The 57671-nt window shown below is 72.7% G+C and carries 50 protein-coding genes and 1 riboswitch (2 of these 51 running past the window's edge); of the genes, 38 read left to right on the plus strand and 12 right to left on the minus strand.

Annotated elements, in window-relative coordinates; genetic code table 11:
* Positions 1–949, minus strand: the 5' portion of a protein-coding gene (locus ACZDYF_RS10755) for an acetyl-CoA C-acetyltransferase (RefSeq protein WP_475056392.1). Its footprint begins 536 nt before the window's first position; the window shows 949 of its 1485 coding nt (coding positions 1–949); it begins with the start codon at positions 947–949; its stop codon lies beyond the left edge, outside the window.
* A gap of 280 nt (positions 950–1229) precedes the next feature.
* Here ACZDYF_RS10755 and ACZDYF_RS10760 point away from each other — a divergent pair, with 280 nt between their 5' ends.
* The 3 genes from ACZDYF_RS10760 (at position 1230) to ACZDYF_RS10770 (ending at position 5279) form a co-directional block, all read left to right on the plus strand.
* Positions 1230–1958, plus strand: a complete 729-nt coding sequence (locus ACZDYF_RS10760) for a TetR/AcrR family transcriptional regulator (RefSeq protein ID WP_307823942.1) — start codon at positions 1230–1232, stop codon at positions 1956–1958.
* A 38-nt stretch (positions 1959–1996) separates the two neighbouring features.
* Entirely contained in the window at positions 1997–4177 is a 2181-nt protein-coding gene (locus tag ACZDYF_RS10765) for an acyl-CoA dehydrogenase family protein (RefSeq protein WP_475056396.1), read from the plus strand.
* Positions 4178–4550: 373 nt separating this feature from the next.
* The gene (locus ACZDYF_RS10770) at positions 4551–5279 is read left to right on the plus strand and encodes a GNAT family N-acetyltransferase (RefSeq protein WP_475056399.1); all 729 of its coding nucleotides are present in this window, start codon (positions 4551–4553) and stop codon (positions 5277–5279) included.
* A gap of 108 nt (positions 5280–5387) precedes the next feature.
* Here ACZDYF_RS10770 and ACZDYF_RS10775 read toward each other — a convergent pair whose 3' ends face one another.
* Positions 5388–6200 carry a DUF2599 domain-containing protein gene (locus ACZDYF_RS10775; RefSeq protein ID WP_475056401.1) on the minus strand — a complete coding sequence of 271 codons (813 nt, stop codon included), beginning with the start codon at positions 6198–6200 and terminating at the stop codon, positions 5388–5390.
* 388 nt (positions 6201–6588) lie between these two features.
* Between ACZDYF_RS10775 and purL the strand changes: the two genes are divergently transcribed.
* From purL to ACZDYF_RS10800, 5 genes are all read left to right on the plus strand, one after another.
* Positions 6589–8961: a phosphoribosylformylglycinamidine synthase subunit PurL gene (purL, locus tag ACZDYF_RS10780; RefSeq protein ID WP_191791958.1), complete on the plus strand. Its 2373-nt coding sequence runs from the start codon at positions 6589–6591 to the stop codon at positions 8959–8961.
* Positions 8962–9196: 235 nt separating this feature from the next.
* The gene (locus ACZDYF_RS10785; protein ID WP_475056406.1) at positions 9197–10135 is read left to right on the plus strand and encodes an endonuclease/exonuclease/phosphatase family protein; all 939 of its coding nucleotides are present in this window, start codon (positions 9197–9199) and stop codon (positions 10133–10135) included.
* Between the two features lie 14 nt (positions 10136–10149).
* Positions 10150–10290 carry a hypothetical protein gene (locus ACZDYF_RS10790; RefSeq protein WP_475056410.1) on the plus strand — a complete coding sequence of 47 codons (141 nt, stop codon included), beginning with the start codon at positions 10150–10152 and terminating at the stop codon, positions 10288–10290.
* A gap of 74 nt (positions 10291–10364) precedes the next feature.
* A complete protein-coding gene (locus ACZDYF_RS10795) occupies positions 10365–10724 on the plus strand; it encodes a hypothetical protein (RefSeq protein WP_475056412.1) in 360 nt (119 codons plus the stop codon).
* A gap of 177 nt (positions 10725–10901) precedes the next feature.
* Complete coding sequence (locus ACZDYF_RS10800) at positions 10902–11663, plus strand: SAM-dependent methyltransferase (RefSeq protein ID WP_475056416.1); 762 nt, start codon at positions 10902–10904, stop codon at positions 11661–11663.
* Positions 11664–11669: 6 nt separating this feature from the next.
* Here the strand turns inward: ACZDYF_RS10800 and ACZDYF_RS10805 are convergent, their stop codons facing one another.
* From ACZDYF_RS10805 to ACZDYF_RS10835, 7 genes are all read right to left on the minus strand, one after another.
* Positions 11670–11888, minus strand: coding sequence for a helix-hairpin-helix domain-containing protein (locus ACZDYF_RS10805; RefSeq protein ID WP_204807301.1), 219 nt, complete (start codon positions 11886–11888; stop codon positions 11670–11672).
* A 47-nt stretch (positions 11889–11935) separates the two neighbouring features.
* Entirely contained in the window at positions 11936–13231 is a 1296-nt protein-coding gene (locus tag ACZDYF_RS10810; protein WP_475056419.1) for an MFS transporter, read from the minus strand.
* Complete coding sequence (locus tag ACZDYF_RS10815; RefSeq protein WP_475056421.1) at positions 13228–14658, minus strand: LLM class flavin-dependent oxidoreductase; 1431 nt, start codon at positions 14656–14658, stop codon at positions 13228–13230. Before ACZDYF_RS10815 ends, ACZDYF_RS10810 begins: the two co-directional genes overlap by 4 nt.
* Positions 14659–14743: 85 nt before the next feature.
* Positions 14744–15655 (minus strand): ABC transporter permease, encoded by a 912-nt coding sequence (locus ACZDYF_RS10820; RefSeq protein WP_475056423.1) that lies wholly within the window; start codon positions 15653–15655, stop codon positions 14744–14746.
* Positions 15648–16541, minus strand: coding sequence for an ABC transporter ATP-binding protein (locus tag ACZDYF_RS10825; protein WP_475056425.1), 894 nt, complete (start codon positions 16539–16541; stop codon positions 15648–15650). The genes ACZDYF_RS10820 and ACZDYF_RS10825 overlap by 8 nt, the downstream gene beginning before the upstream one ends.
* Complete coding sequence (locus tag ACZDYF_RS10830; RefSeq protein WP_475056428.1) at positions 16538–17650, minus strand: ABC transporter substrate-binding protein; 1113 nt, start codon at positions 17648–17650, stop codon at positions 16538–16540. The genes ACZDYF_RS10825 and ACZDYF_RS10830 overlap by 4 nt, the downstream gene beginning before the upstream one ends.
* A 397-nt stretch (positions 17651–18047) precedes the next feature.
* Complete coding sequence (locus ACZDYF_RS10835) at positions 18048–19685, minus strand: ATP-dependent DNA ligase (protein WP_475056432.1); 1638 nt, start codon at positions 19683–19685, stop codon at positions 18048–18050.
* Between the two features lie 119 nt (positions 19686–19804).
* On the opposite strand from ACZDYF_RS10835, the gene ACZDYF_RS10840 reads away from it, so the two are divergent.
* From ACZDYF_RS10840 to ACZDYF_RS10915, 16 genes are all read left to right on the plus strand, one after another.
* Positions 19805–20578 carry a 3-hydroxyacyl-CoA dehydrogenase gene (locus tag ACZDYF_RS10840; RefSeq protein WP_475056437.1) on the plus strand — a complete coding sequence of 258 codons (774 nt, stop codon included), beginning with the start codon at positions 19805–19807 and terminating at the stop codon, positions 20576–20578.
* Between the two features lie 579 nt (positions 20579–21157).
* Positions 21158–22426: an LLM class flavin-dependent oxidoreductase gene (locus ACZDYF_RS10845; RefSeq protein WP_204807315.1), complete on the plus strand. Its 1269-nt coding sequence runs from the start codon at positions 21158–21160 to the stop codon at positions 22424–22426.
* Positions 22427–22438: 12 nt separating this feature from the next.
* The gene (locus ACZDYF_RS10850; RefSeq protein ID WP_475056442.1) at positions 22439–23860 is read left to right on the plus strand and encodes an NtaA/DmoA family FMN-dependent monooxygenase; all 1422 of its coding nucleotides are present in this window, start codon (positions 22439–22441) and stop codon (positions 23858–23860) included.
* Positions 23861–23911: 51 nt separating this feature from the next.
* Entirely contained in the window at positions 23912–24883 is a 972-nt protein-coding gene (locus ACZDYF_RS10855; protein WP_475056447.1) for a DUF1684 domain-containing protein, read from the plus strand.
* Positions 24880–25491: a GNAT family N-acetyltransferase gene (locus tag ACZDYF_RS10860; RefSeq protein ID WP_475056451.1), complete on the plus strand. Its 612-nt coding sequence runs from the start codon at positions 24880–24882 to the stop codon at positions 25489–25491. Before ACZDYF_RS10855 ends, ACZDYF_RS10860 begins: the two co-directional genes overlap by 4 nt.
* Positions 25492–25565: 74 nt before the next feature.
* On the plus strand, positions 25566–26714 hold the full coding sequence (locus tag ACZDYF_RS10865) for an amino acid ABC transporter permease (RefSeq protein ID WP_475056454.1): 1149 nt from the start codon (positions 25566–25568) through the stop codon (positions 26712–26714).
* The gene (locus tag ACZDYF_RS10870) at positions 26711–27526 is read left to right on the plus strand and encodes an amino acid ABC transporter ATP-binding protein (protein ID WP_475056456.1); all 816 of its coding nucleotides are present in this window, start codon (positions 26711–26713) and stop codon (positions 27524–27526) included. Before ACZDYF_RS10865 ends, ACZDYF_RS10870 begins: the two co-directional genes overlap by 4 nt.
* Positions 27527–27609: 83 nt before the next feature.
* Positions 27610–28671 (plus strand): ABC transporter substrate-binding protein, encoded by a 1062-nt coding sequence (locus ACZDYF_RS10875; RefSeq protein WP_475056459.1) that lies wholly within the window; start codon positions 27610–27612, stop codon positions 28669–28671.
* A 97-nt stretch (positions 28672–28768) separates the two neighbouring features.
* Positions 28769–29962 (plus strand): FAD-dependent oxidoreductase, encoded by a 1194-nt coding sequence (locus ACZDYF_RS10880; protein WP_475056461.1) that lies wholly within the window; start codon positions 28769–28771, stop codon positions 29960–29962.
* A 61-nt stretch (positions 29963–30023) separates the two neighbouring features.
* Positions 30024–30893, plus strand: a complete 870-nt coding sequence (locus ACZDYF_RS10885; protein WP_204807330.1) for an NADPH-dependent oxidoreductase — start codon at positions 30024–30026, stop codon at positions 30891–30893.
* A 41-nt stretch (positions 30894–30934) separates the two neighbouring features.
* Positions 30935–32209: an LLM class flavin-dependent oxidoreductase gene (locus ACZDYF_RS10890; RefSeq protein WP_475056464.1), complete on the plus strand. Its 1275-nt coding sequence runs from the start codon at positions 30935–30937 to the stop codon at positions 32207–32209.
* A gap of 40 nt (positions 32210–32249) precedes the next feature.
* Positions 32250–32639 carry a rhodanese-like domain-containing protein gene (locus ACZDYF_RS10895; RefSeq protein WP_475056466.1) on the plus strand — a complete coding sequence of 130 codons (390 nt, stop codon included), beginning with the start codon at positions 32250–32252 and terminating at the stop codon, positions 32637–32639.
* The gene (locus tag ACZDYF_RS10900; protein WP_475056468.1) at positions 32636–33283 is read left to right on the plus strand and encodes a GNAT family N-acetyltransferase; all 648 of its coding nucleotides are present in this window, start codon (positions 32636–32638) and stop codon (positions 33281–33283) included. Before ACZDYF_RS10895 ends, ACZDYF_RS10900 begins: the two co-directional genes overlap by 4 nt.
* Before the next feature lie 13 nt (positions 33284–33296).
* On the plus strand, positions 33297–34412 hold the full coding sequence (locus ACZDYF_RS10905) for an LLM class flavin-dependent oxidoreductase (RefSeq protein WP_400274283.1): 1116 nt from the start codon (positions 33297–33299) through the stop codon (positions 34410–34412).
* A 43-nt stretch (positions 34413–34455) separates the two neighbouring features.
* Positions 34456–35553 (plus strand): LLM class flavin-dependent oxidoreductase, encoded by a 1098-nt coding sequence (locus tag ACZDYF_RS10910; RefSeq protein WP_475056474.1) that lies wholly within the window; start codon positions 34456–34458, stop codon positions 35551–35553.
* Between the two features lie 159 nt (positions 35554–35712).
* Positions 35713–36129, plus strand: a complete 417-nt coding sequence (locus tag ACZDYF_RS10915) for a hypothetical protein (RefSeq protein WP_475056476.1) — start codon at positions 35713–35715, stop codon at positions 36127–36129.
* 71 nt (positions 36130–36200) lie between these two features.
* Here the strand turns inward: ACZDYF_RS10915 and ACZDYF_RS10920 are convergent, their stop codons facing one another.
* Together ACZDYF_RS10920 and ACZDYF_RS10925 are read right to left on the minus strand one after the other, a co-directional pair.
* Positions 36201–36767 (minus strand): flavin reductase family protein, encoded by a 567-nt coding sequence (locus tag ACZDYF_RS10920; protein WP_191791932.1) that lies wholly within the window; start codon positions 36765–36767, stop codon positions 36201–36203.
* The gene (locus tag ACZDYF_RS10925) at positions 36764–37417 is read right to left on the minus strand and encodes an NADPH-dependent FMN reductase (RefSeq protein WP_475056480.1); all 654 of its coding nucleotides are present in this window, start codon (positions 37415–37417) and stop codon (positions 36764–36766) included. The genes ACZDYF_RS10920 and ACZDYF_RS10925 overlap by 4 nt, the downstream gene beginning before the upstream one ends.
* A gap of 20 nt (positions 37418–37437) precedes the next feature.
* Positions 37438–37547: riboswitch (SAM riboswitch) on the minus strand.
* 263 nt (positions 37548–37810) lie between these two features.
* Here ACZDYF_RS10925 and gdhA point away from each other — a divergent pair.
* From gdhA to purM, 13 genes are all read left to right on the plus strand, one after another.
* Positions 37811–39148 (plus strand): NADP-specific glutamate dehydrogenase, encoded by a 1338-nt coding sequence (gene gdhA, locus ACZDYF_RS10930; RefSeq protein ID WP_191791930.1) that lies wholly within the window; start codon positions 37811–37813, stop codon positions 39146–39148.
* Between the two features lie 224 nt (positions 39149–39372).
* On the plus strand, positions 39373–40131 hold the full coding sequence (locus tag ACZDYF_RS10935) for a copper homeostasis protein CutC (RefSeq protein ID WP_475056482.1): 759 nt from the start codon (positions 39373–39375) through the stop codon (positions 40129–40131).
* Positions 40132–40441: 310 nt separating this feature from the next.
* Positions 40442–42124: an ABC transporter substrate-binding protein gene (locus ACZDYF_RS10940; RefSeq protein WP_475056484.1), complete on the plus strand. Its 1683-nt coding sequence runs from the start codon at positions 40442–40444 to the stop codon at positions 42122–42124.
* 46 nt (positions 42125–42170) lie between these two features.
* Positions 42171–43166 carry an ABC transporter permease gene (locus ACZDYF_RS10945; RefSeq protein WP_191791927.1) on the plus strand — a complete coding sequence of 332 codons (996 nt, stop codon included), beginning with the start codon at positions 42171–42173 and terminating at the stop codon, positions 43164–43166.
* Positions 43159–44301, plus strand: a complete 1143-nt coding sequence (locus ACZDYF_RS10950; protein WP_191791926.1) for an ABC transporter permease — start codon at positions 43159–43161, stop codon at positions 44299–44301. The genes ACZDYF_RS10945 and ACZDYF_RS10950 overlap by 8 nt, the downstream gene beginning before the upstream one ends.
* On the plus strand, positions 44298–45215 hold the full coding sequence (locus ACZDYF_RS10955; protein ID WP_191791925.1) for an ABC transporter ATP-binding protein: 918 nt from the start codon (positions 44298–44300) through the stop codon (positions 45213–45215). The genes ACZDYF_RS10950 and ACZDYF_RS10955 overlap by 4 nt, the downstream gene beginning before the upstream one ends.
* The gene (locus tag ACZDYF_RS10960; protein WP_191791924.1) at positions 45215–46102 is read left to right on the plus strand and encodes an ABC transporter ATP-binding protein; all 888 of its coding nucleotides are present in this window, start codon (positions 45215–45217) and stop codon (positions 46100–46102) included. The genes ACZDYF_RS10955 and ACZDYF_RS10960 overlap by 1 nt, the downstream gene beginning before the upstream one ends.
* Positions 46103–46262: 160 nt before the next feature.
* Entirely contained in the window at positions 46263–47849 is a 1587-nt protein-coding gene (locus tag ACZDYF_RS10965) for an RNB domain-containing ribonuclease (RefSeq protein WP_475056488.1), read from the plus strand.
* A gap of 35 nt (positions 47850–47884) precedes the next feature.
* Complete coding sequence (locus tag ACZDYF_RS10970) at positions 47885–48262, plus strand: sterol carrier family protein (protein ID WP_475056490.1); 378 nt, start codon at positions 47885–47887, stop codon at positions 48260–48262.
* A gap of 387 nt (positions 48263–48649) precedes the next feature.
* Positions 48650–53356: an ExeM/NucH family extracellular endonuclease gene (locus ACZDYF_RS10975; protein ID WP_475056492.1), complete on the plus strand. Its 4707-nt coding sequence runs from the start codon at positions 48650–48652 to the stop codon at positions 53354–53356.
* A gap of 128 nt (positions 53357–53484) precedes the next feature.
* Positions 53485–53925 carry a hypothetical protein gene (locus ACZDYF_RS10980; RefSeq protein WP_475056494.1) on the plus strand — a complete coding sequence of 147 codons (441 nt, stop codon included), beginning with the start codon at positions 53485–53487 and terminating at the stop codon, positions 53923–53925.
* Positions 53926–54018: 93 nt separating this feature from the next.
* A complete protein-coding gene (gene purF, locus ACZDYF_RS10985) occupies positions 54019–55566 on the plus strand; it encodes an amidophosphoribosyltransferase (protein WP_191791919.1) in 1548 nt (515 codons plus the stop codon).
* 56 nt (positions 55567–55622) lie between these two features.
* Positions 55623–56741, plus strand: coding sequence for a phosphoribosylformylglycinamidine cyclo-ligase (gene purM / locus ACZDYF_RS10990; RefSeq protein WP_475056500.1), 1119 nt, complete (start codon positions 55623–55625; stop codon positions 56739–56741).
* A gap of 169 nt (positions 56742–56910) precedes the next feature.
* Here the strand turns inward: purM and ACZDYF_RS10995 are convergent, their stop codons facing one another.
* Positions 56911–57231, minus strand: a complete 321-nt coding sequence (locus ACZDYF_RS10995; RefSeq protein ID WP_372440791.1) for a DUF3073 domain-containing protein — start codon at positions 57229–57231, stop codon at positions 56911–56913.
* Between the two features lie 338 nt (positions 57232–57569).
* Here ACZDYF_RS10995 and ACZDYF_RS11000 point away from each other — a divergent pair, with 338 nt between their 5' ends.
* Positions 57570–57671 carry the start of a BldC family transcriptional regulator gene (locus ACZDYF_RS11000; RefSeq protein ID WP_030151000.1) on the plus strand. It continues 111 nt past the right edge of the window, so only the first 102 of its 213 coding nucleotides appear in the window; it begins with the start codon at positions 57570–57572; the stop codon falls past the right edge of the window.

Below are 57671 nucleotides of genomic sequence, written 5' to 3' on the forward strand. Positions count from 1 at the left end.
AGGCGCCGTCGGTCAGGGGGGTCGAGTTGCCGGCGGTCATGGTAGGCAGGGCGGGGCCCGCCGACGCGCCAGCGGACCCTCCGGCCGCCGCCCCGTGCGTGGGCGCGCTCGGCGTGAGGTGCTTGCCGAAGACCGGCTTGAGCGACGCGAGCTTCTCGGCGGACGAGTCGGCGCGCATGTTCTGGTCCTGCGTCAGGCCGCGGAACGGGGTCACGAGGTCGTCGAAGAACCCTGCCTTCCAGGCGGCGGCGAGGTTCAGGTGGCTGTTCAGGGCGACCTCGTCCTGCGCCTCGCGGCTGATGCCCCAGGCTGCGGTCGTGATCGCCTGGTGCTCGCCCATCGACAGGCCCGTCCGGGGCTCGCCCGTGCTGGGCGTCGACGGCGCCAGGTCGCCCGGGCGCACGGCGGCGAAGGCCTTGAGGCGAGCGCCCAGGGTCTTGGCGTGGCTGGCCTTGAGGAGCGCCTTGCGCAGTCCCTCGCTCACGGCGATGGGCGCGTCGGACACGGTGTCCGAGCCGCCCGCGACCCCCGACTCGATCTGGCCGAGGCGGATCTTGTTGGACACGGTCACGACGGCCTCGAGGCCCGTCGCGCACGCCTGCTGGAGGTCGAACGCGGGGGTCTGCGGCGAGAGCGAGGAGCCGAGGACGGACTCGCGGACAAGGTTGAAGTCGCGCGAGTGCTTGAGCACGGCACCGCCGACGACCTCGCCCAGCCGCTCGCCCTGGAGCCCGTAGCGCGCGACGAGGCCTTCGAGGGCGGCCGTGAACATGTCCTGGTTGCTGGCTCCCGTGTACTTGCCGCCCGCGCGGGCGAACGGGATGCGGTTGCCGCCCAGGACGTAGGCGTCGCGGAGGGCGGGAGTGCGCCCGGGCTGCTCGACGTGCTGCGCGTCCGGCCGCTCGTCGGTTCCGGGGGTGGTGGTCTGGGGTGTCTTCGGGGTGGCCACTTCGCCTGCTCTCTCTCGCGTCGTTGCTGAGGGTGGGGACCGCGGGCGCGATCCACGCGGTGTCCAAGACCCACAGTACCTGATACTCTCGGTACCGTGAGGTGGGTCACACCCCTCGCTCCCTGCGCCCCGGCGGCACCCGCCTCGAGGGGCGCCGCCCGGCCGGCCACTCGCGGACCGCCGGACGGACGACCAGGGACGACACCGACGTCGGGCACCACTGGAGGACTGCGTGATCAACGGCGACACGAACGGACGAGCCGGGAGACCCCGCACTGCCGTGCTCTCTCGCGACCCCGGACGCACCCCGCCCCCCGCCCCCGTGACCGACGGCCGCTCGACCCGCTGGGACGACCACCGAGCGATCCGTCGCGCCGAGCTCGTGCACGCGGCCCGCAAGGCCGTCCACAAGGGCGGTCCCGGGGTCTCCATGGACGAGATCGCGGCGGCCTCGGGCACGTCCAAGTCGATCATCTACCGCTACTTCGAGGACAAGACGGGGCTGCAGATCGCGATCGGCGCCTCGGTCGTCGGGCAGATGCACGATGCCCTGACCCAGGCCGCGGAGTCCGCCGAGACCCCGCGCCGCGCGCTGCGCGCCATGGTCGGCGTCTACCTCGAGATGATCGCGAGCTCGCCCAACGTCTACTACTTCGTGACCCGCACGGGCGCGATCGCAGGGACCGACGGCACGGCCCGCACCGCCTCCGCGCCCCTCGCGGCGTTCCTCGACTCCGTGACCCAGCTCGTCGCCCAGCCCTTCACGCGGGCGACCGACGTGAGCCCCGCCGACGCCGCTGCGTGGGCCGCGGGCGCCGTCGGGTTCGTGCGCGGGGCCGGCGAGTGGTGGCTCGGGAACCACGACGGGCCCGACGCCCCCGACCGCGACGAGCTCACCGAGCGCGTCGCCGCCTGGCTGTGGGGCGGGCCCGTCGGGGTCATGGCCCGCGGTCGGGGCGCGGCACCGGCTGCGGACGACACCGCCACCCCCTCGACCGACGACCTCTGAACCTCTCTCATGGCTACCACCGGCACACAGGAGTCCCGATGACCACCACCTCAGACCGCACCACCGCCCGCGACACCCGCGGCGACGGCGCAGCCGCCTCCACGTCGATCCCCGCCGCGGGCGTCACACCCTCGATGCCTGCGGGCGAGGTCCGCATCGACGTGGCCGACCTCTCCCACCAGCTCCTGGGACGTTGGGCGGACCTGCGGGCCAAGGCTCGCGCGACCGCCGGCGAGGAGCGCTTCCACCGCATCGAGGGGCTCTCGCTCACCGAGCACCGCGAGCGCGTCATGGACCAGGTCAAGCAGCTCGTCGAGATCGGGCAGGTGCACCGCGGGTTCCCCACGCGGCTCGGCGGGCAGGACGACGCGGGCGGCAACCTGGCCGGGTTCGAGGAGCTCGTCGCCGCCGACCCCTCGCTCCAGATCAAGGCGGGCGTCCAGTGGGGTCTGTTCGCGTCGGCGATCCTGCACCTCGGCACGCCCGAGCAGCAGGACCGCCTGCTGCCGGGGGCGATGGACGCCTCCGTCCCCGGCGCGTTCGCCATGACCGAGACGGGTCACGGCTCGGACGTCGCCTCGATCGCGACGACCGCGACGTACGACGTCGCGACGCAGGAGTTCGTCGTCCACACCCCGTTCCGTGGGGCGTGGAAGGACTACCTGGGCAACGCGGCCGTCAACGGGACCGCGGCGGTCATCTTCGCGCAGCTCGTGACGAACGGCGTCAACCACGGCGTCCACGCGTTCTACGCGCCCATCCGGGAGACCGCTGCTGACGGAGGGGCCGGTGCTTTTCTGCCCGGCGTCGGCGGGGAGGACGACGGGCTCAAGGGCGGGCTCAACGGGATCGACAACGGGCGCCTGCACTTCACGCACGTCCGCGTCCCGCGCGAGAACCTCCTGGCCCGCTACGGCCAGGTCGCCGAGGACGGCACGTACACCTCGCCGATCGACAGCCCCGGGCGCCGCTTCTTCACGATGCTCGGCTCGCTCGTCCAGGGGCGCGTCTCGCTCGACGGGGCCGCGATCACCGCGTCGAAGCTGGGCCTCGCGACCGCGGTGACCTACGGCAACCAGCGCCGCCAGTTCAACGGTGCGTCGGCCGTCGACGAGGTCGTCCTCCTCGACTACGGCACCCACCAGCGCCGTCTCCTCCCGCGCATCGCGCAGACCTACGCGATGCACTTCGCGCACGACCGCCTGCTCGACCTGTTCGACACCGTGTTCTCGGGGGAGAACGACACCCCCGAGTCGCGCGAGGACCTCGAGACCATGGCGGCCTCGCTCAAGCCGATGAGCACGTGGTTCGCTCTCGACACGCTCCAGGAGGCGCGCGAAGCCTGTGGCGGCGCCGGGTTCCTCACCGAGAACCGGCTCACGAGCCTGCGCGCCGACCTGGACGTCTACGTCACGTTCGAGGGGGACAACACGGTCCTGCTCCAGCTCGTCGCGAAGCGGCTCCTGGCCGACTACGGCAAGGAGTTCAAGGACATCTCCCCGGGGCAGATGGCAAGGTTCGTCGTCGAGCAGGCGGCCGACGCCGCACTGCACCGCACGCCGCTCAAGCGCGCCGCGCAGACCATCGCGGACGTGGGCGACCCGCGCCGCGCCGTCGGGCACCTCAAGGACGTCGGCAACCAGCGCGACCTGCTGACCGACCGGGTCGAGACCATGGTCGCCGACGTCGCCGCGGCCCTGCGCCCGGCCCAGAAGGCCACGCCCGAGAAGGCCGCCGAGCTCTTCAACGAGCACCAGCACGAGCTCATCGAGATGGCGAGGGCGCACGCCGACCTGCTGCACTGGGAGGCCTTCACGCAGGCCCTCGACACGATCGAGGACGCGGGCACGCGCCAGGTCCTCACGTGGGTGCGCGACCTGTTCGGGCTCACGACCATCGAGCGCAACCTCGCGTGGTACCTCATCAACGGGCGCCTGTCGGCGCAGCGTGCGCGCACCGTCAGCGGGTACGTCGACCGCCTCGTCGCCCGCCTGCGCCCGCACGCCCAGGACCTCGTCGACGCCTGGGGCTACGGCCCCGAGCACCTGCGCGCCAAGATCGCGTCGGGGGCCGAGCAGGTCCGTCAGGACGAGGCCCGCGAGTACTACCGGCAGCTGCGCGCGAGCGGCGACGAGCCGGTGAGCGAGAAGTCGATCAAGGCGCGCGAGAAGGCCGCGGCGAAGGTGGCACGCGGCGGGTCGAAGGTCGCCAGGCGCTGACGCCGTTTCGGCGCCGAGTATGCGGTGCCGTCTCGGTGCCGAGCATGCGGTTGGCGTCGGAATCGCGGTGATTCCGGACGACAACCGCATGGTCGAGCAACGACAACCGCATGTTCGGCCCGGCTACGGGCGCACGAACGACCTCGGACCGACGGCGGAGCGGTACCGCCACCGAGGGAACCCTGGACCCGCCCGCCCGACCTGACGACCACCAGCCGTCAGGTCGGGCCGGCGGGTCCCGTCGTGCGTCCGTGGGTCCGTGGGGCCGGTCGCTCGGACCGTCGCGGTCCCGGCGCGTCGTCCGTCGTCGGCCCGACGGCGAGTCCCCGGCATTGCTGTTGACGCACCTCGCGGACTTCGCCAGGCTGCACCGATGGCACCCGACCCCGTCCCCGACGCACCCGTCCCCGACGCCCCTGCGTCGGCAGGCTCGACCCCCGCACGCCCGACGCGCACCGAGCTCTGGCCGCCGTCCGGCCTGCGCGTCGTCTCGGGGGATCTCGAGCTGCGTCACCTCGACGAGGACCTCCTGTACCGGCTCGCCGTGGTCGGCGGTGAGGGCATCCACGACGAGGGGTTCATGCCCTTCATGTTCCCGTGGTCGCGCGGTTCGGCGGTCGAGGTCGGCCGCAGCATCCTGGCCTACCAGTGGGGCGCGGCGTCGCGGATCGCGCCCGCGTCCTGGGCGATCGAGCTGGCCGTGGTCCGCGACGGCGAGGTGCTGGGCGTGCAGGCCCTCACGGCGTCGGACTTCGTCGTGACACGTACCGCGGAGTCGGGCTCGTGGCTGGGGCGTCGGCACCAGGGGGCCGGCGTCGGCACGCTCGCGCGGCTCATGATCCTCGAGCTCCTCTTCGCGGGGTTCGACGCCCGGACGGCCACGACGTCCGCCTGGGAGGACAACGGCCCCTCGAACGGCGTCACGCGCAAGCTCGGCTACCGGCCCAACGGCACCGCGACGCTCGCCCGCGAGGGCAAGGCGGCGGCCGACGTCCGGTACCGCCTCGACCGCGAGGACTGGGACGCGCGCCCGGAGGCGCTGCGGCCCGAGGTGACGCTCCGCGGCGTCGGACCGGTCAGGGAGATGCTGGGCCTCGACTGAGCGACCATGCGGTTGCTGTCGGTCGAGCATGCGGTTGGCGTCCGGATCCGGCCGATTCTCGACGCCAACCGCATGTTCGGCACGGAGAGGGGGCGGGGTCCGCCGGGGCTAGGGCGTGGGGTTGCAGCGGGCGGCGGCCGTCGCCAGGAACCCGACGTCCGGGCGCCACGGCTCCAGGTTCCACGTCTTCTTGTCGGTCGCGCCCAGGGCGTGGCAGTCGAACTGGTCGCGCATGGTCGTCGAGGCGGCCTCGGGCTCGCTCGCGACGAGCTGCGCCCAGGCGGTCGCCTCGCCCACGATGCCCGACTGCCGCGCCCACGGCGTCGGGTCGACCGCGAGCGAGCGTCCGCCCTCGCGGTTCCCCCAGGTCGCGCTGCGCACGCCCTGCGCGCCGAGCCACGTGGTCACGGTCCAGCCGTTCCCCGGACCGGCAGCGTCGCCCGTCGCGCTCCCGGTGCCCGACGGCGTCGCCCCCCGGGCCTTCAGGTGCACCTCCGCGCGGGTCGGCGCCACGACCACGACTCCTGCACGGCCCGCAGGTCCGGACGCCTCCGTCACCTCCGGCGCCGACAGGCCGCCGACCGGGGTGCCCGCGGCGTCGTGGACCGTGATGCTGCCGTCGCTGTTGCGCACCAGGGAGCCGTCGGCGGGGGAGACGAGGTCGAGCGTCGCGGGCACCGCGGTGCGCACTGCGTCGGTGCCGTCGGTGCTGTCGGTGGGGCCGGTGGGGCCGGCCGGGGTGCTCCCCGACGAGGCGACAGTCGCCGCCTCGTCCGAGGGCAGCACGAACGCGACGCGGCCCGACCCGTCCTCGTCCGGGGTGACCGTGACGGCCTCGCCCCCGGCGCCGGCCTCGTCGGCCGCCCCGAGCGGCACCGTCAGCACGAGCTCGATCCCGTCGGTCGAGAGTGCCCGCGTCACGGTCGCCCGCTCGGGTGACGGTGCCGTCGAGGGTTCCCCCGACGCGGCCCCCTCGGAAGCCGCGGACGTGGGCGGGACGGGAGCGGCGCCGTCGGGCGGGGAACATCCAGCCAGCAAGGCGGCCACGACGACTCCCACCACGGCGAGGGTGGAGCGGGGGCGGCGAACGACGGGAGTCACCGTGCGAGGCTATCGCCGCTCGTCGAGGGGGCAGCACCCCACCGCCCACGTGCCCGGGAACCGTCCGCCGCACGCGTTCCTGGACGCCCGACCCCACCGCTCCCGACCGCCGGTAAACTGGCCGCACCTGTGCAGCCCCGTGCCGGTCGCCTCCTCGATGACTCGCTCGTCGAAACGCGCCGGCTGGCACGCCACCCCGAGGGATTCGATGACCGCCCCCAGCAACGCCCCGACGCCCGCCGCAGCGACCTCCGAGCACCGGCCGCACCTCGACACGGTCGAGCGCGCAGCCGCCACCCCCGACGAGGCGCAGCCCTTCGCGGAGCTCGGCCTCAAGCCGGACGAGTACCAGCGCATCCGCGACATCCTCGGGCGACGCCCCACGGCCGCCGAGCTCGCGATGTACTCCGTCATGTGGTCGGAGCACTGCTCGTACAAGTCGTCCAAGGTGCACCTGAGCACGTTCGGCAAGAAGACGACCGACGAGATGAAGAAGCACCTCCTGGTCGGCATCGGCGAGAACGCGGGCGTCGTCGACATCGGTGACGGCTGGGCCGTGACGTTCAAGGTCGAGTCCCACAACCACCCGAGCTTCGTCGAGCCCTACCAGGGCGCCGCGACGGGCGTCGGCGGGATCGTCCGCGACATCATCTCGATGGGTGCACGCCCCGTGGCCGTCATGGACCAGCTGCGCTTCGGCGCGGTCGACCACCCGGACACCGCGCGCGTGGTGCACGGCGTCGTGTCGGGCGTCGGCGGCTACGGCAACTCCCTCGGCCTGCCGAACATCGGCGGCGAGCTCGTGTTCGACTCCTCGTACCAGGGCAACCCGCTCGTCAACGCGCTGTGCATCGGCGTGCTGCGCCACGAGGACATCCACCTCGCCAACGCCTCGGGCGTCGGCAACAAGGTCGTCCTGTTCGGTGCCCGCACGGGCGGCGACGGCATCGGTGGCGCCTCGATCCTCGCGTCCGAGACGTTCGAGGACGGCGTCCCCGCCAAGCGCCCCTCGGTCCAGGTGGGCGACCCCTTCATGGAGAAGGTCCTCATCGAGTGCTGCCTCGAGCTCTACGCGGCGCGCGTCGTCGAGGGTATCCAGGACCTCGGTGCGGCCGGCATCTCGTGCGCCACCTCGGAGCTCGCGTCCAACGGTGACGGCGGCATGCACGTCGAGCTCGACTCGGTCCTGCTGCGCGACCCGTCGCTCAACGCGGGCGAGATCCTCATGTCGGAGTCGCAGGAGCGCATGATGGCGGTCGTCGCTCCCGACAAGCTCGACGAGTTCCTCGCCATCACGAGCAAGTGGGACGTCGAGACGTCCGTCATCGGCGAGGTCACCGGCACCGGTCGCCTCACGATCGACCACCAGGGCGAGCGCATCGTGGACGTGGACCCCAAGTCCGTGGCGCACGAGGGCCCCACCTACCACCGCCCCTACGCGCGCCCCACGTGGATGGACGGCCTCAACGCGGACACCGTGGTTGCTGCCGCGCTGGCACGTCCCGAGACCGCCGACGAGCTCCGCGCGACCGCGCTGCGCCTGCTCGGCTCGCCCAACCTCGCGTCGAAGGAGTGGGTCACCAACCAGTACGACCGCTTCGTCCAGGGCAACACGGCCCTCGCCCAGCCCGACGACGGCGGCGTCATCCGCGTCGACGAGACCACGGGCCTCGGGGTCGCCCTCGCGACCGACGCCAACGGCCGCTACGCCAAGCTCGACCCGCGCACGGGCGCCCAGCTCGCGCTCGCCGAGGCGTACCGCAACGTCGCCACGACCGGCGCCCGCCCGCTCGCCATCACCGACTGCCTCAACTTCGGCTCCCCCGAGGACCCCGACTCCATGTGGCAGCTCGTCGAGGCCATCGAAGGCCTGGCCGACGCGTGCCAGACCCTCGGCGTCCCCGTCACGGGCGGCAACGTCTCGCTCTACAACGGCACGGGCGAGCCCGGGCAGATCGACTCCTCGATCCACCCGACGCCCGTCGTCGGCGTCCTCGGCGTGCTCGACGACGTCGCGCACGCCACCGGGTCCGGCTGGCGCGAGGCCGGGGAAGCGATCTACCTCCTCGGCACGACCCGCCCCGAGCTCGACGGCTCCGCCTGGGCCGACGTCGTCCACCAGCACCTCGGTGGCGTGCCCCCGCAGGTCGACCTCGCGGCCGAGCGCGCACTGGCCGGGGTGCTCGTCAACGCGAGCCGCGACGACCTGGTCTCCGCCGCGCACGACCTCTCCGAGGGCGGCCTGGTCCAGGGCCTCCTCGAGGCGTCGCTGCGCTTCGGGACCGGCGCCAAGGTCTCGATCGACGCCCTCGCGGCGCGCGACGGCGTGACCCCGTTCGAGGCCCTGTTCTCCGAGTCCACGGCCCGTGCGCTCGTCGCCGTGCCGCGCGGCGAGGAGACCAAGCTGGTCGACGCGTGCGTCGCGCGCGGCGTGCCCGTCCTCAAGATCGGCGAGACCGGCACCGAGCCCGCCGAGGTCAGCGAGACCGGGGAGTCGCTCGAGATCGAGGGCATCTTCACGATCCCGCTGAGCGAGGCCGACCAGGTGTTCCGCGCGACCCTGCCCGGGATCTTCGGCTAGTCGTCAGGTCGCCGACGGGGCGGGGCGCGCGAGGTCTTCCTCGGGCGCCCCGCCCCGTCGGCGTTCGCGAGAGGCGGCCAGCCGGGGTCTGGAACCGTCCCGGACCCCAGCTGGCCGCATCTCGCGGACGTCGTCGCCTGCGTTCACAGGATCCCTCCGCGCGCTGCACCGGGTCTGCCCGTCGCCCGGGACCGACCGGCCCGGAACCGCCCGAACCGGTCGATAGGGTCGCTGCATGACAGGGGACAGCAGCGCCGCGGGGACCAGCGACGACGGTGGCCGCGCGCCCGGCCCCGAGGCCGCCGTCGCCCACGCACCCGCACCCGCTACCCCGCCCGACGGCGCCCCCGCCCCGGCGAGCCGACGTCGCCCGGGTGGGCGCGCCGTCGGGCTGGTGCTGTGGGTCCTGGGCGGGGTGGTCCTGGCCATGACGCTCGTGCGCGCCGTCCCGTACGACGGCGTCACGCCCCTCGCGCAGGTCGTCGGCGTCACGCCGTGGGTCGTCCCGCTCGCGCTGCTGGTCGCCGCGTCGGCCCTGGCCCTGCGGCGCCGGCTGCTCGCGACCCTGTGCGGGGTCGCGCTCGCGGCGCAGGTCGTGTGGGTCGCCCCGTTCTTCGTGCCGGATCCCGGCGTCGACGGCATCGACGCGGGTGCCCAGGGGACGCTGCGGGTCCTGACGGTCAACGCGTACTTCGGGCAGGCGGACGCCGACGCCGTGGTGCGGATGGTCCACGAGCAGGACGCGGACGTGCTCGCGGTCGTCGAGCTCACGGCCGACTTCCACGACCGGCTCGAGGCCGCGGGGATCGAGGCGGCCATGCCGCACCACGTCGACGCCAACGTGGGCACGGGCTCGCCCGGGAGCGGCCTGTGGAGCCGGACCGCGCTGACCGACCCCGACACCACCGAGTGGAGCACGTTCGCCATGCCCGCAGCCACGGTCGACGTGGACGGCACGCCCGTGCGCGTGACCGCGGTCCACCCCGTCCCGCCGCTGCCCGAGATCACGGGCGTGTGGCACCAGGAGATGGCCGACCTCGCCCGGCGCGCGCACGACGAGCCCTGGCCCAGGTGCTGCTGGGCGACTTCAACGCGACGTACGACCACGCGTCGTTCCGCGCCGTCCTGGGCGACCGATTCCGCGACGCGACGCGCACGGCAGGGCACGGCCTGAACCTGTCGTGGCCCGTGGGGGAGCGGGTCCCGACGTTCCTCGACCTCGACCACGTCGTGGTCGACGCGGGCATGCGAGTCGACGACGTCGACTCGCTCGTCGTTCCCGGCTCCGACCACCGGGCGCTCGCGGTCACCGTGCAGGTCGCCCGGTGAGCGTCGCCGCGCCGACGACCACCGATCACCTGACGATCCTGGCGACCGTGCAGGTCAGGCCCTAGGTTGGTGGCATGAGCGACGACGACACCGCCACCACGTACGAGGCTCGGCTGCGCGACCTCCTCGAGCACCGCATGGAGTCGGGCCGCGTCCTGGCCGAGCGGGCCGAGCAGGTCGCGGCCGCCAAGGCGACGCTCGAGGAGGCCGAGCGCGAGTACGCGACGGCGTTCTCCGACGCGCTCGCCGCCGGCTGGACCGAGGCCGAGCTGCGCAAGGTCTTCAAGTCCCTCGGCGTCGCGGTGCCGACGCGCCCGCGCCGCAGCAGGAGCACGGGCGTCAAGGCGCAGCCGCCGGTGCCCAAGCCGCCCGTCGTGACGGCGCTGGCCCGCCGCCACGACGACACCGAGGTCATCGACGTCATCACGGCCTGAGCGCCGCGTCGCCGCCGGCGCTCACGGACGTTCTCGGCCCCGTCAGGACCACCTGAAAGCCCCGGAAAACACCCGCCGAACCCCTGGTTCGACGGGCCCTCAGGTGGGATGATGATATCGGTGTCTTCGCAGGTCAGAGCATAGTGCTCTCGGGGGCGCCTGAGGCGGAGGCCCGTCATGAACCGTTCCATCCAGACCGAGAACGACGTCGCGCGACTGCTCGACGCCCTCTACGCCGAGGCCACCGAGCGGTGGGCCGCTCGCGGCGCCGACGCCTGGCACGGCAGCGCAGCCTGGTGGGACACCTTCTACACCGACCGGGACCGTGACGTCCCGTTCTTCCGTGACGCCCCCGAGGAGAGCCTCGTCGCCTGGCACGGGGAAGGTCTTCTGCCGATCGGCCCGGGCACGCGTGTGCTCGAGCTCGGGTGCGGACCGGGGCGCAACGCGATCTGGTTCGCCCAGCAGGGTGCGACCGTCGACGCGCTGGACCTCTCCGGGACGGCCGTGAGCTGGGCGCAGGAGCGGGCATCCTCCGCCGGTGTGGACGTCCGCTTCGTGTGCGCGGACATGTTCGACTGGCCCGCCGAGGAGACGTACGACGTCGTCTTCGACAGCGGGTGCTTCCACCACCTCCCGCCGCACCGTCGGATCGGCTACCGCAGGCTCGTCGAGTCCTGGCTCCGTGACGGCGGATCCTTCGGACTGACCTGTTTCGCCGCCGCGGGGGACGGGGTCGCCGCGATGGGGTCCGAGGTCGACGACGTCGAGCTCTACCGCAGCGGGGCGCTCGCCGGCGGGCTCGCGTACGGCGCGGACGACCTCCGTGCCCTCTTCGACGGGTTCACCGAGATCGAGCTGCGCCGGCTCGCACCGCAGGCCGCCGGTTCGTCGCTGTTCGGCGAGTCCTTCCTGTGGGGCGGGCTGTTCCGGTCCTGACGAGCGTCACGCCTCCCGGAACCCCGATCCCCGCTCGGCGAGCTCCTCGCCCAGGATGTGGATCGCCCGGGGCCCGACCCCGTGGATCGCGAGCAGCTCCTTGGCGGTCGCGCGCGTGAGGTCCTCGTAGCGCGTGTACCCGTGGTGGGCGAGCTCGCGGGTCGCGACCTTGCCGATGCGCGGCGTGAGGTCGCTGGGCGGGACGGCGGCGCGGTCGTCGGTCATGGCGTGGTCCTCTCGGTCGGCCCGCGAGGGGGCGTGGACACCCAGCATCACCGAGGGACGGTCTCGCTCGCGACCCCGGTCACGTCTTCCGCCCCCGGCACGGTCACCGCCACGGGCTCCATCTCCACCGCCACCGCCACCGGCCGCGGCCACGGCGCCCACACGGGCACGTACCGCCAGAACACGGCACCACCCGCGACCGACGTCGCGCCGACGACGAGCGCGGCGGCCCCCAGCGGCGCGACGAGGGCGGTGCCCGCGACGACGAGCGGACCCGCGAACGCCCCCGCGTCGTGCAGGAGCCGCCACGCCCCGAAGAACTCGGCACGCTGCGCGGGCGGCGCGACGTCGGCGCCGAGCGTCATGATGACGCCGTTGCTCAGCCCGTTCCCGAACCCGAGCACCAGGGCCACCACCGCCAGGGACGCGACGCCGCCCGCCCACGGCAGCGCGAGGTAGCCCGCAGCGAGGACTGCGAGCGACGGGACGGCGAGGGCGCGCCGACCGAACCGGTCCATGAGGTACCCCGCGGGGATCGACACGAGCACGTCGAGCGCGGCGCTGGCCCCGAAGACCAGGCTCGTCGTCGCGGCGTCGACCCCCAGGAGGTCGGCCCACAGCGGCAGGACCACGGTGCGGGCCGTGCGCGAGAGCCCCATGAGGGCGGCGCCGAGGCCGAGCGTGCGCAGCAGCCGGCGGTGCTCGACGAGCACGCGCCACAGCCCCGCCTCCCGGGCGACCACGTCGCCCGGCGCGCCGGGTGCACGGGGCGAGCGTCCGACGTCGGGCACGCGGCCCATGAGGACCGCCGTGGCGCACACCGCGACGAGCTGCACCGCGAACCCGCCGCGCGTCCCGACGGCCAGGATCGCGGCCGCCCCGAGGATGGGACCGACGAAGAAGCCGACCCGCATCATGGCCGCGACGCTCGACATGACGCGAGCGCGGCGCGCGAACGGCACGGCCTCGGCGAGGTACGTCTGGCGGGCGAGGCCCCACACGGCTTGCGAGAGGCCCGCGAGGAACACGCCGACCGCGAGCGAGACGACCGACCACGAGACCAGGCAGAGCGCGACCCCGCCCACGGCCAGCACGCTCGCCCCGACGATCGAGCGCCGTTCCCCGAACCGCGAGACGAGCCGCCCCGCGGGCAGGTCGCCGACCAGCTGACCGAGCCCGGCGAGCGCGACCACCAGGCCCGCGACACCCAGCGACGCGCCGTGCTCGCGCGCGGCGAGCGCGACGACCGGTGCGGCCGCGCCCTGGGCGACGCCCCAGACGCCGGCGGGGACGTGGACGGTCCACGCCAGCCGGACCGGCGGGGAGCCCGTGCCCGCGCTCACGCCAGGACCGGCTCCGTGGTCCGGGCCCCCTCCTGCCCGACGGCGCCGCTCGCCTCGTCCGTACGGTCCGCCTCGGGGAGCGCGTCGGCCGCGCGCGTCGCGTACCGGCTCTCGGGGCGCGCGAGGCCGAGGTGGTCGCGCAGCGTCGTGCCCTCGTACTCCGTACGGAACAGGCCGCGCTCGCGCAGGATCGGCACGACGTGGTCGGCGAAGTCGTCCAGGCCACCCGGCAGGTAGGGCGGCATGACGTTGAAGCCGTCGGCGGCGCCCTGCGTGAACCACTCCTCGATCGTGTCGGCGACCTGCTCGGGCGTGCCCGCGACGACCCGGTGGCCGCGCGCCCCCGCGAGGCGGTGGAGCAGCCCGCGAACAGTGGGCTGCTCACGCTCGACGATGCCCGCGACGACCTGGAGGCGGCTGCGCGAGTTGTCGGTCACGTCGCCCGCGTCCGCGAACAGCTCGGTCGGTACGGGGCCGTCGAGCTGCGCGTGATCGAGGCGGACGCCCGTGAGCTTCTCGAGCTGGCGCAGCCCGTACTCGGGGACCGTGAGCTCGTTGAACTCGCGCTCCAGTGCCTTGGCCTCGTCCTCGGTCGCGGCGATGAACGGGCTGATGCCCGGGAGGATCTTGACGGCGTCGCGCGAGCGGCCCAGCGCCTCGGCCCCGGCCTTGATGTCGGCGTAGAAGGCCTGCGCGTCGGACAGCCGCTGGTGCGCCGTGAAGATCGCCTCGGCGTAGCGGCTCGCGAACGCGCGCCCCTCGTTCGACGCGCCCGCCTGGACCAGGACCGGGTGGCCCTGCGGCGAGCGGGCCGCGTTGAAGGCGCCCTCGACGCGCAGGTGCTCGCCGCGGAAGGCCGCGTCGTGGATCTTCGCGGGGTCGGCGTAACGGCCCGACGCGCGGTCGATCAGCACCGCGTCGTCCTCCCAGCTGTCCCAGAGCCGGGTGGTGACCTCGACGAACTCGGCGGCGCGCGCGTACCGCTCGACGTGGTCCGGGTGGGAGTCGAGGCCGAAGTTGCGGGCCGCGTCCTCGCTCGCCGTCGTGACGATGTTCCACCCGGCGCGACCGTTGCTCAGGTGGTCGAGCGTCGAGAAGAGCCGCGCCAGGTTGTACGGGTCGTAGAACGTGGTCGACGCGGTCGCGATCAGGCCGATCCGCGTCGTCGCAGCAGCGATCGACGCGAGCGTCAGGATCGGCTCGAGCCGGCCCACGCTGTTGAACTCGACGCCGTCGTGCAGGACGGGGCCGTCCGCGAAGAAGACGGCGTCGAACCTCGCGGCCTCGGCCGTGCGGGCGAGCTCGGTGTAGAAGTCGGCCGTGAAGATGCGCTCGGGCTGGGTGTCCGGGTGGCGCCAGGCCGCCTCGTGGTGGCCTGCGGGGTGGATGAACAGGTTCAGGCTGAGCTGGCGGGGCTGCTGGGTCATGGTGCGTCCTCGGGTCGTGGGTCGGGTCGTGGGATGGGGCGGGAGACGGTTCGTGCGGGGGCTGGGTCGCTCACGGGCGAACCGCTCACGTGGTGCGCCAGCGCGAGAAGTGCCGTTCGAGGCTCACGAGCACGGCGTTGATCGAGACCCCGACGAGCGAGATCGCGATGATCCCGGCGTACATGTTCGTGATCTGGAAGTTGAACTGCGCGTAGGTGATGAGGTAGCCGAGACCGGCCTTGGCGCCGACCATCTCGGCCGCGATGAGCACGAGGATCGAGCTCGTCCCGGCCATGCGGATGCCCGTGAAGATCGTCGGGACGGCGGCCGGCAGCACGACCTTCTGGAACAGCCGGACGGGAGGCAGCCCGAGAGACCGAGCCGACTTCACGAGCAGCGGGTCCACGGTCCGGACCCCGGCGATCGTGTTGAGGAGGATCGGGAAGAAGCACGCGTAGACGACGAGCGTGATCTTCGACGTCTCGCCGATCCCCAGGATCAGGATGAACACGGGCAGGAGCGCCAGGGCCGCGGTGTTGCGGAACAGCTCGAGGAACGGGCCGAGGAACTGGGCGACGCTCGCCCACCAGCCGATCGCGATACCCAGCGGGATCGCGAGCAGGACCGCGATCGCGAATCCCGTGCCCGCCCGCGTCAGGCTCGTCCCGACGTGCTTGCCCAGCTCGCCGCTCGTGAGCAGCTCCCAGAAGGACTCGAGCACCGCGCTGAGCGGGGGCAGGAAGACCTTGTCGACCAGCCCGAGGCGCGGCGCGACCTCCCAGATCACCAGGAAGAGCACGATCGCGGCCGAGGCCCGCAGGACACGGACCCCCACGCCCCGCAGGCGAGCACCGACGGACGGCGTCGGGTCCTGGTCGGCCGTGAGCACCTGGCGGCGTCCGAGCGTGGGCGGGTCGGCGAACGCGACGGTGTCCTGCGCAGGGCGGGCCAGGGCCTCGCCCCGCGCGGGGGCGTGCGGGGTCACGGTGCTAGACATGGGCGTCCTCCTTTGCGTGGAGCGCGCTCCACACCTCGTGCCGGTACCGGCCGAAGCGCGCCGACGAGCGGACGTCGTCGTGCTCGTCGTCGTCCCCTGGACCGGCGGCCCCCGCGAGGTCGACGTCGATCACGGTCTGCAACCGGCCCGGGCGGGGGGTCATGACCGCGACGCGCTGCCCCAGGTACACCGACTCCTCGATGCCGTGCGTGATGAAGACGATCGTCTTGCCCGTCGCGCGCCAGATGCGCAGCAGCTCGTCCTGGAGGGACTCGCGCGTCTGGGCGTCGAGGGCCGCGAAGGGCTCGTCCATGAGGAGCACCTCGGGGTCGAACGCGAGGCTGCGCGCGATCGCGACGCGCTGCTTCATGCCGCCCGAGAGCTCGTGCGGGTACCGGTCCGCGAAGGCCGTGAGGCCCACGAGGTCGAGGTACTCGTCGGCGACGCGGGCCCGTGCGGCCCGCGCGACGCCCTTGGCCTCCAGCCCGAGCTCGACGTTCGCGCGGGCCGTGCGCCAGGGGAGCAGCGCGTACTGCTGGAACACCACGCCCCGGTCGAGGCCCGGCCCCGTGACGGGCGAGTCGTCGAGCAGGATGCGGCCCGACGTCGGCTCGGTGAGCCCGCCGAGCAGGTCCAGCAGCGTCGACTTGCCGCAGCCCGAGGGCCCGACGACCGTCAGGAACTCGCCCGCGCGGACGTCGAGCGTGAAGTCCTCGACGGCCGTGAACCGCTTGCGTGCCCCGCGGCCCGCGGCCGCGTCGCGCACGATGAACTCCTTGTGCACGTGCTCGAGGCGGAGCTTGGGGGTCGAGCCCGGGAAGTCCGCCGCCTCCGGGGAACCCGTCGCGCTGGGCCGGGTCGCCGTGACCGCCGCCGTGCCGCTCATGGCGCGACCTCGACGGGCTCGCCGTCGGGGCCCGCGTCCTTCGCGTAGGTCCCGTTCGCGTAGGGGTTGTACTCGTTGGTGTAGATGTCCTCGGGGGAGAACTGGCCCTTCTCGAGCTCGCCCTCGCGCACGAGCCAGTCGATCCACGTCGAGATCTCCTCCTCGGCGATTACGCCTCCCGGGACCGTGATGCTCGCGGACTTCCAGTAGGGGACCAGCTCGGTGTTCTCGCCGCGCCCGCGCCCCTCGATGATCGAGGTGTACCGCGCGCGGACCTCCTCGACCGGGGTGACCTGCGTCCAGCGGATCGCGCGCGCCGTGCCCTGCACGAAGTCCTCGACGACCTCGGGGTTCTTCTCGATGTACTCGTCGCGCAGGATGTACGTCCCGTAGGAGAAGTTCCCGTAGAGCGACGTCTCGCTGAAGAGCTGCGTGATCCCGCCGCGCTCCAGGGCCTTGTCCTGGAAGACGCGCGAGAGCCCGACGACGTCGACCTGCCCCTCGCGCAGCACCTGCTCCGCGTTCACGGGCGGCACGACGACGAGCTCGACCTGGTCGATCTCCTCGGCGCTCAGCCCGCCGCGCGAGAGCCACTCGCGGATGAGGAACTCGCTCTGCGCGCCCAGCGTGTTGACGCCGATCGACTTGCCGATCAGGTCTCGGGGCTCGGTGACGGGGCTGCCCTCGACCGTGTAGAAGCCGCCGTAGGACAGCTCGTCCGAGCCGTAGTAGGAGATGACGGACGTGATGGGCGAGCCCGACGCCTTGAGCTTGACGATGGCGCCGTTGAACGCACCCCCGAAGTCGGTCGAGCCTGTCGCGGCCGCCTGGATGCTCTGCGGGCCGCCCGTCGAGTCGCCGACCCACTCGAGCTCGACCTTCTCGAAGTAGCCGAGGTCCGCCGCGAGCTCGGGGAAGGTCACCTGCCCGACCGAGCCGTCGTAGCGCAGCACGGCCTTGCCGGACTCGCCGACCGTGGCCTCCTCGGCGCTCGCGGCCGAGCACGCCACGAGCGTCACGGCGAGGCCCGCGGTCAGCGCGGCCCGGACGGCGGTACGGACGGCGGTGCGGGCCGGGTGGTGGGCGTGGGGTCTGAGGGTGCGGGGCATGGGAGCTCCAGGGAGTCGGGGTAGGCGTGTCCGGCCGACGGCGGGCACGCCGGCAGCACGGTGGGAAGGGTGGTCGCTCGGTCCGCTGGCGCGCGAGGTGCACGACGGAGCGAGCGGGAGCGTGAGCGCGCGAGGAGCGCGGGGCGGGGCGTCGGCGCGAGCCGTGCCCGGGGAACGGCGGGGCTACCGACAGAGACAGCCGGCGACGAGACGCAGGTCGACGGCGCGGCGCACCACGAGGCGCACCGGTGTCCCGGGGTGCTCGTGGGCGGAGTCGTCGAAGCGCATGGCGGCGATCCTGGCGGCAGCCACCGGGACGGCACAAGGCCCTATCCGGTCTCCGAGACGATGTTTCGCCCGGTTCCTCCGGGTTAACGGCACGGGGCCGGCCCTGAGGTCAGGCCAGCGCCCTGACCGCCTCGATCGTGTCCGCCTCGTCGGCGGTCTTGTCGTCGCGGTAGCGCAGCACGCGCGCGAAGCGCAGCGCGAGCCCGCCGGGGTAGCGCGTGGACCGTTGGAGCCCGTCGAACGCGATCTCGACGACCTGCTCGGGCCGGACGTGCACGACGTAGTCGGTGCGCGAGGTCTCGAGCGCGAGGAACCGCTCGGTCTGCCAGCGCAGCATCTCGTCGGTCATGCCCTTGAACGTCTTGCCGAGCATCACGAACCCGCCCTGGTGGTCGCGTGCGCCCAGGTGGATGTTGGACAGCAGCCCCGTCCGGCGTCCCGACCCCCACTCGACCGCGAGCACCACGAGGTCGAGCGTGTGCCGCGGCTTGACCTTGACCCACCCGGCTCCGCGGCGCCCTGCCGCGTAGGGCGCGTCGAGCGACTTCACGACCACGCCCTCCTGTCCCTCGCGCACAGCCTCGGCGAAGAACTCCTCTGCCGCGCCGGGGGACGCGGTCGCCAGGCGACGGACGGTGAACGACCCGGCGACCCGGTCGAGCACGTCGAGCCGCTCGTGCAGCGGGGCGTCGATCAGGTCGTGGCCGTCGGCGTGCAGCACGTCGAAGAAGTACGGGCGGAGCGCGAGCGCCCCGGCAAGCGCGGCCTCGCTGGTCTCGCCGTCCGTGCCACCCGCACCGCCGGCGTCCCCGCCGCCCGCACCGGGGGCGTCCCGCGTGGCCGACCGGGCAGCCGTCTCCTGGAAGGGCCGGGCCACCCCGTCCGGCCCGACGACGAGCGCCTCGCCGTCCAGCACGAACCGCTCCGAGGCCAGGGAGCGCGCATCCGCGACGATCTCCGGGACGCGCGAGGTGATGTCGTCGAGCGAGCGTGTGAACACGCGCACCTCGGTGCCGTCGCGGTGGACCTGGATGCGGATGCCGTCGAGCTTCACGTCGACCGAGACCCGGTGTCCCGGGTCGTCCGCCGCGGGCGAGGCCCCGAGCTTGTCGAACGCCGCCGCCACGTCGGGGGCCGACTGCGCGAGCATGGGCCGCACGGGGCGACCCACCTCGAGGCCGAACCCGGCCAGGGCGGCGAGCGCCGCCGTCGGGCCGGGGGCTTCGAGCGCCGCGCGCGCGACCGGGCCCGTCGCCCCGCGCAGCATGACCGCGCGGCGCACCGCGTCGACCGGGACGCCCGCCGCCTCCGCGACCGCGTCCACGACCAGGGCGTCGAGCGCACCCTGGCGCAGGTCGCCCGCGACCAGGCCACGCAGGAACGACTGCTCGCGCTCGGTCGCCGCTGCGAACAGCGCCGTGGCCGCCGCGGACCGGGCGGTGTCCGAGCCGGGACCCGAGAGCGCCGCCATCTCCTCGAACGTCGCGTCGACCGCCGCGACCGTGAGCGTCGGGGAGCCGGCGGGCGGCGGCAGGGAGCGCAGCGACGCCCAGCCGAGCCCCGTGCGGCGCTGCCGCAGCTCGCCCGCGAGGTAGGACACGACGATCTCGACGTCGTCACCGGGCCCGCCTGCCTCCCCGTCCGGTGCGGCCCGGCGCAGCAGGTCGGCCAGCGCCGCGCGCTTGGCCAGGCGCGAGCGGGTGGCGGCGACGGCGTCGGACGTGGCGGCGACCTCGGCGAGCAGCATGTCTCATCCTCGCGCCACCCCGCCCGGCCCGCTCGGCCAGCCCGACGGCGGCGCCCGGCCCTGCGGACCTCCTCGCCCTCGGGCTACGCTGCCCAGGGGCGTCGACGAAGGAGTGGGACGTGGAGATCGCGGGCAAGGTCGCGCTGGTGACCGGAGGGGCCTCGGGGCTGGGGCGGGCGACGGTCGAGGAGCTGGTCGGCGCCGGGGCGCGCGTCGTGGTCGCGGACCTGCCGGGCTCGCCCGGCCAGGCGCTCGCGGACACCCTGGGCGACGCGGTCCGGTTCGTGCCCACCGACGTCACGGACGAGGACGACGTGTCCCGGGCGCTCGACGCCGCCGCGGACCTGGGCGGGCTGCACGTCGCGGTGAGCTGCGCGGGGATCGTGCTCGCGCGGCGCGTGCTCGGCAAGGGCGGCGTGCACGACCTCGCGTCGTTCCAGAAGGTCGTGACCGTGAACCTGGTCGGGACGTTCAACGTCGCGCGGCTCGCGGCCGAGCGCATGGTCGCCCTGGACGGCGACCCGCGCGACGAGCCCGAGGAGCGCGGCGTGATCGTGAACACCGCGTCGGTCGCGGCGTTCGACGGCCAGGTGGGTCAGACCGCCTACGCGGCGTCGAAGGGCGGGGTCGCGGCGATGACGCTGCCGCTCGCGCGCGACCTCGCGGACCGGCGCATCCGGGTCATGTCGATCGCGCCCGGCATCTTCAGCACGCCCATGATGGCGTCCCTGCCGCCCGAGGCCCAGGAGTCGCTCGCGGCTCAGGTGCCGCACCCGCGCAGGCTCGGCCGCCCCGAGGAGTTCGCGCGCCTGGTGCGTGCGATCGTCGAGAACCCCATGCTCAACGGCGAGGTGATCCGCCTCGACGGCGGGATCCGGATGGCCCCGCGCTGACGTCCGCTGAGTGCGGAGCAGTTGCTGTGGATCGCCGGAGATGACGACGACTACTCCGCACTCAGCGAAAGGTGGTGTCCGGTTCGGACCGGTTCCTGTCTCAATCTCTACTGATTCGGTCCAGAATGCGGACGGTTGGCCCAAGTCGTTGACACCTCCTGTGCTCGGGCATACATTCCGGGCCATCGGCAGACGCCCCGTCCGCCGCACCGCAGCACGACGACCCGAGGAGGACCCGTGGACACCAGCACCGCGCTCGTCCCCGTGACGGCGTCGTCGGCCCTCGCAGGTCGCACGTGTTGTCCCCCCGGGCGCCCCGTCGTCCCGGGCCGCGTCTGTTGTTGAGCCTGCGCTCCTCCTGACGTCTCCCGAGCCGGACCGGCTCGTCCCTGAACCGCCCCGCCCGTGAACGGGTCGCTGCGGCATGCCGATCTGCGGCGAGCCACAGCGCCACCCGCCACCGCGCCCGGCGGTCCACCCCTCTGCACCCCAGTTCTCGCGACCCGTCGCGGCCGTCCGCCGACCCCTGCGGCAGCGACCGAGCGACCCCGCACCCGACCTCCCGGAGTGGAACGACCCATGCCTGACTCGAACCTGACGCCGCTGTTCGCCCCCACCTCACAGCCCGACGAGCAGGCCGCGTCCCGGCCCGTCGAGGACGACCTCGACGCGCTCGCCGGGATCGACGACCTGCTCGACGAGCGCCCGCGCCGCTCGGTGCACCTCGGCGTCGACCTGTCCGACGCCGGCGCACGAGCGGGTGCGTGGCGGGCCGTGGGCTCGCAGTCGCCTCGCCTGTTCGACGCGCACCGGCTCCAGGAGCTCGTCGCGACCGCCGAGCGCGGCGTGCTCGACTTCGCGCTGTTCGACGACACGTTCTCGCTCCAGCCCACGCGCAACACGACGCTCCGCGGCCGGCTCGACGCGGCCCTCGTGGCCTCGCGCCTCGCGCCCCGCTCGACGGGGATCGGCCTCGTCGCGACGGTCGACACGACGCACACCGAGCCCTTCCACGTCTCCAAGGCGATCGCGACGATCGACCACGTGAGCACGGGCCGCGCCGCGTGGCAGGTGGGCTGGTCGACGACCGAGGCCGCCGCCGCGCTGTTCGGGCGCAAGGAGGCCCAGGACACCGCGGACGCGGTCGCCGAGGCCGAGGAGGCGATCGAGGTCGTGAGCCGCCTCTGGGACAGCTGGGAGGACGACGCCGAGATCCGCGACGTCCCCTCGGGGCGGTTCATCGACCGCGACAAGGTGCACTACGTCGACTACGACGGCGTCCGGTTCGCCGTGAAGGGCCCCTCGATCACACCCCGCTCGCCCCAGGCGCAGCCCCCGGTGGTGGTGCGCGGGGACTCCGCGGAGGCGCTGGCCCTCGCGGGTCGTCGCGCCGACGTCGTGCGGGTGCGGGCCACGACGCTCGACGCGGCCAAGGCGCTGCGCGACCAGGTGCGCGCCGCGGCCGCCGAGGCAGGGCGCGACCCCGACGAGCTGCGCGTCCTGGTCGACCTCTACGCCGTGATCGGACAGGACAGGGCCAGCGCCCAGGCGCGGCTCGACCTGCTCGAAGGGCTCGAGGGCGTCACGTGGGACACCGACTCGCTCACGCACGTGGGCACGGCCCGCGACCTCGCGGAGGTCGTCGAGGAGTGGTTCGAGGCGGGCGCTGCGGACGGGTTCACGATCCGCCCCTCCTCGCTCCGTACGGACCTCGACGCGCTGGTCGACGGCGTCGTGCCGCTGCTCCAGGACGCAGGCGTCTTCCGCGCCGCATACCCGGGCACGACCCTGCGGGACACCCTGGGCCTCGCCCGCCCCGCCAACCGCTACGCCGCCGCGATCGCCTGAGGAACCCCCACCATGACGCACCCCACCCCCGCCTCGTCGGCCCGCCCGCACGACGGTCGGCCCCGCAAGCAGATCCACCTGGGCGCCCACTTCCCGGGCGTCAACAACACGACCGTGTGGAGCGACCCGGCCTCGCGCAGCCAGATCGAGTTCAGCTCGTTCGAGCACCTCGCGCGCCGGGCCGAGGCCGCGAAGCTCGACTTCTTCTTCCTCGCCGAGGGCCTGCGGCTGCGCGAGCACAAGGGGCAGATCCACGACCTCGACGTCGTGGGCCGCCCCGACACGCTCCCGGTCCTGGCAGCGCTCGCCGCGGTCACCGACCGCCTGGGCCTCGCGGGGACGGTCAACACGACGTTCAACGAGCCCTACGAGCTGGCCCGCCAGTTCGCGACGCTCGACCTCCTGTCCGGGGGGCGTGCGGCCTGGAACCTGGTCACGAGCCCCGACGCCTTCACGGGTGCGAACTTCCGCCGCGGCGGGTTCCTGCCCTACGAGGAACGGTACGAGCGCGCGGGCGAGCTCGTCGCCCTGGCCCGGCAGCTGTGGGACGCGTGGGACGACGAGGCGGTGGACGAGGACGAGCTCGTGCGGCCCGGGGCCGTGCGCCCGTTCGCACACCAGGGCAAGCACTTCGACGTGTCGGGCCGGTTCGAGACCCCGCGCGGGCCTCAGGGGCACCCCGTCCTGTTCCAGGCGGGCGACTCGGCCGACGGGCGCGACTTCGCGGCGGCGACGGCCGACGTCGTCTTCTCGGCGCACTCGGCGTTCGAGGACGGCCAGGCGTTCTACGCCGACGTGAAGTCGCGCCTCGCGGCCCACGGTCGCGACCGCGACTCGCTCAAGATCCTCCCTGCGACGGTCGTCGTCCTGGGCGACACGGCCGAGGAGGCCGCCGAGCGTGCGCGGGAGATCCGGCTCCAGCAGGTCCCTGGGCGGACGGCGATCGCGTTCCTCGAGCAGGTCTGGGGGCGGGACCTCACGGCGTACGACCCCGAGGGGCCGCTGCCCGACGTCGAGCCCGACCTCGACCACCTGAACATCACGCGCGGCCGCGTCCGGCACGTCAGCGACCCAGGCCCGGTGGTCCGCGCCTGGCGCGAGAAGGCCGCGGCCAACGGCTGGTCCATCCGGGACCTCGTGATCGAGGTGTCGGGTCGCGGCGGGTTCGTCGGCACGGCGCAGCAGGTCGCCGACGACATCGACCGCCACGTGCAGGAGGACGCGTCGGACGGCTTCATCCTCGTGCCGCACCTGACCCCCACGGGCCTCGACGACGTGCTCGACCAGGTCGTGCCGCTGCTCCAGGAGCGCGGCTCGTTCCGCACCGAGTACACGGGCACGACGCTCCGCGACCACCTGGGGCTCTCGCGTCCCGAGGTGGGGTCGAGGCGCCCCGCCGGAGCCTCGACCGGCACGACGTCCCACTCCGCCTGACCCGGCTCGACCGCCCGACCACCGCCCGACCACCAGCCCCGAAGGAGCATCATGACGACGAGCACCACGTCCCCGGCAGGCGTCACCACGCGCGGCCGCCACACGGCGTCCGCACCGACGGGCACGCCCGTCGAGCAGTCCGGCTCGGCGACGAGCGCCGCCGCGGCCGCGTGGTCGGCGTGGCACGCGGAGCGCGAGCGCACCCTGCGCGAGCAGCACGGCTGGCTCACCCTCACGTCGCTGCACTGGGTCCCGGAGTCCCCGACGTCCTTCCCGGGCCTGCCCGGCCAGTGGTGGTCGGACGCGGACGGCGTGCACCTGCGCGCCGCGGCGGCAGACGCGATCATCCCGGCCGGCGGCCAGGACGCACTGCGCGGCACGCACATCCAGGACGTCGCGGAGGGCGCGTCGACGTTCGTCGCGACCTTCGTGCCCGACGGCGCCGACCCGGCCTCCCCGGTCGCGGTCGAGCTCGTGCGGCGCACCGGGCGCTACGGGCTGCGCGTGCGTGACCCCCGGGCCCGCACCCGGGTCACGTTCGAGGGTGTCCCGACCTTCGCCTACGACCCGTCGTGGGTTCTCGACGCACCGGTCCGCTGGTACGACGAGCCGGTCGCGGAGGTCGTGGGCGGCGCGCAGCCCGGCCTGGAGCACCACGTCCAGGTCGTGGGCGAGGTCGACGTCACGCGCGACGGCCTGACGACGACCCTGCGGCTCACGGGCACGCCGGGCGGCAGCGCGAGCCTGCTGTTCACCGACCCGGCCCCCGGCGTCGCGGACTGGCGCGTGCTGTTCGTCGACCGCGCCGCAGCCTCCGACAAGACCGACGCCCCCGACGAGGTCGAGGCCCCCGACGACGAGCGCGTTGCCGGGCCGGACGACGCCGTCCGGACGCTGCGGCTCGACCTGAACCGCACGCTCAACCTGCCCTACGCCTTCACCGACTTCGGCACGTGCCCGCGCCCGGTCGAGGGCAACGTCCTGCCGTTCTCGGTCGAGGCGGGGGAGAAGGTGCCGCGATGAACGCGCCCACGACGGCGGTCGCGGTCCGCTCCGTCCACCTGCACGACCCGCTGGTGCGCCCGTTGCTCGACGAGCTCGCGCACGAGTACGCCTCGCGCTACCGCAGCCTCCTCGACGAGGAGGACCTGCGCGCCGAGATGGAGCACTACCCTGCGACCGACTTCGCGGCCCCGCACGGCGACCTCGTGTTGCTCCTCGCGGACGGCGAGCCGGTCGCGGGTGGTGCGTTCCGCCGTCGGGCAGAACCGGAGGTAGGTGACCCCGCCCGCCGGACCCGGCCGGACGCCGGGCCGCACGCCCGGGGCACCACGCATTCCGACGACGGCGTCCCCCTCGTCGCGACCGCCGAGCTCAAGCGCATCTGGACCCACTCGGCCCACCGGCGGCGCGGGCTCGCCCGCCAGGTCCTCGCCGAGCTCGAGCAGCGCGCGGCCGGGCGCGGCTACCCCCGGATCTACCTGACGACCGGACCGCGCCAGCCCGAGGCCGCAGGCCTGTACCTCAGCGCGGGCTACACCCCGCTGTTCGACGTGACGCGCGACCCCGAGGAGATCGGGCCCCTGGCGTTCGAGAAGTGGCTCTGTCCGCACGTGTCAGAACCGGTGTGACCCCGAGGTCACGCACGCTCTGACACGGCTGGACCAGCCCACGCCCACCCCCCCTTCTCTCCCCGAGGTCCACCATGAGCACCCTGTCCCTCCCGCAGGACGAGTCACGCCAGCTCGCGCCACCCCCCGGATCCCTGCCCGACCCGCCGGGCGCCACCGCCACCGTCTACCGATCCGTCGCCGACGGGGCCACCGCTCCCGACGAGGCCACCTCGCGCTGGGAGGACCTCAAGGTCGTCCCCGCCCGCCACCCGGGACGCTGGGTCGCGACCGCGTTCGTCGCGGTCCTGGTCGCGATGGTCGTCAGCTCGCTCGTGACCAACCCCAAGTGGGAGTGGTCGGTCGTCGCGCAGTACCTGACCTGGCCCTCTGTGCTGGGCGGGCTGTGGGGGACCATCCGGCTGACGGCGGTCGCCGCGGTCATCGGGTTCGGGCTCGGGACGGTCCTCGCGCTCATGCGACTGTCCCGCTCGCCGCTGCTCCAGGCCGTGTCGTCGGCGTACACGTGGGTGTTCCGCTCGGTGCCCCTGATCCTGCAGCTTCTCCTCTGGTACAACCTGGCCTACCTGTACCCGACGCTGTCGCTCGGCATCCCGTTCGGCCCCGGCTTCCTGGAGTTCGGCACGCTCGACGTGATCGACAAGTTCGGCGCCGCGATCCTGGGCCTGGGCCTGTCGCAGGCCGCCTACTCCTCGGAGATCGTGCGCGCCGGGATCCTCTCGGTCGACCAGGGCCAGCACGAGGCCGCGGCGTCCCTGGGCATCCCGCGCTCGCGCCAGACGCTGCGCATCGTGCTGCCGCAGGCCATGCGGACCATCGTGCCGACGTCGGTCAACGAGATCATCGGCCTCGTCAAGGGGACCTCGGTCGTGTACGTCCTCGCGTACGGCGAGCTGTTCTACACGATCGGCGTCATCTACGGCCGCAACCAGCGCGTCGTCCCGCTGCTCATGGTCGCGGCCATCTGGTACCTCGTCATCACGACGGTCCTGACGATCGCGCAGTACTACGTCGAACGGCACTACGCCAAGGGCGCCGTCCGCACGCTGCCCCCGACCCCGGTCCAGCGCGTCCGGTGGACGCTCCAGGTCGCGTGGTCCCGGGTCACCGGACGCCCCGCGCCCGCCCACCTGCCACCCGCCTACGCGGCGCGCGCCGCCGTCGGGCGCGGTCACCTGACCCGCACCGGGGCGACCGGCCGCCACCCTGGAGGTGCCGCATGACCGCCACGACCACCCGTCCCGCGGCCGAGCCGGCCACCCCGCCCACCACGCCCCTGGGCCTCGTCGAGGTCCGCGGCGTCCACAAGTCCTACGGCACGCTCGAGGTGCTCGCGGGCATCGACCTCGTGGTCCGCCCGGGCGAGGTGACCGTGATCCTCGGCCCGTCCGGCTCGGGGAAGTCGACGCTGCTGCGCGTCATCAACCACCTGGAGAAGGTCGACCGCGGGTTCGTGGCGGTCGACGGCGACCTCATCGGGTACTCCCGCCGAGGAGACACGCTGCGCGAGCTCAAGGAGAAGGACATCCTCGTCCAGCGGACCCGGATCGGGTTCGTGTTCCAGAGCTTCAACCTCTTCCCGCACCTCACGGCCCTCGAGAACGTCGTCGAGGCGCCCGTCTCGGCGCAGGGCCGACCGCGCGCCGAGGTCGAGGTCGAGGCGCGCGAGCTCCTGGCCCGGGTCGGCCTCGCCGACAAGGTCGACGCCCGCCCGCGCCAGCTCTCGGGCGGGCAGCAGCAGCGCGTGGCGATCGCCCGCGCGCTCGCGACCCGGCCCCGCGTCCTGCTCTTCGACGAACCGACGTCGGCGCTCGACCCCGAGCTCGTCGGCGAGGTGCTCGACGTCATCAAGGACCTCGCGCACGGCGGCACGACCATGGTCGTCGTCACGCACGAGATCGGCTTCGCCCGCGAGGTCGCCGACACGGTCGTCTTCATGGACGCGGGTCGCATCGTCGAGCAGGGGCAGCCCGCCCAGGTCCTCGACGCGCCCCGCCACGACCGGACCAGGGCCTTCCTCGACAAGGTCCTGTGACCGACCCCCGGGGTCCGGCACACCCGAGGCCGGTCCGCGTCAGCCGCCCCACCGCACTCCCACCCACCACGAAAGAGAACACGATGTCCCTGCACACCTCCGGCGCGCCCGCCCGCCCCTCGGCGGCGTCCCGCACCGGTCGCCGCCCCGCCCGTCTCTCCCACCGCGCGGTCGCCGCCGTCGCGACCCTTCCCCTCCTCGCGCTGCTCGCGGCGTGCGCGACGAACGCCGACGCCGAGCCCGGCACGGCCGACAACGAGAAGGCCGCGGAGGCCGCCGGTCTCGTGATCGACACCTCGCCCGACCAGGAGTTCATCCACACGACCGAGTCGCCCGAGGCGATCGCGCTCCTGCCCGAGGACGTCAAGGCCGCAGGGGTCCTCAAGGTCTCCACGACCGCGGGCGGGCTGCCGCCCCTGGGGTTCCTCGCGGACGACGACAAGACGCCCATCGGCAACGAGCCCAACATCGCCGTCCTCGTCGCGGACGCCCTGGGTCTCGACCTCGAGCTCGAGGTCAAGGCGTGGGCCGACTGGCCGCTCGCGCTGCAGTCCGGGGACGTCGACGCCGTGATCTCGAACGTCACCGTGACCGAGGAGCGCAAGGAGCTGTACGACTTCTCGTCCTACCGCAACGACCAGCTCGGCTGGCTCGCGGGCGCGTCGAACGACAAGGTGCCCCCGATCAAGGAGGCCAAGGACATCGCGGGCCTCACGGTGGGCGTCGGGTCGGGCACCAACCAGGAGAAGATCCTGCTCGCCTGGAACGAGGAGAACGTGGCCGCGGGCCTCGACCCCCTCAAGGGCGGGGAGCCCGAGTACTACGAGGACTACAAGGACGCGCTGCTCGCGGTCGCCTCGGGTCGCCTCGACCTGTACGTGGGCCCCAACGCGAGCCTCGCGTACAGCGCCGCGACCGCGCCCGACCAGTACGAGGTCGTGGGCACGCTCAACGGCGGCTGGCCCGCGACGGCGCAGATCGCGGTCGCGACCCTCAAGGGCAGCGAGCTCGCCCCGGCCGTCACCGCGGCCATCAACCACGCGATCGAGGACGGCAGCTACGCCAAGCTCCTCGAGCACTGGGGCCTGGAGGACGAGGCGATCGCCGCCTCGGAGACCAACCCGCCCGGGCTGCCCAAGCCCTGACCGGACGGCCGCCCGGCCCGCGGGGCTCCTCCTGGGACCCGCGGGCCGGCGGTACCGGCCCACCCACCGTGAAGCAGCCCCGAGAGAGGCACCCAGCATGACCGAGCACGTGTCGCACGTCGTCGTCGGCGGCGGCGTCATGGGGTCCGCCGCGGCGTGGCGGCTCGCCCGCGCGGGGCACGACGTCGTCCTGCTCGAACGCTTCGAGCCCGGCCACGCGAACGGCGCCTCGCACGGCGCGTCGCGCATCTACCGCACGACGTACTCCCAGCCCGCGTACCTCGACCTCGCGCAGGAGGCGTTCGGCCTGTGGCGCGAGGTCGAACGCGACGCAGGGCTGCGCGCGGGCGCGGTCCTCACGCTGACCGGTGGCGTGAGCCACGGCTTCCCACGGCGCACCGAGATCGGGGACGCGTTCGTCGCGCGCGGCATCCCGCACGAGTGGTTGCGCCCCGAGGAGGCGGCCGAACGCTGGCCGGGCCTGCGCTTCGAGGGCGACGTCCTGCACGAGACCGAGACGGCCGGGCGGGTACACGCCGACCGTGCCGTCGCGGCGTTCCAGTCCGCGGCCCGCGCGCACGGTGCCGACGTCCGCCACGGCGTGCACGTCCGCCACGTCCACCCGGGTCCGGGCTCGGTGCGGGTCGTCACGGACCGGGGCGACCTGGTCGCGGGCACGGTCGTGGTCGCCGTGGGCGCGTGGAGCACGGGCCTGCTGGGGGCGGCGTTCCCCGAGCCCGACGGCGCCGCGCCCCTCCCGTCCCTCGTCGTCACCCAGGAGCAGCCCGCGCACTTCGCCCTCACCCTGGGTGCACCGGCGGAGGGCGCCTGGCCGGCGTTCACGCACGCCCCCGCCGAGCCGCACGCGTGGCCCAGCGGCGTCTACGGGCTCGCGACCCCGGGGGAGGGGATCAAGGTCGGGTTCCACGGCGTCGGTCCCCGCACGGACCCCGACCGGCGGACCTTCCGTCCCGAGCCGGGGCAGCTCGCCCAGCTCCAGGACTACGTCCGGGCGTGGGTGCCGGGCGCCGACGCGGACCGGCTCGTACCCGTCTCCTGCACGTACACCACGACTCCGGACCACGACTTCGTGCTCGACCGCGTGGGCCGCGTCGTGATCGCCGCGGGGTTCTCGGGGCACGGCTTCAAGTTCGCGCCGTCGATCGGGCGGGTCCTGGCCGAGCTGGCCCGCGAGGCACCGGACGCATCGCCCGAGGCCGCGGACCGGGTGTTCTCCCTGGCCCGCTTCGCGCGCGGTCCGCTGGCGCAGGTTCGCGGCCGGGCGGACTGACCGGCAGACCCCGCCTGCGACACCGACCACCTCGTTCCGCTCCGACCACCGAAAGGCCACCATGTCGACCTCGACCGACCTCGCCGCACCCCCCAAAGCCGTCCTCGCGACGGACCCCCTCGCGACGGCCTCGCCCCTGACCGAGCGCTACGGCCCCGGCCAGGCCGTCGTCCTCGCGGAGCCCACCGCGGCGATCGACGGGATCCTGCGGCACCGCACGGTGCGCGCCTACCTCCCCGACGCGCTCGACGAGGCGGTCCTGCCGACCCTCGTCGCGGCCGCGCAGTCCGCCCCGACGTCGTCCAACATGCAGTTCTGGAGCGTCGTCGCGGTCACCGACCCGGAGCGCAAGGACCGGCTCGCGGCGCTCGCGGGCGGTCAGGAGCACATCCGGCAGGCGCCGCTCCTGCTCGTGTGGGTCGCGGACCTGGCGCGTGCGCGCGCGATCGGCGAGGCGCACGGCACCTCGCTCGAAGGCACCGACTACCTGGACTCGACGGTCGTGGCGTTCGTCGACGCGGCCCTCGCCGCGCAGAACGCCGTCGTCGCCGCGGAGTCGCTGGGGCTCGGGACCGTGTACATCGGTGCGCTGCGCCACCACCCCGAGCAGGTCGCGGCCGAGCTCGGCCTGCCCGAGGGCACCGTCGCGGTGGTGGGGCTCGTCGTCGGGCACCCGGACCCCGAGGGAGGCGAGCGGGTCAAGCCGCGCCTGCCCCAGGCCGCCGTGCTGCACCACGAGACCTACGACCTCGACGCCCAGGTCGAGCACGTCGACGCCTACGAGGACGTCATCGCGCCGTTCTACCGCGACGAGGGGCTCACGGAGAGCTGGCGCCGGCGCGTGGTCGATCGGCTCGCGATCCCCGGTCCCCAGCGCGGCCACGCGCACCTGCACTCGGCGCTCGCGGCCCGCGGCCTGCCGTCCCGCTGACCCAGCACCCAGCGCCCCACCGACTCACAGAGGACCTTTCGATGACCACCTCCGACCAGCCGACCGTCCCTCAGCTCTCGCCCCCGAGCCGGGTCCCGCTGTCGATCCTCGACCTCGCCGTCGTGAGCGAGGGATCGACCGGTGCCCAGGCCCTGCGCGACAGCCTCGACACCGCTGTCCGCGCGGACGCCCTCGGTTACCGCCGCATCTGGTTCGCCGAGCACCACCTGTCGCCCGGCGTCGCGTCGGCGTCCCCCGCGGTCCTCGCGGCCCTCGTCGCGGAGCGCACGTCGCGCATCCGCGTCGGGTCGGGGGCCGTGCTGCTGAGCACGACGAGCCCGCTGATCGCGGCCGAGCAGTTCGGGACCGTCGCGGCCCTGCACCCTGGGCGCGTGGACCTCGGCCTGGGGCGGGCCTTCACCCCACCCCCCGCCAAAGGTGCGCAGAGCGCGGGAGGCGAGGTCCCGCCGTCGGGCACGGGAGAGGCACCCGCCGCACCCCCGGTCCCGCCCGCCCCCGAGCGCCCGGCCGGGACGCGCGTGGTCGACGGGCTCCTGGTCCCCGCCGCGCCGGGCGTCGACCTCTCCGACTCCGCCCTGCGTGAGCGGCTGCTCGCCCAGAAGGAGGTCGTCGGTGCGAGCCGGACCCCGGGGGAGTTCCGCGCCGAGCTCGAGCTGGTCCTCGGGCTGCGCGCCGGGACGTTCACCGACGGAGCGGGCACCGGGTGGACGAGCCCTCCCGTCGAGGGCGCGGCGTTCGACCTGTTCGTCCTCGCGTCGAGCGGCGGCGTGAGCGCCCGCGTCGCGGGCGAGCTCGGGCTGCCGCTCGCCGCGAACTACCACGTGGGCCCGTCCGCGACCCTCGACACCGTCGCGGCCTACCGGGCGGCGTTCCGGCCGGGAGTGCTCGACCGCCCGTACGTCGTGGTGTCGGCCGACGTCCTCGTCGCGGACACCGACGACGAGGCCCGCCGGATCGGCGAGCCGTTCACGGCCTGGGTCCTGTCGATCCGTCGCGGGGCGGGCGGTGCCGTCGCGTACCCGGCGCCCGGCACGTCGCCGGCGTGGGAGGACCTGACCGATGCCGACCGGGCCGCGGTCCAGGACCGCGTCGAGACGCGGTTCGTCGGGTCGCCCGAGACCGTCGTCGAACGCCTCGAGACCCTGGCGCGCGTGACCGCTGCCGACGAGATCGTCGTCACGACTGCCGCCCACGACCCCGCCGACCGGGCGCGCTCGTTCGAGCTCCTGGCCCGGCACTGGGGTCTGCAGGGCGTCGTCGACGCCCCCAGCCGTGAACCCGCCCTCGCCAGGTAGACCACCCGCGACCAGCCCCACCAGAACCCGGAGAACCCACATGACCCAGCACCAGCCCCTCCTCACCCCGGCCACCGACGCGGGAGCCCGCGTCGCCGACGGGGCCTTCCTGATCGACGTGCGCAGCGAGGGTGGCCGCGCGACCGCCGGCACGATCCCCGGCGCCACGGTCACCGACCGCGACGACCTCGACGCGATCTTCGGCCCTGCCGCCGCCCCTGCGGTGTCGCTCGACACCCCGGTCGTCGTGGTCTGCGGCTCCGAGCGCGGCTCGGGCCCCGTCGCCGAGGCCCTCGCGGCACGCGGCTACACCCACGTCACGCACGTCGAGGGCGGCTTCCCCGCCTGGCGCGACGCGGGACTCCCGGCCGAGCCGGGGACGGGAGCGGCGCCTTCGGGCCCGCACGAGCCCGTCCGGCAGCGCGCATGAGCGCGCCCACCACGTCGCGCCCGCGCGCGGACAGCCTGCCCGACGGCGTCGCTCACCGGAGCGAGCAGACCCCCCGGGGAGCGGGGACGCCCGGGGACGGGATGACCGTGCGGCTCGTGACGCCCGCCGAGCACGAGGCCGTCGCCGACCTGCTCGACGCGGCGTACGGGCACGAGTACTCGATCTCGGAGTCGTACCGGGCCGTGCTGCGCGACGTCACGAGCCGCGCCGCTGAGCACGACGTGTGGGTCGCGGTCGACGACGAGACCGGCGCCCTGCTCGGGACCGTCGCGACGCCGTCGCCCGGCCGGCACATCTCGCCGCTGGCCCGCGAGGGCGAGCTCGACTTCCGGCTGCTCGGTGTCGCTCCCGCGGCCCGGGGGCGGGGGATCGGGACCGCGCTCACGCGGCACGTCCTCGACGTGGCCCGTGCCCAGGGAGCGCAGCGGGTCGTCATGAACTCCGGCCCGCAGATGACCCGCGCGCACCGGCTCTACGAGGCGCTCGGGTTCCGGCGCCTGACCGAGCGCGAGACCCGCGTGATCGAGGGGGAGGGCGGTGGCCGGCTCCACGCGTACGGCCTCGACCTGACCCCGGAGCCCCGCTCACCGAGACAGCACCCCACCGCACCCGACCTCACCTGAACCGGAGAACACCATGCCCGTCGAGTTCCTCGGCATCGCCACCACGAGCGACGCCTCCGAGACCACCGCCCGTACGACCGCCCCCTTCGACAAGCAGTACCTCGAGCGCCTCGTGCGCGCGCACGAGGACAACGGCTGGACCCGCGTCCTGTTCGCCTACGGGTCGAGCGGCCCTGAGCCGTCGGCGCTCGCGGCCTGGACCGCGGCCCGCCTCGACACGGTCGAGCTGCTGCTCGCGCACCGCCCCAACGTCTCCTACCCGACGTTCGCGGCCAAGTCGTTCGCGACGCTCGACCAGCTCTCCGAGGGGCGGCTGTCCGTCCACTTCATCACGGGCGGCAACGACCACGAGCAGGGGCGCGAGGGCGACACGCTCACCAAGGACGAGCGCTACGCCCGCACCCAGGAGTACATCCAGATCGTCAAGAGGGCGTGGTCGAGCGCCGAGCCGTTCGACCACCACGGGACGTTCTACGACTTCGACGACTTCGTGCTGGACGCCAAGCCGTTCGAGGGACGCACGCCAACGATCTCGTTCGGCGGGTCCTCCGACGCGGCGTTCAAGGTCGGTGCGGCCGAGGCCGACATCTACGCGGTGTGGGGCGAGCCGCTCGACCGCACGGCCGAGCAGATCCAGCGGGTCCACGCGGAGGCCGCTGCCGCCGGGCGCTCCACGCCTCCGCGGATCCACGCCGCGTTCCGCCCGATCCTCGGCGCGACCGAGGAGCTGGCCTGGGAGAAGGCCCACCGCGTGCTCGACCGGATCGAGGAGCGCAAGGCCGCGGCCGGGGGCGTGCTGAGCCGTCGCCACCCGATCGACAAGCCCGAGAACGCGGGCTCGCAGCGCCTCCTGGAGATCGCGGCCCAGGGCGACCGGTTCGACACGGCCCTGTGGACCGCGACGGCCAGGGCCACGGGGGGAGCGGGCAACTCGAACGCGCTCGTCGGGACGCCCGAGACCGTCGCGCAGGCGCTGCTCGCGTACTACGACCTGGGAGTCCGCATCATCTCGGCTCGTGGCTACGACCTGCTCGACGACGCGACCGACTTCGGTCGCTACGTCATCCCGATCGTGCGCGAGGAGGTCGCCAAGCGCGACGCCGAGGCGGCGTCGACCCAGGCGGCCTGAGCACTCCCTCGGCACCACCACCCACCCCCACCAAGGAGCATCCGTGCGTTTCCAGGTCCTCGACATCGTCTTCAACCCGCCCCACCCCGTCACGGGCGAGGCCGTGCCCGCGGCCGACCGGCTCGAACGCGTCGTCGAGACCGCGGTCCTGGCGGAGGAGCTCGGCCTCGACGCGTTCGCGGTCGGCGAGCGGCACGCTGGGGACGTGCTGTCCTCGTCGCCGACGGTGATCCTCGGGGCGATCGCCGCCCGGACGTCGCGCATCCTGCTGAGCACGGGCGTGACGGTGCTGTCCCTGCTCGACCCGATCCGGGTCGCCGAGGACTACGCGACGATCGACCAGCTCAGCCGGGGCCGGTTCGAGATGGTCATCGGCAAGGGCAACGAGGCTCTCCAGTACCCGCTGCTGGGTCTCGACCTCGCGAAGCAGTACGAGTACCTCGAGGAGAACTACGAGCTGCTCCGTCTGCTCCTGAGCGGCGAGGAGGTCGACTGGGAGGGCCGTCACCGCCCGGACCTGCGAGGCGCCACGACCCTGCCGCGCCCGTACGACGGCGCGTTCCGGATCTGGCACGGGTCCGCGACCTCGCGGTTCGCTGTCGAGCTCGCCGCGAGGTGGGGCGACCCGATCGTGAGCGCCAACGCGCTCCAGCCCCGCGAGAGCTACCAGGTGCTGATCGACCACTACCGCGAGCAGTACGCGGCCGCGGGGCACGACCCGGCGTACGGGTTCGTCGGGTCGGGGTCCGGCGGGCTGTTCCTCGCGGACACGACCGAGCAGGCGATCGAGGAGTTCCGCCCCATCTACGAGGGCGCCGTCGCGCGCGCAGACCTGCGCAAGCACGACCCGTCCGCGGTCGGCAAGGTCACTGGCTTCCGGACCATCGAGGAGGCCGTCGAGCGCGGCCCCGCCCTCGTCGGCTCTCCCGAGCGCGTGGCCGAGAAGATCCTCGACTACCACCAGAGCTACGGGCACGATCTCCAGTCGGTCTCGATCAACCACCTCCTGGAGCCCGCCCGGCAGGACGACGTGCTGCGCCGGTTCGCGGAGGAGGTCGTGCCGCTGGTCAGGGCCGAGGTCAAGACCGACCTCTGGGGGCCCGCCGACGCCCGCCGGGCCAAGGGGTTCACGGCACGGTAGGCCTGCTGGGGAGCGGGCGAGGGACGCCCGGCAGAGGCCGACCGCGGGCCGGCCGGGCACGACCGGCACCCTGGCGGAGCGTTCCCGCTCGGCCTAGGCTGGAAGTGTCCGGCGGGCCCTCGCGTGCGCCGGGCACGGGCACGGAAGAAGGCTCCGACGATGTGGCTCCTCGTGGTCTCCGGAGCGGTGTGCGCGGCCCTGGTCGCCGCCATCGCCTGGTGCACGATGCGCGTCGGCCGGTCTTCCACCGATGCCCTCCCGCCACCCGGACCGCATCGGACCACCCTGCGCGAGCGGCGCCGTCGGGCTCCCGATCCTCTCGTCGCGCTCGCGCTCCAGATCCGCCTCGGGCGGCTCGCCGACGAGCTGCGCGCGGTCGAGGCCGACCCGGACGTCTACGCCCGCGCCCACCACTACCTCGCCGCGCAGGGCGCGTACGACGCGCTGCTGCGCGAGGCGTGCCGGCTCAGCGGCCTCGACGTCGTGGCCGACCCGCTGCGCGCGGGGCTGCGCAGCGACGAGGACGAGCGGCTGCGCGAGGAGCTCGAGCTCAGCGCGCGCGGGTGGACCTGGTAGCCAGGCGGCACGGGTGAGGGGCCCGACGGCGGCGCGCTCCGCCGTCGGGCCCCTCACCCAGATCGTGGGCCTCAGAGGGCCGAGTGGTCCCCGATCCGGTGGTAGGACCGGTCGTGGTAGACGAGCGGCGTGGCGTCCGCCCGGGTCCCCGACGCGAGCGCGCGCAGCGAGACCAGGTAGCTGTCGCCCACGGGCGTGCGCTGGATGATGCGGCCGCGCACCCAGGACAGCGCGCCGTCGATCACGGGCTCCCCGGACGCGAGAGGAGCCCACCCGCCGGCTGCGAAGCGGTCGATCCCGCTCGTCGCGAACCGCGCGGATACGTCGTCCTGGTCGGCGCTGAGGAAGTTGACCGTGACCGTGCGGGCCGCGGAGATCGCGGGCCACGACGACGACGTCGACGCGAGCGAGAACGCGAGCAGCGGCGGCGCGGCCGAGACCGAGATGACCGACGTCGCCGTGAAGCCCACGGGCCGGCCCTCGTGCTCGAGCGCGATCACCGCGACGCCCGCGGGGTGCTGCCGGAACACCGCCTTGTAGGCGTCGGCGCTGAGCTGCGGCTCGTCCTGCTCGTGGAGCAGGGCCTCGAGCCCGGCGAGGCGCGCGACGTCGGAGCGGGTCGTGGGTTCGGCGGTCATCGGGTCACCTCGGCGAGCTCGGGGGCGGTCCGGTGGGTGGTCTCCTGCCCGACGGCGTCGCCCGCCGCCCGCAGCAGGGGACCTCCTGCGTGGTCGAGCCAGGCGTCGACGGCGCTCGTGAGGTCGGCCTCGCCCAGCCGGGAGTCCAGGAGGGTCAGCGTGCGTGCGGGGACCGTCGCGCCGAGCTCGACGAGGAGCGGGCGCAGGTGCACCTCGCCCGCGAGAGCGTGCGCGGGGTTGCCCGACACCACGACCGGGACGGCCACGACGCCGGCCAGCCCGTCCGGGCCGTAGAGGTCGAGGAACGCCTTGAGGAGGCCGGTGTACGAGCCCTTGTAGACGGGCGTCGCGACGACCAGGACCGCGGCGCCCGCGGCGGTCTCCCGCGCGGCGTCGGCGCGCGGGTGCTCGGGGGCGAGGATCTCGGTCGCGATCTCGGCGAGGTCGATCGTGGCATGGTCGGGCCCGTTCACGTCAGGCCCGTTCACGTCGGCCGCGGCCAGGCCCAGGTGGTCGGCGACCCGGGCCGCGACCGTCCGGGCGGCGGCCAGGGTCCGCGACCCGGGACGGGGGTTGCCGACCAGGGTGACCAGGGCCGGTCGCGGGTGGTCGGTCTGCGTGGGGCGGGGGGCTGCAGGGTGCTGGGTCATCGCTTCCTCACTGTCGTCGTGCTGCACGCTTGCCGCGTCGTGCCGGCGCGGCCGGGTCATCTCCCGGAGCACCCCGTCGTGAAGGGGTTGCTGACCAGCGAGCCGGGGCTTCGCGCTGGTGCTCGTGACCTCTGGACAGGGGTATAGACCTGTGGGGGGCTTTCTGCACCGATCCGGTCGAGAATTCTCACGGGGTGGACGGAGGTTTCGTGCTGCGTGCTCTGGCACGTCGCACGGTGTCGACCGACGCAGGGAGACCGGACTGTTGCCCCGGGCATGAGCAACGTCCCAGGTCGTGAGCCCGGCGTCTCCCAGAGTGGGACGGGAGTACGGCGCTGTTTACGAGTACGTAACCTGGTGCGGTTCAAAGCCCGCCCTGCCGAGGAGCACTCCATGGATAGTCGTCTGCAGTCCGTCTTCGACGAGGTCCTCGCCCGCAACCCTGGTGAGGTCGAGTTCCACCAGGCAGTTCGCGAGGTCTTCGACTCGCTCGGGCCGGTGCTCCAGAAGAACCCCCAGTACGTCGACGCGGCCGTGCTCGAGCGCATCTGCGAGCCCGAGCGCCAGATCATCTTCCGCGTGCCGTGGGTCGACGACCAGAACCACGTCCAGATCAACCGCGGTTTCCGCGTCGAGTTCAACTCGGCCCTCGGCCCGTTCAAGGGCGGTCTGCGCTTCCACCCGTCGGTGTACCTGGGAATCGTCAAGTTCCTCGGGTTCGAGCAGATCTTCAAGAACTCCCTCACGGGCATGCCCATCGGCGGCGGCAAGGGCGGTTCGGACTTCGACCCGCGCGGCAAGTCCGACGGCGAGGTCATGCGCTTCTGCCAGTCCTTCATGACCGAGCTCTACCGCCACATCGGCGAGTACACCGACGTCCCTGCGGGGGACATCGGCGTGGGAGGCCGCGAGATCGGCTACCTGTTCGGCCAGTACAAGCGCATCACGAACCGCTACGAGTCCGGCGTCCTCACGGGCAAGGGCATCAGCTGGGGCGGGTCGCTCGTGCGGACCGAGGCCACGGGCTACGGCACGGTGTTCTTCGCGGACCACATGCTGCGTACCAAGGGCCAGAGCTTCGACGGCCAGCGCGTCGTCGTCTCCGGATCGGGGAACGTCGCGACCTACGCGATCCAGAAGGCCCAGCAGCTCGGTGCGAACGTCGTGTCCTTCTCCGACTCCTCGGGCTACGTGGTGGACGAGGCAGGCGTGGACGTCGACCTGCTCCGCCAGATCAAGGAGGTCGAGCGCGGGCGCGTGGCCGACTACGTCGAGCGCCGCCCCGGCGCGCGCCTCGTGACGGGCGGCAGCATCTGGGACGTCCCCGCGACGGTCGCGCTGCCGTGCGCCACCCAGAACGAGCTGACCGAGCAGGACGCCAAGCAGCTCGTCGCGAACGGCGTCCTCGCGGTCGCGGAGGGCGCCAACATGCCCACGACCCCGGGCGCCGTCGCGCTCCTGCAGGACGCCGGCGTGCTGTTCGCACCCGGCAAGGCCGCGAACGCCGGCGGCGTCGCGACCTCGGCCCTCGAGATGCAGCAGAACGCCTCGCGCGACGCGTGGACGTTCGAGTACACCGAGGAGCGCCTCGCGCACATCATGGCGGGCATCCACGCGCGCTGCGAGGAGACCGCCGACGAGTACGGGACGCCGGGCAACTACGTCCTGGGTGCGAACATCGCGGGCTTCACCAAGGTCGCCGACGCGATGATCTCGCTGGGCGTCATCTGACGGACCCAGAGCCCCCTGGGGCCCGACCGACGGGAGCGTCGTCCTCCGTGCGCCTCACGGCGTGCGCAGGACGCCGCTCCCGTCGGCGTTCCGGGGGCCAGACGCCGTGGCGAGGGGAGCGGCCCCCCGACGGCAGAGCGCGCGCGGTCCCGTCGGGTCTACGCTGACCGCTGACACCGGGTGCGCTGCGGCGTGCCGACCCCTGACCCAAGGAGCATCCCCACATGGCACGCGAGGTCGCCCTCGAGATCGCAGTCCAGGACACCGACGGCGTGCGGGTCGCGGCGGAGGTCAGCGCCCAGCGCGTCGAGCTGTGCGCGGCGCTCGGGGCGACGGGCGGGCTGACGCCGAGCATCGGGCTCGTCGAGGCGGCGGTCGCTGCGGCCCTCGAGGTGGCGGGGGACGCCGCGCCCGTCGAGGTGCACCCCCTGATCCGGCCGCGCCCGGGCGGCTTCGTGTTCAGCGCGGCTGAGGTCGACGTGCAGGTGCGCGACGTGCGCGCGGCGGTGGTCGCGGGGGCGTCCGGGGTCGTGATCGGTGCGCTCACCGCCGACGGGCTCGTCGACTCCGACGCGGTGCGCGCTCTCGTCGAGGCGGCGGACGGGCGCGAGGTGACGTTCCACCGGGCGATCGACGTCGTCGAGGACGTGACGGCGGCGCTCGACCTCCTCGCGGGCCTGGGCGTCTCCCGCGTCCTGACCTCGGGCGGCGCTCCGAGCAGCATCGACGGGCTCGACCGGCTGCGGGAGATGGCGCGCCACTCCGCGGGGCGCGTGCAGGTCCAGGCGGGCGGTGGAGTGCGCCCGCAGGACGTCGCCGCGCTCGTCGACGTCGGGGTGGACGCGGTCCACCTCTCGGCCAAGCGCACGCTGTCCGACGACGGCGGCCCCGGGGGTGGGGGCGAGTCCGGCTACGAGGTCACCGACCCGGCTGTCGCCCGCGCGGCGCGGGACGCGGTCGACGAGGCTCTCGCGCGCCTCTAGCCCCCCAGGAGGACGCTGGGAGAGGTCGTCGTCGGAGCGTTCCCACGGCGGCCACCCGACCGACGAGCGTCCCCGCCGGACGGTTCCGTTGTGCACTGCGCACCGATCGTCGGCGGGACGCCTCGGCTCGAATCCGCAGGATCTAGCGGTTCCGGGGTGCCCCGGAGTCGGCGAGATTTCATTTAGGTAACTTTCCTGTTGTATTGGTCGGAACCCCGTCCGGGATTCGTTAGTGTTCCTGCCACGAGCTCGCACGGTGGCGAGCGGCCGATCAGCGTGACGACGCGTTGACGACTCGAAAGGACCAATGATGATTCGAAGCGTGGCGCGCAAGCGCCTGCTCACGGCGGTTGCCCTGGTGACCGGTGTGACGATGTTCGCGGCCGGTTGCTCCAGCTCCGGGGGCGAGAAGAACGAGGGGGGCGGCGGCGAGAGCAGCCGTGTCCTGAACGTGTGGGCCGGGACGCAGACCCCCATGGTCGCGAACTTCAACCCCTACGCCCCGAACCCCCTGCACGTGACCAACGGCGGGATCTACGAGCCGCTCTTCTTCTACAACCGGGCAGAGGCCGGCGACCCGACGCCGCGCCTCGGCGAGTCCTACGAGTGGTCCGAGGACGGCACCGAGCTCACCATCAAGATCCGCGAGGGCGTCAAGTGGACCGACGGCGAGCCGTTCACGGTCGAGGACGTCATCTTCTCGTACACCAACGAGACCGCCAAGCGTGACTACCTCAGCGCGGCCGAGAAGGTCGACGACTCGACGGTCAAGCTGACGTTCAACGGCGCACAGTTCACGGCCGCCGTCCAGATCCTCGGCACGACGCTCATGGTGCCCGAGCACATCTACGAGGGCGTCGCCGACAAGATCACGTTCACGAACGACAAGCCGGTCGGCACCGGCCCCTACATCCTCGACACCATCTCGGACGCGACCTACACCGTCGTGGCCAACGAGGACTACTGGGGCGAGGCGCCCAAGCTCAAGAAGGTCCGCTACCTGGCCCTCGACAAGAACCAGAGCGCCCAGGACCTCCTGGCCACGGGCAAGATCGACTGGACGACGATGTTCGTCGCCGACCCGGAGCCCATCACGGGCAAGGGGCAGCTCTCCCTCCTCAACACCCCGCAGGACCCGACGACGATCATGTCCTGCATGAACGCCGCGCTCGGCTGCGTGGGCCCCCAGACGGACCTCGCGGTCCGTGAGGCGGTCAACCTGCTGATCGACCGTGGCGAGATCAACGACAAGGCGTTCTCGGGGCACGCAGCGGTGGCGTCGCCCTCGCTCGCGCTCGTCGGTCGCGACGACCGGTGGATCTCGCCGGACATCGAGAAGGAGAGCCCGCAGGAGGCCAACGTCGCGGAGGCCGACAAGGTCCTCACGGGCGCCGGCTACACCAAGGGTGCCGACGGCATCTACGAGAAGGACGGCCAGAAGCTCGTCGTCGAGCTCATCTCCGTCGAGGGCTGGAGCGACCACAACGCCGCGGGCGACCTGATCGCTCAGCAGGGGATCGACGCGGGCGTCCAGATCAACCACGTGAAGATCACGCAGCAGGAGATGTCCGACGCCCGGACCGCCGGCAACTACCAGATGATGATCAGCGGCATCACGGGCACCTCGCTCGACGACCCGTTCGCGATCTACCGCCAGTGGCTCACGACCGAGTACACGACGCCGGTGGGCGAGACGATCGAGGCCGGCCGCTTCAACTTCCCGCGCTACTCGAACCCGCTCGTCGACGACGCGGTGGCCGCAGCCGCCGCCACGAACGACGAAGAGGCCAAGAAGGAGGCGTACGCCACGGTCCAGAAGGAGATCGTCCGTGACCTTCCGTACATCGCTCTGGTCGTGAACCCGACCATGTCGTTCGTCAACACGAAGGACTACACGGGCTGGCCCACCGAGGGTGACATGTACGCGTTCCCGCCGTCGTGGGCCACCATCAGCAACGGCGTCATCCTCTCGCAGCTCGAGTCCAACAGCTGATGTCGTACTGCCGAAGAGGAGCTCGGAGCCACGAGGAGTCCATCGCATGAGGTATTTCGCACGGCGGATCACGTTCTACGTGGTCACCCTCTGGGCCGCCGTCTCACTCAACTTCATTCTTCCCCGGGCCATACCCGGTGACCCGAAGCAGATCTACATCGATACGCTTCTGCGGAGGAATGGCGAACTGACTCCTGGGATGCTCAACAGCATCGATCTCCTCTTCGGCAGTGACGACGCATCGCTCTGGGACCAGTACCTCGCCTACTGGGGGAACCTCTTCAAGGGTGACTTCGGTACCTCGGTGGTCTACTTCCCGGCGACCGTCGACCAGCTGATTGGCGAGGCCCTCCCCTGGACGGTGGGCCTCGTCGGGCTGGCGACGATCATCGCCTTCCTCCTGGGCGTCGGTGGCGGCGCCTGGGTCGGGTGGAAGCGCGGGACCTGGGTCGACCACATCATCCCCGCGTCGACCTTCCTCCAGGCCGTGCCCTACTTCTGGCTCGCGCTGGTCCTGATCTCGGTCTTCTCGGTGTCGCTGGGCTGGTTCCCCATCGTCGGTGCCTACGACATCTTCATGTTCGACAACGGCCCCGAGTGGTCGTGGGAGTTCATCGGCAGCGTGATCTACCACGGCACGCTGCCCGCCATCACGATCGTCCTGTCCGCGATGGGCGGGTGGCTCCTCGGGATGCGCAACATGATGGTGTCCACCCTCGCCGAGGACTACGTCACCACGGCCGAGGCCAAGGGGCTGCGCCCCATGCGCGTCGCCACGACCTACGCGACCCGCAACGCGGTCCTGCCGTCGGTCACAGGGTTCGGCATCGCGCTGGGCTTCGTCGTCGCAGGGTCCGTGGTCATGGAGCAGGCGTTCAGCTACCCCGGGATCGGCAAGCTGCTCTTCACGGCGGTCCAGGCCAAGGACTACGCCCTCATGCAGGGAGCGTTCCTGGTGATCACCGTCGTGGTGCTTGCCGCGAACTTCCTCATGGACCTGATCAACGGCATCATCGACCCGAGGACGCGCAACAATGGCTGACGACATCCGTGACGCCGAGACCGTCACCCCGGCTGCCGACGCCGCCCCGGCCAGCTCGGTCGTGGTCGACGGACTTCCCGCCCGCAACGAGACGCGCGGGCTCGTGCCCGACGTCCCGATCGCGTCGCCGGAGTCGGTCGTCGCCGGCGAGCCCGTCCAGACCAGCGCCGCGCCCAAGCGAGGCCTGCGGGCCATGCTTCCTCGCCGCTCCGGCAAGCTCGTCGTCGGGCTCGTCCTGACGCTCGGCATCGTCCTCTTCTCGGTCCTGGCGCCGCTCTTCAGCCAGAGCCCGACCTCGACCAAGAACGCGCAGTACCTCCCGCCGAGCTCCGAGCACCTGCTCGGCACCAACAACATCGGCGTGGACATCTTCGCCCAGGTCGCTCACGGTGGCATGGGGTCCCTCACGGTCGGTCTCCTCGCAGGTGTCATCGCGATGGTCCTGTCCCTGGCGTTCGGCATCATCGCCGGCTACGTGGGGGGCTGGACCAACGAGATCCTCTCGTTCATCACGAACATCATGCTCGTGATCCCGGGGCTGCCGCTGATCATCGTGATCTCGGCCTACCTCGAGTCCCGCTCGCTCCTGCTCATCGCCCTGATCCTCGGTATCACGGGGTGGGCCGGAGCCGCGATCGTGCTCCGCGCCCAGGCCCGGTCGCTGCGCAGCCGTGACTACGTGTACGCAGCGAAGGTCGCGGGCGAGAAGGCGCCCCGGATCATCCTGGTCGAGATCCTGCCGAACCTGCTCCCGCTGCTCGCGGCGAACTTCCTGGGTGCCGTGATCCTCGCGATCCTCAGCGAGGCCGGGCTCTCCTACCTGGGCCTCGGCCCCTCGGGGTCGGTCACGTGGGGCACGATCCTCAACGAGGCCAGCACCCAGAACGCGATGGCCTACGGACGGTGGTGGTGGTTCGTGCCGCCGGGCCTGCTGATCGCGCTGTTCGGCTGCGGTCTCGCGCTGATCAACTTCAGCATCGACGAGATCATCAACCCCAAGCTCCGGACGGCCCCTGCGGCTGTGAAGAACGTCCGGCTCGCCCAGAAGAAGCGTGGGAAGCGCGGAGCAACCCCGTCGGCGAAGCGTCCGCCGGTCGAGGTCTCGGCCCGCCACGACGAGAAGGTGGAAGCATGAGCACGCCGACCCTGACCTCCAGGCCCGCCGGGAACGCCGGAGCCGCGGCCGACGCCGTCCCCGTCCTGACCGCGAAGAACGTCTCGATCGAGTACCAGGTCAGTCCCGTGGTCCGGGCCGTCAAGGACGTGTCACTGACGCTCCACCGTGGCGAGATCCTCGGCCTGGCCGGGGAGTCCGGGTGCGGCAAGACGACGCTGGCGTACGGCCTCAACCAGCTCCTCAAGCCGCCCGCGCTCCGCACGAGCGGCGAGATCGTCCTGCACGACAAGGACGGTCACGACATCGACGTGGCAGCCCTGACGGGGGACGCGCTCCGCGCGTTCCGGTGGGACAAGGTCTCCATGGTCTTCCAGGGGGCGATGAACTCCCTGAACCCGGTCATCAGCATCAAGGCCCAGCTCTTCGACGTCCTCGACACCCACCGTCGGGGGATGTCCAAGAAGGAGAAGGTCGCTCGCAGTCGCGAGCTTCTCGAGCTGGTCGGCGTGGACCCGAACCGTCTGAACAGCTACGCCCACGAGCTCTCGGGCGGCATGCGTCAGCGCGTCATGATCGCGATGGCGCTCGCGCTGAACCCGCAGGTCATGATCATGGACGAGCCGACGACCGCCCTCGACGTGGTCGTCCAGCGCGGGATCCTCCGCGAGATCATGCGCCTGCGTGAGCAGTTCGGTTTCGCAGTCGTCTTCATCACGCACGACCTGCCCATGCTCCTGGAGATCAGCGACCGCATCGCGGTCATGCTCCAGGGCGAGATCGTCGAGCTGAACACCTCCGAGGAGATCTACCGCGCACCTGCGCACGAGTACACGCGCAAGCTGCTGGCATCGTTCCCCAGCCTGACGGGGGAGCGCGGGGCGTTCGTCCGGTCCGGCGAAGGCTCGGGAGACAACACGGGAGAGGTGGCCTGATGGGCACGCTCGAGGTCCGCAACGTGACCAAGGACTTCACGATCCGCAACGGGCTCAAGAGGTCGCGGCTCCGTGCCGTGAACGACGTCTCGTTCACGCTCGAGCCCGGCAAGACGATCGCGATCGTCGGGGAGTCCGGGTCGGGCAAGTCCACGGTCGCGCGCATGATCGCCAAGCTCGAGACACCGACGTCGGGGCAGATCCTCATCGACGGCACGCCGAGCGCCCACCGCGGCCGGGCCCTGGCGACGTACCGGCACAACGTCCAGATGGTCTTCCAGGACCCCTTCGCGTCGCTCAACCCGTTCCACTCGATCCGCCACCACCTCGAGCGCCCGCTCCGGATCCACGGTCGGGCGAAGACGAACGCCGAGCTCGACGAGGCGGTCGAGGAGCTGCTCACGCGCGTCAACCTGACGCCTGCGGCGATCTTCGCCGAGAAGCGCCCGCACGAGATGTCGGGGGGCCAGCGGCAGCGCGTCGCGATCGCCAGGGCGCTCGCACCGGGGGCTCGCTTCCTCATCGCGGACGAGCCCGTGTCGATGCTCGACGTCTCGATCCGGCTCGGCGTCCTCAACCTGCTCGCGCGCCTCCAGCGCGAGGAGAACCTCGGGGTCCTGTACATCACGCACGACCTCGCGACAGCGCGCCACTTCTCCGACGAGATCATCGTCATGTTCCGTGGCAACATCGTGGAGCGGGGGCCGGCGGACGACGTCATCCTGAACCCGCAGCACGAGTACACCAAGCTCCTCCTGTCGGCCGCACCTGATCCTCGGAACCAGGGCAAGCTCCGAGACGAGGTGCGCAACGAGCTCGCATCCACGGCGACCGCCTCGGGGGAGGCCGCCGCGGTGCGTGACCGCTTCGGAACGGCCGGCCTCTAGGGCGGCTCGACCAGGCGGTGTCGGCGCGAGCAGGCGACCGACGCACGAGTGACGGCTCCGGGCCACGGCCCGGGGCCGTCACTCGTGTGCCGGGGTGGGAGACCGGCGTGAGGGGTCGCCGCGCCGCCCGACGGCGCCAGACACCCCCTAGAGTCGGGACGTGCCCTCCCGGAACCTGCGCGTCGCGCCCCCCACCGCCACCGTCCTGCCTGCGGTCGACCCCGTCCTGACCGCGCTCGCCACGCTGCGGGCCGAGATGGAGATCCCCGCAGAGTTCCCCCGGCCGGTCCTCGACGAGGCGACCGAGGCCGCACGACGGGACGTCACGGACGGGCGCGCCGACCAGCGTGACGTGCCGTTCGTGACGATCGATCCGCCCGGGTCGATGGACCTCGACCAGGCGGTCCACCTCGCGCGCCGCCCCGGCGGCTACCTCGTGCGGTACGCGATCGCCGACCTCGCGGTCTTCGTGACCCCGGGCGGCGCCCTCGACGCCGAGGTGAACGAGCGGGGGATGACGCTCTACGGCCCCGACGAGCGCACTCCTCTGCATCCTGCGGTCCTGTCCGAGGCCGCCGCGAGCCTCCTCCCGGACGCGGACCGGGCCGCCGCCGTCTGGCACGTGGAGCTCGACGAGCGGGGCGAGATCACGTCCGCCCGGGTCGAGCGCGCCCTCGTGCGCAGCACCGCGCGGCTGACGTACGAGGAGGTTCAGGCGCGTCTCGACGCGGGGGAGGCGGGCGAGATGCTCGACCTGCTGCGCGAGATCGGGCTGCTGCGCGAGGCACGCGAGCGCGAGCGGGGTGGGGTGTCCCTCAACGTTCCTGAGCAGGACGTCGTGGCGCACGAGGACGGGACGTTCGGGCTCGAGTTCCGAGCAACCCTCCCGGTCGAGGGGTGGAACGCGCAGGTCTCGCTGCTGACCGGCATCGCCGCCGCGCGGATCATGCGGTCGGGCGGGGTGGGGATCTTCCGGACGCTCCCGGCGGCAGACCCGCGTGACCTGGCGCGCCTGCGCCGCACGGCGGGCGCGCTCGGCATCGACTGGCCCCAGGACCAGTCCTACGGTGAGCTGCTCGCCGCGCTCGACTCGGCGACGTCACGGCACGCGGCCTTCCTCAACGAGGCGACGTCGCTGTTCCGTGGCGCGTCGTACGTCCCGTTCGGTGGCACGGGACAGCCGGCGGGCGTGCCCGACGACGTCGCGCACGCCGCGATCGCCGCCGAGTACGCGCACGTGACCGCGCCGCTGCGGCGCCTGGTCGACCGCTACGGGACCGAGATCTGCCTGGCCCTGTGCGCGGGCGAGGACGTGCCGACCTGGGTGCGCGACGCCCTGCCGGGACTGCCGCGCACCATGGCCAGGACCGGCCAGCGTGCCGGGTCGTACGAGCGGGCGAGCGTGGACATCATCGAGGCGGCGCTCCTCACGGGGCGGGTCGGGGAGGTGCTCGACGCCGTGGTCGTCGACGTCGAGAACGACGAGGAGCGGCGCCGTCGCGCGGCCAAGGCTGCGGAGCGGGCGGCGAAGGAGGCTGCTGCGGTCACGCCGGCGTCCGAGGCCACCCCCGGCGGTCCCGCACCGGCGTCCGACGACCGGCACCTCGTGCGGGGCCAGGTCGTGATCGCCGAGCCCGCGGTCCGGGCGAGCGTCGAGGGGGCCGACCTGCCGCTGGGCGACCCCGTGCGGGTCAGGGTGCGCGAGGCGTCGATCGAACGTCGTCGGGTCGACTTCGAGCTCGCCTGAGGGGTCGGGTCCGTCGAGTGCGTGAGGATGGACCCATGCCTCCTCGTCGCCGCACCGACCCGGCCGTCGGCCGCACCGCTCTCGCCGCCTGGCAGGACGGTGCCGCCGGCCGCCCCGAGATCACGACCGCCGTCCGCTTCACGCTCGAAGAGCTGGCCGAGGTAGCCCCCGGCCACGCCGTCGAGGTCAGGGTGCCCCCGTACGGAGCGGTCCAGGCGGTCGAGGGCCCGAAGCACACCCGCGGGACCCCGCCCAACGTCGTCGAGACCGACCCCGAGACGTGGCTCGGCCTCGTGACGGGGGCGGTCGACTGGGCCGAGGCCGTCGCCGACGGCCGCATCAGCGCCTCGGGCGAACGGTCGGACATCTCGTCGCTGCTGCCGTTGCAGGCCGCGCGCCGCCGCGACCGGTAGACCACCCTCGACGCGCAGCCGCCCCGCACCGGCTGCCGTCGCCCTCGGCACCGGCTGCCGCCGCTCTCGGGCGAGAGCGAGGGCCCTTCGAAGTTCGCAGTGTCTGCATCGTGAGATAGCGTGCGAGGCGAACGGGCGACGGTGCCCGTCGACCGGTCCGCGCACGACGACGTCGCGCACCCCGGCCGGAGGGTGCCGTCCGCCTGGGAGACGTGGTCGTTCGACCGGTGGAGACCGGCCGGACACCACGTGTTCATCAGCCTGCTGTTGGATTCCAGAGCCTGCACCCGCGCCACCCGCGCCGAGGCGGGCGCGCCGGGAACCCGGCCACGACACGAAGGAGTCAGCGTGATCGGTAGTCACCACCAGTCCCGACGCAGGAGAGGTGTGGTCGCGGCCACCCTCTCGGCGTCGCTCGTCGCCACGGCGGCGCTCAGCACGGTAGCCGCAGGGGCGGCATCTGCTGCGGTCGACGGCTCGTCCGTCGTCATCAACGAGGCGTACCTCAACGGCGGGAGCGCCAACGCCCCCTACCTCAACAAGTTCGTCGAGCTCTACAACCCCACGGCTGCGGACATCGACCTCACGGGCTGGTCGGTCCAGTACCGGTCCGCGACGGGCACGGGAGCCTCGAACGGCGTCGTCCCGCTCACGGGCAAGATCAAGGCGGGCGGCTACTACCTGGTGCAGGGCGCCTCGAACGGCGCCAACGGCGCCGCGCTCCCGACGCCCGACGCGACCGGCACCATCGCGCCGCAGGGCCAGAACGGGACGCTCGCCCTGGTCAGGTCGGCCTCGGCGATCACGATCACGCCCGGCTCCGTCGTGGGCAACCCGCAGGTCGTGGACCTGCTGGGCTACGGCACGTCCAACACGTTCGAGACCGCGGCGGCTCCCGCGGGAACGGCCAACACCGTGCCGGGCTCGCTCAACCGCGCGGCCGGCGCGGACACGGACGACAACTCCAAGGACTTCGCGGTCAGCAGCACGGTCACGCCGCAGAACAGCGGCGGCGGCTCAGGACCCGGCCCCGACCCGGAGCCCGGCGCAGCGAAGACCATCGCCGAGATCCAGGGCACGGGTGACGCGAGCCCCCTCGTGGGCCAGACCGTCACGACGCGCGGCGTCGTGACCGCGACCTACCCCTCGGGCGGCTTCGACGGTCTCTACATCCAGACGGCCGGCTCGGGGGGCGACCTGGACCTCGCGACGCACACCGCGTCGGACGGCCTCTTCGTGTACTCGAAGGCTGCGGCGACGGCGCTGCAGGTCGGCCAGCACGTCGAGGTCACGGGCGTGGTCTCGGAGTACTTCGGGCTGACGCAGGTCACGCCCGCGGCGACCGGCTGGAAGGTCCTGACGGACCCGGCCGAGGTCGTCAAGCCCGCGAACGTCGCGTACCCCGCGACCGCCGCGGACCGCGAGAAGCTCGAGGGCATGCTCGTCCAGCCCGCCGGCGACTACGTCGTCGCCGACAACTACGACACGAACTACTACGGTTCGGTCGTCCTGGCGAGCGGCACCGAGCCGCTGCGGCAGCCCACGTCGGTCGGCCGTCCGGGCAGCGCGGAGGCCGCGGCCGCGGTCGCCGACGCGAACGCCCGCCGCGTCAACCTCGACGACGGGGCGACGACGAACTTCAACAACGCCGCGAACAAGGCCAAGCCGTTGCCGTACCTGACCGGCGGCGCGCCGGTGCGCGTCGGCGCGCTCGCGACGTTCACGTCGCCCGTGGTCCTCGACTACCGGTTCGACGGCTGGAACTTCCAGCCCGTCACGGAGCTCACCCCGGCCAACGCGGCCGCGGTCCAGCCCGCGACGTTCGCGAACACGCGCACGGACGCCCCGGAGGCCGTGGGCGGCGACGTGACCGTGGCGACGTTCAACGTCCTGAACTACTTCACCACGACGGGCGACCAGCTCAGCGGGTGCCAGTTCTACACGGACCGCGAGGGCAACCCGATCACGGTACGCACGGGCTGCGACGCCCGCGGTGCGGCGAACGCGGCGAACCTTCAGCGTCAGGAGACCAAGATCGTCGCGGCGATCAACGCCCTGGACGCGGACGTCGTCTCGCTCGAGGAGATCGAGAACTCCAAGGCGTTCGGCAAGAGCCGTGACGCCGCGCTCTCGACGCTCACGGACCGCCTCAACGCCGCGGCCGGTGCCGGGACCTGGGCCTTCGTGCCCTCGCCCGCGACGCTGCCCGCGTCGGAGGACGTCATCCGCACGGCGTTCATCTACCGTCCGGCGGTCGTCGAGCCCGTGGGGGCCTCGGTCGTCCACGACGTCGCGGCCTTCGACAACGCGCGTGAGCCGCTCGCCCAGACCTTCCGGGTCGCCGGGGGCGAGGCCTCGACGGACTTCGTCGTCATCGCGAACCACTTCAAGTCCAAGGGCTCGGGCTCGGGGGCGGACGCCGACCAGGGCGACGGGCAGGGCGCGTCGAACGCGTCGCGCGTCAAGCAGGCCACGGCGCTCGTGACGTTCGCCGACCAGGTCTCGTCGGCTGCGGGCACCGACAAGGTGCTGCTCGCGGGCGACTTCAACGCCTACGCCCAGGAGGACCCGATCAAGGTCCTCACGGACGCGGGCTACGTCGACCTGGGCCCGACGACGGGCAAGGAGACGTACCTGTTCGACGGCCTCGTCGGCTCGCTCGACCACGTGCTCGCATCGCCCGGCGCCGCGAACGCGGTCACGGACACCGACATCTGGAACATCAACTCGGTCGAGCCCATCGCGAACGAGTACAGCCGCTTCAACTACAACGTCTCGAACCTGTACGACACCACGGCGTTCCGCTCGTCCGACCACGACCCGATCGTCGTCGGCCTCGAGCTGGGCGGCGAGGAGCCGGGCGGGGTCAAGGAGCTCGACCTGCTCGCGATCAACGACTTCCACGGTCGCATCGACGCGAACACCGTCGCGTTCGCCGGGACGGTCGAGCAGCTGCGCGCTGCCAACCCGGTGGGTACCGCGTTCCTCTCGGTCGGTGACAACATCGGCGCCTCGCTGTTCGCTTCGGCGCTGCAGGACGACCAGCCGACGATCGACGTGCTCAACGCCCTGGACCTGTCCGCCTCCGCGGTGGGCAACCACGAGTTCGACAAGGGCTTCGCGGACCTGACCGGGCGCGTGAGCGACGCGGCCGACTGGTCCTACCTGGGGGCCAACGTCTACGCCAAGGGCACCACGAACCCGGCCCTGCCGGAGTACGCGGTGATCGACGTCGACGGGGTCAAGGTCGGCGTCATCGGCGCCGTGACCGAGGAGACCCCGACGCTCGTGACGCCGTCCGGCGTGGCGGACCTCGACTTCGGCGACCCCGTCGAGGCCGTGAACCGTGTCGCCGCGCAGCTGCGCGACGGTGACGCCGCGAACGGTGAGGCCGACCTGCTGGTCGCCCTCTACCACGAGGGCGCGAGCGCGGGCACGCCCGACGGCTCGACGCTCGAGCAGGAGCTCGCCCACCAGGGCGCGTTCGAGCAGATCGTCAACGACACGGACGCCCGCGTCTCGGCGATCTTCACGGGCCACACGCACAAGCAGTACGCGTGGGAGGCGCCGATCCCCGGCACCGACCGGACCCGTCCGGTCCTGCAGACCGGCAGCTACGGCGAGAACGTCGGGCACGTGAGCCTGACGTTCGACACCGCGACGGACCTCGTCACGGACTACTCCGTCGAGAACGTCAAGCGCACCACGACACCTGCCGGCGAGCTCGTCGCGACCTACCCCCGCGTGGCCCAGGTCAAGACGATCGTCGACGCGGCGCTCGCGCAGGCCGAGGTCATCGGCGCTCAGCCGGTCGGCTCGGTCACGGCCGACATCACGACCGCCTACCTGGGGGGCTCGTACGTGGACGGCAAGTACACGGGCTCGGGCCCGCTGCCCTCCACGGGGCGTGACGACCGTGCGTCGGAGTCGACGCTCGGGAACCTCGTCGCGACCTCGCTGCGCGACACGCTGGCCGACCCGGCCCGCGGCGGTGCCGACTTCGGTGTCGTCAACCCGGGCGGGCTCCGCAACGAGCTCTACTTCGGTGCGGACGGCGTCATCACGTACGCCGAGGCCAACGCGGTCCTGCCGTTCGTCAACAACCTGTGGACCGTGTCCCTCACGGGCGCGCAGGTCGAGACGATGCTCGAGCAGCAGTGGCAGACCAACGCGGACGGCACGCGTCCGTCGCGCCCGTACCTGGCCCTGGGGCTGTCGGACAACGTCAGCTACACCGCGAAGACCGCGGACGTGAACGCCACCCCGGGTGACAACATCACGTCGGTCCTCATCAACGGTGAGCCGCTCGACCCGGCGAAGGTCTACCGGGTCGCGACGTTCTCGTTCCTCGCGACGGGCGGTGACAACTTCCGGGTCTTCTCGCAGGGCACGGACGCGCGCGACTCGGGTCTGATCGACCGTGACGCGTGGATCTCCTACCTGCAGGCCCACCCGGACCTCGCCCCCGACTTCGCCCGTCGTGGTGTGGTCGCGGACGGGCTGGGCACGGTCACCGCAGGTGAGTCCGTCACCGCGGCGGTCTCTCGTCTGAACCTGACGTCGCTCGGCAGCCCGGCCAACACGGGGGTCTCGGCGTACCTCGTGCCTGCGGGCACGGCGTTCGACCCGGCGAACCCGGGGACGGCCGTGGCCACGGGCACGGTCACGAACGGCGCCGCGAGCCTCGAGGTGCCGGTCCCGGCGGAGACGGCGGGCGGCGAGTACGGCCTGTACGTGGTCGCGGACCCGAGCGGCACGGTCACGCGCCTGGCCCTCACGGTCGAAGGGGTCGACCTTCCCGACGTCGTCATGGACGACCTGACCGCGAAGGGCCAGTGCGTCGGAGGCCGCGTGCACCTGTCGGTCAAGGGCGTGAACGGCGAGTCCGGCCCGATCGACGTGAAGTTCACGACGCCCTACGGCACCAAGACCTTCCCGAACCTCAAGGAGGGCAAGATCGCGGCGCAGTCGTTCAACACCCGCGCCACGTCCGTGCCGGCCGGCACGGTCGAGGTCCGAGCGACGAAGTCGCAGGGCGGTCAGACGCTGACCGAGGTCTACGAGGTCGCCTACCCGGCGGTCACGTGCGGCTGACGCGCTGATCACCTGAGGATCCGTCGGGCCTGCTTCCCTGCTGGGGGAGCAGGCCCGACGGCGTCTCGCGCCCCGTCGGCACGGGTGCGGCCCAGGGGATTCTCAGCCGGACGGGGTACTGTCGGCGCGTGAGCCCCAGCACCCCCACCCCCGACGCGAACGCGACCCCTGACGGCCCCGTTCCCGCCGCTCCGCCGGAGACCGGCGCTGCCGCCCCGGCCGCCCCGGTAGCTCCGACCACGCCCGCTGCCGCGGACACCGCGTCGACCGAGCCCGGTGACGCGAACGACGGCGGCATCCGTGGTGACGAGGTCGAGATCGAGTCGATGATCGACCCGACGACGATCCGTCGCGCGCCCCGGTACAAGGCGTTCTTCACGACGGGCGCGGTCGTCGGGATCGTCGTGGGGCTGTGCCTCGGGATCACGTGGCTCGGCTCCCCGGAGTCCCGCGGCGTCCTCAAGCCCGGCGTCTACCTCACGGTCGTCGTGCTGGGGACGACGACGCTCACGACGCTCGTCGCGGGCGCCCTGGCGATCTGGGCGGACAAGCGCAGCCTGCGCCGCTGAGCGAGCACGCGGAGCCGGACCCTCGTCCGGTCACGTGGTCCACCCCCTGGTCGTGACTTCGGGCAGCCCGGGACCGTATGGGACACTGGAGCCGTGGCCCCCCGCGGAGATGGACTTCTCAACCACGACCTCATGCCCGGCGAGAAAGGCCCCCAGGACGCTTGTGGCGTCTTCGGTGTCTGGGCGCCCGGCGAAGAGGTCGCCAAACTTGCCTACTTCGGTCTGTACTCGTTGCAGCACCGCGGTCAGGAGTCGGCCGGGATCGCGACCAGCAATGGTGAGCAGATCCTCGTCTACAAGGACATGGGACTCGTCTCCCAGGTCTTCGACGAGACGGCCCTCAACGCCCTGACGGGACACATCGCCGTCGGGCACTGCCGGTACTCGACCACCGGTGGCGTGACCTGGGAGAACGCGCAGCCCACGCTGGGTGCGACGTCGTCGGGGACGGTCGCGCTGGGGCACAACGGCAACCTGACCAACTCCGCCGAGCTCGTGAACCTCGTCGCCGAGCGCTACGGCGCGCAGCGCCGCGGCGAGCTGGCCCGCGGCAACACGACCGACACGGCCCTCATCACGGCGCTCTTCGCGGGGGACGACGACCACTCGCTCGAGGACACCGCGATGGAGGTCCTGCCGCGGCTCAGAGGCGCCTTCAGCCTCGTCTTCATGGACGAGAAGACGCTCTACGCGGCGCGTGACCCGCAGGGGGTGCGCCCGCTCGTCCTGGGTCGCCTCGAGCGTGGCTGGGTCGTCGCGAGCGAGACCCCCGCCCTGGACATCGTGGGCGCGTCGTTCGTCCGTGAGGTCGAGCCGGGCGAGCTCATCGCGATCGACGGTGACGGCCTGCGCTCGCAGCGCTTCGCACCGGTCGAGCGCGCGGGCTGCGTCTTCGAGTACGTCTACCTGGCCCGCCCGGACACCTCGATCAACGGCCGCTCGGTGCACGCCGCGCGCGTCGAGATGGGGCGCCAGCTCGCTCGCGAGCACGGCATCGACGCAGACCTCGTGATCCCGGTCCCCGAGTCCGGCACCCCCGCCGCCGTGGGGTACGCCCAGGAGTCGGGCATCCCGTTCGGCCAGGGGCTGACCAAGAACGCCTACGTCGGGCGCACCTTCATCCAGCCGTCGGACACGCTGCGCCAGCTCGGCATCCGGCTGAAGCTGAACCCGCTGCGCGACGTCATCCGGGGCAAGCGTCTCGTCGTCGTCGACGACTCGATCGTCCGCGGCAACACCCAGCGTGCCCTGATCCGCATGCTGCGCGAGGCGGGGGCCGCCGAGGTCCACGTCCGCATCAGCTCCCCGCCGGTCAAGTGGCCCTGCTTCTACGGCATCGACTTCGCGTCGCGCGCCGAGCTCATCGCCAACGGCCTGTCGCCCGAGGAGGTGGGCGCCTCGCTGGGCGCCGACACCCTCGGGTACATCTCCGAGGAGGGGATGATCGCGGCGACCGAGCAGTCCGCCTCCCAGCTCTGCACGGCCTGCTTCACCGGGAAGTACCCCATCGAGCTGCCCCCGGACGACCAGCTCGGCAAGCACCTGCTCGAGCAGGCCGAGCTGCCGCTGGGCGCTCCGGAGGACGGGCTGCGCAGCCTCTCCGTGGGAGTCGGCGGCGGGACCGCCCTCGACCACCCCTGACCCCGTACGACGCACCGCCCCACCCGGGGCGCGCCGCAACCACCAGGAGTTCATTCGTGTCTGAAGGTCTCACGTACGCCGCAGCCGGTGTCGACACCGAGGCGGGCGACAAGGCCGTCGAGCTGATGAAGGACGCCGTACGCCGTACGCACGGCCCCCAGGTCCTCGGGGGAGTGGGCGGGTTCGCCGGGCTCTACGACTTCAGCGAGGTCGCGACCTACACCAAGCCCCTGCTGGCCACCTCGACCGACGGCGTGGGGACCAAGGTCGCGATCGCGCAGGCCATGGACGTCCACGACACGATCGGGTTCGACCTCGTGGGCATGGTCGTCGACGACATCGTCGTGGTGGGGGCCAAGCCGCTCTTCATGACGGACTACATCGCGTGCGGCAAGGTCGTGCCCGAGCGCATCGCAGGCATCGTCCGTGGCATCGCGGCGGCGTGCGAGGTCGCCGGCACGGCCCTCGTCGGCGGGGAGACGGCCGAGCACCCGGGTCTCCTGGGCGAGGACGAGTACGACGTCGCGGGTGCCGCGACGGGCGTGGTCGAGGCCGACCGCCTCCTGGGCCCCGAGCGGGTGCGCGAGGGCGACGTCCTCATCGCGCTGGGATCCTCGGGCCTGCACTCGAACGGCTACTCGCTGGTGCGTGCGGTCGTGAAGCACGCGGGCTGGGAGCTGGACCGAGAGGTCGAGGAGTTCGGTCGGACGCTCGGCGAGGAGCTGCTCGAGCCCACGCGCGTCTACGCGAGCGACTGCCTGGCCCTGGCCCACGACGACGCGGCGCAGGTGCACGCGTTCACGCACGTCACGGGTGGTGGGCTCGCGGCCAACCTGGCCCGTGTGCTCCCGGCTGGCCTCGTCGGGACGATCGACCGCGGCTCGTGGGAGGTCCCGCCGATCTTCACCGTGGTCCGTGACCTCGGGAACGTGCCTCGACGTGACCTGGAGAACACGCTCAACCTGGGCGTGGGCATGGTCGCGATCGTGGGCGCCGACGGCGCTGACGCCGCCCTCGCGCGATGCACCGAGCTGGGCCTCACGGCCTGGGTCCTGGGCACCGTGGGCGCTCTCGACCCGGCCGAGCCGTCTGCCGCCGGGGGAGAGGACCTGGTGGTCGGCACCAAGGGCGTCCACGCAGGGGCTGTGCGCCTGACGGGTGACTACCGCAACTGACGTACGACGAAAAGCGCGTCCTGCGACTCGGGCCGGGAGGCCTGGGGTGCAGGACGCGCTTTTCGTCGAACGACGTGAGGTCGCGGGCAGGTCACTGAGGACGTACTCGCGATCTGTCGACTCACGGACCGCCTGGGGCCCGAAGGTCGCAGGAGGGGGTGAGGTCGAGTCAGCGGTCGTCGGACCAGCCGGCGAACGGCTGGTCGTACTCTCCGCTGTTGTCCTCGGAAGACCTCGCTCCGTAGCGAGGATCTGTCGCGAGATCCGTGTGGCTGTGACCAGTGAGCTCTTGTTCGAGAGCTTGGTAGTTCGTCTCGGGGCTGTAGTACTTCAGCGCACGAGCGACCTTGGTCTGCTTAGCCTTCTGACGGCCGCGGCCCATGGCTCCGACCCCCTCAACGTAGAAGCGGGGCGGCAACGTACTTCGACGTGCGGCCCCGGGAGTGTGTTTCGTCTGTTCAGAGTCCAACGGTACATGGTCCGGATGCATTCCAGCCACTCAGGTCCCCCGAACGGGTGCCTTGTCACACTGTCTCCACACAACGGTGGCCCGTCGGGCTGCTCCCGACGCCGTACCAGGGGGTCGAGGCCGGTCGCGGCGAGGTCGCAGGGGGTGGGGCAGGAGCGGTCGGAGGAGGAGATCCGGGCCGCGCGACACGCCCGGATCTCGGTCCGAAACACCTGTACCACCCATACCCCGCCTAATTCACCCTGTCCGCCAAGTCGCCCAAAATCCTCATGCTGCGACAATGGAAGGGCTAGCGCAGCGCTGTCGTCGCGTTCCGACGTCACCGTCGGACCAGCCAGTCGCTAGGAGGAGGTGCAGTGATGTCCGTCCATGGAGAGTCCGAAGTTCTGCTCACACCGGCCGAGGTCGCGAGCCTGTTCCGCGTCGATCCCAAGACCGTCACTCGCTGGGCCAAGGCCGGC

The organism is Oerskovia sp. PE-21s (assembly GCF_056158145.1).

What these genes read in the sequence shown, in the direction of transcription:
- ACZDYF_RS10765 (WP_475056396.1), top strand. Translation starts at nt 1,997, where the DNA reads ATGACCACCACCTCAGACCGCACCACCGCCCGCGACACCCGCGGCGAC.
- ACZDYF_RS10770 (WP_475056399.1), top strand. Translation starts at nt 4,551, where the DNA reads ATGGCACCCGACCCCGTCCCCGACGCACCCGTCCCCGACGCCCCTGCG.
- purL (WP_191791958.1), top strand. Translation starts at nt 6,589, where the DNA reads ATGACCGCCCCCAGCAACGCCCCGACGCCCGCCGCAGCGACCTCCGAG.
- ACZDYF_RS10785 (WP_475056406.1), top strand. Translation starts at nt 9,197, where the DNA reads ATGACAGGGGACAGCAGCGCCGCGGGGACCAGCGACGACGGTGGCCGC.
- ACZDYF_RS10795 (WP_475056412.1), top strand. Translation starts at nt 10,365, where the DNA reads ATGAGCGACGACGACACCGCCACCACGTACGAGGCTCGGCTGCGCGAC.
- ACZDYF_RS10800 (WP_475056416.1), top strand. Translation starts at nt 10,902, where the DNA reads ATGAACCGTTCCATCCAGACCGAGAACGACGTCGCGCGACTGCTCGAC.
- ACZDYF_RS10805 (WP_204807301.1), bottom strand. Translation starts at nt 11,888, where the DNA reads ATGACCGACGACCGCGCCGCCGTCCCGCCCAGCGACCTCACGCCGCGC.
- ACZDYF_RS10815 (WP_475056421.1), bottom strand. Translation starts at nt 14,658, where the DNA reads ATGACCCAGCAGCCCCGCCAGCTCAGCCTGAACCTGTTCATCCACCCC.
- ACZDYF_RS10820 (WP_475056423.1), bottom strand. Translation starts at nt 15,655, where the DNA reads ATGTCTAGCACCGTGACCCCGCACGCCCCCGCGCGGGGCGAGGCCCTG.
- ACZDYF_RS10825 (WP_475056425.1), bottom strand. Translation starts at nt 16,541, where the DNA reads ATGAGCGGCACGGCGGCGGTCACGGCGACCCGGCCCAGCGCGACGGGT.
- ACZDYF_RS10830 (WP_475056428.1), bottom strand. Translation starts at nt 17,650, where the DNA reads ATGCCCCGCACCCTCAGACCCCACGCCCACCACCCGGCCCGCACCGCC.
- ACZDYF_RS10835 (WP_475056432.1), bottom strand. Translation starts at nt 19,685, where the DNA reads ATGCTGCTCGCCGAGGTCGCCGCCACGTCCGACGCCGTCGCCGCCACC.
- ACZDYF_RS10845 (WP_204807315.1), top strand. Translation starts at nt 21,158, where the DNA reads ATGCCTGACTCGAACCTGACGCCGCTGTTCGCCCCCACCTCACAGCCC.
- ACZDYF_RS10850 (WP_475056442.1), top strand. Translation starts at nt 22,439, where the DNA reads ATGACGCACCCCACCCCCGCCTCGTCGGCCCGCCCGCACGACGGTCGG.
- ACZDYF_RS10855 (WP_475056447.1), top strand. Translation starts at nt 23,912, where the DNA reads ATGACGACGAGCACCACGTCCCCGGCAGGCGTCACCACGCGCGGCCGC.
- ACZDYF_RS10860 (WP_475056451.1), top strand. Translation starts at nt 24,880, where the DNA reads ATGAACGCGCCCACGACGGCGGTCGCGGTCCGCTCCGTCCACCTGCAC.
- ACZDYF_RS10865 (WP_475056454.1), top strand. Translation starts at nt 25,566, where the DNA reads ATGAGCACCCTGTCCCTCCCGCAGGACGAGTCACGCCAGCTCGCGCCA.
- ACZDYF_RS10870 (WP_475056456.1), top strand. Translation starts at nt 26,711, where the DNA reads ATGACCGCCACGACCACCCGTCCCGCGGCCGAGCCGGCCACCCCGCCC.
- ACZDYF_RS10875 (WP_475056459.1), top strand. Translation starts at nt 27,610, where the DNA reads ATGTCCCTGCACACCTCCGGCGCGCCCGCCCGCCCCTCGGCGGCGTCC.
- ACZDYF_RS10880 (WP_475056461.1), top strand. Translation starts at nt 28,769, where the DNA reads ATGACCGAGCACGTGTCGCACGTCGTCGTCGGCGGCGGCGTCATGGGG.
- ACZDYF_RS10885 (WP_204807330.1), top strand. Translation starts at nt 30,024, where the DNA reads ATGTCGACCTCGACCGACCTCGCCGCACCCCCCAAAGCCGTCCTCGCG.
- ACZDYF_RS10890 (WP_475056464.1), top strand. Translation starts at nt 30,935, where the DNA reads ATGACCACCTCCGACCAGCCGACCGTCCCTCAGCTCTCGCCCCCGAGC.
- ACZDYF_RS10895 (WP_475056466.1), top strand. Translation starts at nt 32,250, where the DNA reads ATGACCCAGCACCAGCCCCTCCTCACCCCGGCCACCGACGCGGGAGCC.
- ACZDYF_RS10900 (WP_475056468.1), top strand. Translation starts at nt 32,636, where the DNA reads ATGAGCGCGCCCACCACGTCGCGCCCGCGCGCGGACAGCCTGCCCGAC.
- ACZDYF_RS10905 (WP_400274283.1), top strand. Translation starts at nt 33,297, where the DNA reads ATGCCCGTCGAGTTCCTCGGCATCGCCACCACGAGCGACGCCTCCGAG.
- ACZDYF_RS10915 (WP_475056476.1), top strand. Translation starts at nt 35,713, where the DNA reads ATGTGGCTCCTCGTGGTCTCCGGAGCGGTGTGCGCGGCCCTGGTCGCC.
- ACZDYF_RS10920 (WP_191791932.1), bottom strand. Translation starts at nt 36,767, where the DNA reads ATGACCGCCGAACCCACGACCCGCTCCGACGTCGCGCGCCTCGCCGGG.
- ACZDYF_RS10925 (WP_475056480.1), bottom strand. Translation starts at nt 37,417, where the DNA reads ATGACCCAGCACCCTGCAGCCCCCCGCCCCACGCAGACCGACCACCCG.
- gdhA (WP_191791930.1), top strand. Translation starts at nt 37,811, where the DNA reads ATGGATAGTCGTCTGCAGTCCGTCTTCGACGAGGTCCTCGCCCGCAAC.
- ACZDYF_RS10935 (WP_475056482.1), top strand. Translation starts at nt 39,373, where the DNA reads ATGGCACGCGAGGTCGCCCTCGAGATCGCAGTCCAGGACACCGACGGC.
- ACZDYF_RS10940 (WP_475056484.1), top strand. Translation starts at nt 40,442, where the DNA reads ATGATTCGAAGCGTGGCGCGCAAGCGCCTGCTCACGGCGGTTGCCCTG.
- ACZDYF_RS10945 (WP_191791927.1), top strand. Translation starts at nt 42,171, where the DNA reads ATGAGGTATTTCGCACGGCGGATCACGTTCTACGTGGTCACCCTCTGG.
- ACZDYF_RS10950 (WP_191791926.1), top strand. Translation starts at nt 43,159, where the DNA reads ATGGCTGACGACATCCGTGACGCCGAGACCGTCACCCCGGCTGCCGAC.
- ACZDYF_RS10955 (WP_191791925.1), top strand. Translation starts at nt 44,298, where the DNA reads ATGAGCACGCCGACCCTGACCTCCAGGCCCGCCGGGAACGCCGGAGCC.
- ACZDYF_RS10960 (WP_191791924.1), top strand. Translation starts at nt 45,215, where the DNA reads ATGGGCACGCTCGAGGTCCGCAACGTGACCAAGGACTTCACGATCCGC.
- ACZDYF_RS10970 (WP_475056490.1), top strand. Translation starts at nt 47,885, where the DNA reads ATGCCTCCTCGTCGCCGCACCGACCCGGCCGTCGGCCGCACCGCTCTC.
- ACZDYF_RS10995 (WP_372440791.1), bottom strand. Translation starts at nt 57,231, where the DNA reads ATGCATCCGGACCATGTACCGTTGGACTCTGAACAGACGAAACACACT.